Below are 44,176 nucleotides of genomic sequence, written 5' to 3'. Positions count from 1 at the left end.
TGGCTACGTAGCTCAGTTGGTTAGAGCACATCACTCATAATGATGGGGTCACAGGTTCGAATCCCGTCGTAGCCACCAAATTCTGAATGTGTCGAATACGTTCGGCAAATTCAAAAACCAATTTGTTGGGGTATCGCCAAGCGGTAAGGCACCGGATTCTGATTCCGGCATTCCGAGGTTCGAATCCTCGTACCCCAGCCACATTAAAAAAGCTCGCTTCGGCGAGCTTTTTGCTTTTCTGCGTTCATTCAATGTCGAATGCGATGTTGACACGTCTTATCCTTCAATGTCGGATGCGACGCTGCCGCGTCTTATCCGACCTACGGCTGGCACGCATCCGGCAATGTTGTAAGGCTACAACCCTAACGCATATTTCAGCGCCTGACGTTTCAACACGCCAGCACGCTCTGCCGCCATTAACCCGAGATTACGCACAAAACGCAGCGGCGGCAGATTATTACTGAATCCGGCATAAAACAGATCCATACCACTTTGCATAATGAAGTTATCCGCCATGCGCCGCATCTGGTAACGCTTGAGGACAGGATAACTGGCCCACGCTTCACCGTAGCTGCGGGCATTCACCAGAACATCAATCAGGGCATCGACATCACGATAACCAAGATTCACCCCCTGCCCCGCCAGCGGATGGATGGTATGCGCGGCATCGCCCACCAGCGCAAGCCCCGGCTGCACATACTGCAACGCATGTCGGCGCGTCAGCGGAAACGCACCAGCGGCAAGCGGTGTAACGTAACCCAGACGCGACGGGAAATGCTTCGCGATTTCCGCCTGGAGTTGCGCCATATTCATATTCTGCAACTGGCGAATACGCGTCGGAGAGTCATACCACACCAGCGATGCCCAGTTATCAAACAACGGCAGAAACGCACGCGGTCCGTCCGGGGTAAATTGCTGCCAGGTGCTGTCGCCGGGATCGTTCTCACACTGTACGCTAATCAACATGCACGACTGCGCATACTGCCAGGCATGAACGCCAATTCCCGCCATCTGCCGCACCTGAGAATTTGCGCCGTCGGCACCAATCACCAGTTTCGCGCGGATCGTTTCACCGCCCTTCAGTTCCAGCTCCTGAAGATCATTATCTCGATGTAATGCAATCAGCGAGGTTGGCACACGTAACGTTACTTTCGGATGCGCTTCCAGCGCCTGCCACAACGCCTGTTGCAGGACTGTGTTTTCCACCATGTAGCCAAGCAACGGCAACTTTAATTCGGCTGCGTCAAATACCACATGTGCCGTTTCCCACTCCCAGGTTTCCAGTCTGCGGTAAGGATGGCAACGCATAGCCTGTACTGCATCCCAGACCCCTAACCCTTTAAGCAATGATACCGAAGCCGCGCTGATCGCCGAGATCCGCACGTCCGGTTGGCTGTCAGCGACAAACGGTGCAGGTTCTGCGTGCTCGATCACCGTTACCGAAAATCCGTGCTGTGCCAGCCCCAGCGCCAGTGCGCCGCCGACCATTCCTCCGCCGACAATGGCAATTTCCGTTGGTTGATTTGTCATGGTCAATCATCCTGTTAGCAATATGCTTTAAGTTTACAGGATTTTTACCCCCAAGGGCTGATAACGCTCATACTGGTCACAACGGCAGCAAAGCATTACACTATGCGCCCTGCATTCCTGGCTACTATTTCGCAAGAGCAAGTCGATGACCAAAAAACTCCATATTAAAACCTGGGGCTGTCAGATGAACGAGTACGATTCATCGAAGATGGCCGATCTGCTGGATGCCACCCACGGCTATCAACTGACCGACGTGGCGGAAGAAGCGGATGTGCTACTGCTGAACACCTGCTCAATCCGCGAGAAGGCTCAGGAAAAAGTCTTCCATCAGTTGGGTCGCTGGAAACTGTTAAAAGAGAAGAATCCAGACCTGATTATCGGCGTCGGTGGCTGCGTGGCATCGCAAGAAGGCGAGCACATTCGCCAGCGCGCCCACTATGTCGATATTATTTTTGGGCCGCAAACGCTGCACCGTCTGCCGGAGATGATCAACTCCGTGCGCGGCGACCGCAGCCCGGTTGTAGATATCAGCTTCCCGGAAATCGAGAAGTTTGACCGTCTGCCGGAACCGCGCGCCGAAGGGCCGACCGCGTTTGTCTCCATCATGGAAGGCTGCAATAAATATTGCACCTACTGCGTGGTGCCTTACACCCGTGGTGAAGAGGTAAGCCGTCCGTCTGACGATATTCTGTTTGAGATTGCCCAGCTTGCGGCTCAGGGCGTGCGTGAAGTCAACCTGCTCGGTCAGAATGTGAATGCCTGGCGTGGTGAGAACTACGACGGCACCACCGGATCGTTTGCCGATCTGTTGCGTCTGGTTGCTGCGATCGACGGGATCGATCGTATTCGCTTTACCACCAGCCATCCGATCGAATTCACCGACGATATCATCGAAGTGTACCGCGACACGCCTGAGCTGGTGAGCTTCCTGCATCTGCCGGTACAGAGCGGTTCCGATCGCATTCTGAACCTGATGGGACGTACCCATACGGCGCTGGAGTACAAAGCGATCATCCGTAAACTGCGTGCGGCGCGTCCGGATATTCAGATCAGTTCTGACTTCATTGTTGGCTTCCCTGGCGAAACCACCGAAGACTTCGAGAAAACGATGAAGCTGATTGCCGACGTCAATTTCGACATGAGCTACAGCTTTATCTTCTCTGCACGTCCAGGAACGCCTGCCGCCGATATGGTTGATGATGTTCCGGAAGAAGAGAAGAAGCAGCGTCTGTATATTCTGCAAGAACGTATCAATCAGCAAGCGATGGCATGGAGCCGTCGGATGCTCGGCACCACCCAGCGTATTCTGGTAGAAGGGACTTCGCGTAAGAGCATCATGGAGCTTTCCGGGCGTACCGAAAATAACCGCGTGGTCAACTTCGAGGGCACACCGGATATGATCGGTAAATTCGTCGATGTAGAAATTACCGACGTCTACCCGAACTCTCTGCGCGGTAAAGTGGTGCGAACTGAAGATGAAATGGGTCTGCGCATGGCAGAAACACCGGAGTCGGTGATTGCCCGCACCCGCAAAGAAAACGACCTTGGCGTGGGTTATTATCAGCCGTAATTCTCAGGCCTGCCGTTCCGGTGGGCCTTGTTTTTTCTCTCTTTATCCCCATCTTTATCGCAATGCTTGCGCCTTTTTCCTGTGGCGTGAATAATTTCCTTATAGGCCGGTGAATGTTCAGCTTCCGGCGGCATACAGATAAGAGGAACGGTTTGAACATAGACACTCGCGAAATCACCCTGGAGCCAGCAGACAATGCGCGTCTGTTGAGCCTGTGCGGCCCGTTTGATGACAACATCAAGCAGCTCGAACGCCGTCTCGGCATCGAGATCAATCGCCGCGATAACCACTTTAAACTGACCGGCCGTCCGATTTGCGTCACCGCTGCGGCAGACATTCTGCGTAGCCTGTATGTCGATACTGCCCCGATGCGCGGTCAGATTCAGGATATCGAACCGGAACAGATCCACCTTGCGATTAAAGAAGCGCGGGTACTGGAGCAAAGCGCGGAGAGCGTGCCGGAGTACGGCAAAGCGGTCAATATCAAAACTAAACGCGGCGTAATTAAGCCGCGCACGCCAAACCAGGCGCAGTACATCGCCAATATTCTCGACCATGACATTACCTTCGGCGTTGGCCCGGCGGGTACGGGTAAAACCTACCTGGCAGTGGCTGCGGCAGTTGATGCCCTGGAGCGTCAGGAAATTCGCCGTATTCTGCTGACTCGTCCGGCGGTCGAAGCCGGTGAGAAACTGGGCTTCCTGCCTGGCGATTTAAGCCAGAAAGTAGACCCGTATCTGCGCCCACTGTACGACGCGCTGTTTGAAATGCTGGGCTTTGAGAAAGTCGAGAAACTGATTGAGCGCAACGTTATTGAAGTCGCGCCGCTGGCCTATATGCGTGGTCGTACGCTGAACGACGCGTTTATCATTCTCGATGAGAGCCAGAACACTACCATCGAACAGATGAAGATGTTCCTGACCCGTATCGGTTTTAACTCAAAAGCGGTTATCACCGGCGACGTCACACAGATCGACCTGCCGCGTAATACTAAATCAGGCTTACGTCATGCCATTGAAGTGCTGGCCGATGTCGAAGAGATCAGCTTTAACTTCTTCCACAGCGAAGACGTGGTTCGTCACCCGGTGGTGGCGCGTATCGTTAACGCTTATGAAGCCTGGGAAGAAGCAGAACAAAAACGTAAAGCGGCGCTGGCAGCAGAACGCAAGCGCGAAGAACAGGAACAAAAATGAGTCAGGTGATCCTCGATTTACAACTGGCATGTGAAGATAATTCCGGGTTACCGGAAGAGAGCCAGTTTCAAACATGGCTGAATGCGGTGATCCCGCAGTTTCAGGAAGAGTCGGAAGTGACTATTCGCGTGGTCGATACCGCCGAAAGCCACAGTCTGAATCTGACCTATCGCGGTAAGGATAAGCCGACCAACGTGCTCTCCTTCCCGTTTGAAGTGCCGCCTGGCATGGAGATGTCGCTACTGGGCGATCTGGTTATCTGCCGTCAGGTGGTTGAGAAGGAAGCTCAGGAGCAAGGCAAACCACTGGAGGCGCACTGGGCGCATATGGTGGTGCACGGCAGTCTGCATTTGTTAGGTTACGATCACATTGAAGATGACGAAGCAGAAGAAATGGAAGCCCTCGAAACAGAGATTATGCTTGCTCTGGGCTATGAGGATCCGTACATTGCCGAGAAAGAATAATTTGCCAGGCATTTGACTGGCAGACGTCCCCGCCGTTGGTGATTAACGACGGCGTTTTGATTAACTAACATGAGAACCCATACGACGCCATGAGCGACGACAATTCACACAGTAGTGACACGATAAGCAACAAGAAGGGATTTTTCTCCCTGTTACTCAGCCAACTTTTCCACGGTGAACCGAAAAACCGTGACGAACTGCTGGCGCTGATCCGTGATTCCGGGCAGAACGACCTTATCGACGAAGATACGCGCGATATGCTCGAAGGGGTGATGGACATCGCAGACCAACGCGTTCGCGACATCATGATCCCCCGCTCCCAGATGATTACCCTGAAACGCAACCAGACGCTGGACGAATGCCTTGATGTCATCATCGAGTCCGCCCACTCACGTTTCCCGGTGATTAGCGAAGACAAAGATCACATTGAAGGGATTCTGATGGCGAAAGACTTGCTGCCGTTTATGCGCAGCGATGCTGAAGCCTTCAGCATGGACAAAGTGTTACGTCAGGCGGTTGTCGTTCCTGAAAGTAAGCGCGTAGACCGGATGCTGAAAGAGTTTCGCTCTCAGCGTTACCACATGGCGATCGTTATTGACGAATTCGGTGGGGTTTCCGGTCTGGTGACCATTGAAGACATCCTGGAACTGATTGTTGGTGAGATTGAAGACGAGTATGACGAAGAAGATGATATCGACTTCCGTCAGCTGAGTCGTCATACCTGGACCGTGCGCGCACTGGCTTCCATTGAAGACTTCAACGAAGCGTTCGGCACCCACTTTAGCGATGAAGAAGTCGACACTATCGGTGGTCTGGTGATGCAGGCGTTTGGGCATCTTCCGGCGCGTGGCGAAACTATCGACATCGACGGTTACCAGTTCAAAGTGGCGATGGCCGATAGTCGGCGTATTATTCAGGTTCATGTCAAAATCCCGGATGACTCACCCCAGCCAAAGCTGGATGAATAAAACCGAAACTGGATAGATAACTACATGGATTTTGCCTCATTAATTGAACGCCAGCGCATTCGCCTGCTGCTGGCGTTATTATTCGGTGCCTGCGGAACGCTGGCCTTCTCTCCTTACGACGTCTGGCCTGCGGCGATTATTTCGCTGATGGGGCTTCAGGCGTTGACCTTTAACCGTCGCCCACTCCAGTCTGCCGCTATTGGCTTTTGCTGGGGATTTGGCCTCTTTGGCAGCGGTATTAACTGGGTCTATGTCAGCATCGCGACCTTTGGCGGGATGCCTGGCCCGGTTAACATCTTCCTGGTGGTGCTGCTGGCGGCGTATTTGTCGCTGTATACCGGACTGTTTGCTGGCGTGCTGTCGCGTCTGTGGCCGAAAACCACCTGGCTGCGCGTGGCGATTGCCACCCCTGCTCTCTGGCAAGTGACCGAGTTTCTGCGCGGTTGGGTGCTGACTGGCTTCCCGTGGTTACAGTTCGGCTATAGCCAGATTGATGGCCCGTTAAAAGGGCTGGCACCGCTAATGGGCGTGGAAGCCATTAACTTCCTGCTGATGATGGTTAGTGGCCTGCTGGCACTGGCGTTGGTCAAACGCAACTGGCGTCCGCTGGTGGTGGCCGTCGTGCTGTTTGCCCTACCCTTCCCGCTGCGTTACATCCAATGGTTTACCCCGCAACCGGAGAAAACCATTCAGGTTTCGATGGTTCAGGGCGATATTCCGCAATCGCTGAAATGGGACGAAGGCCAGCTTCTTAATACGCTAAAGATTTACTACAACGCAACGGCACCGCTGATGGGCAAATCATCGTTGATTATCTGGCCGGAGTCGGCGATAACCGATCTGGAAATTAATCAGCAACCGTTCCTCAAAGCACTGGACGGTGAGTTGCGTGATAAAGGTAGCTCGCTGGTAACCGGGATTGTCGACGCGCGTCTCAATAAGCAGAACCGCTACGATACCTACAACACCATCATCACGCTGGGTAAAGGTGCACCGTACAGCTACGAATCAGCCGATCGCTATAACAAAAACCATCTGGTGCCGTTTGGCGAGTTTGTCCCGCTGGAGTCGATTCTGCGTCCGTTAGCACCGTTCTTTGATCTGCCGATGTCGTCGTTCAGCCGTGGGCCATATATCCAGCCGCCGCTGTCGGCAAATGGTATTGAGCTTACTGCGGCTATTTGCTACGAGATTATTCTCGCCGAGCAAGTGCGCGATAACTTCCGCCCGGATACCGACTACCTGCTGACTATCTCCAACGATGCGTGGTTTGGTAAATCTATTGGTCCATGGCAACACTTCCAGATGGCGCGAATGCGTGCGCTGGAGCTGGCGCGCCCACTGTTGCGCAGCACCAACAACGGCATTACGGCGGTGATTGGCCCGCAGGGTGAGATTCAGGCGATGATCCCGCAGTTCGCCCGCGAGGTGTTAACCACTAACGTGACGCCGACCACCGGACTCACACCATACGCACGTACCGGCAACTGGCCGCTGTGGGTGCTGACGGCACTGTTTGGTTTTGCTGCTGTGTTGATGAGTCTGCGTCAGCGACGTAAATAATCCCTTCTTATCGTGCCGGAATACATCCCATATTTCGGCACGCTCACCGGATGCGGCATCAGTGCATTATCCGGATAACAATATTCTCCTATCCAACTTTGGCACATCTATTGCTTTGTTATACAAGGCAAAGCTTGAACCAGCATCAGTACAACCCGGTTGCACCACAGCAATCCACCGGTAGCACCAAAAGAGTGCATTTTAAGAATTTTGCTTCAGAATGGTGCGGTGCACCTCGCAAAAACAAACAATAAAACATCAATATCTTTACATTTAGCCAAACTAAATGTTACCTAACAGGCACAACACTGCACAATAAAGTTGCAGACGATAACAACACAAACACTCACAACGGGTATCCATGCGTTCTTAACGCAGAAGATAAAGGTGTTGGATATGCAATTACGTAAACCTGCCACAGCAATCCTCGCCCTGGCGCTTTCCGCAGGACTGGCACAGGCAGATGACGCCGCCCCGGCAGCAGGCAGTACGCTGGACAAAATCGCCAAAAACGGTGTGATTGTCGTCGGTCACCGTGAATCTTCAGTACCTTTCTCTTATTACGACAATCAGCAAAAAGTGGTGGGTTACTCGCAGGATTACTCCAACGCCATTGTTGAAGCAGTGAAAAAGAAACTCAACAAACCGGACTTGCAGGTAAAACTGATTCCGATTACCTCACAAAATCGTATTCCACTGCTGCAAAACGGCACTTTCGATTTTGAATGTGGTTCTACCACCAACAACGTCGAACGCCAAAAACAGGCGGCTTTCTCTGACACTATTTTCGTGGTCGGTACGCGCCTGTTGACCAAAAAGGGCGGCGATATCAAAGATTTTGCCGACCTGAAAGGCAAAGCCGTAGTCGTCACTTCCGGCACTACCTCTGAAGTTTTGCTCAACAAACTGAATGAAGAGCAAAAAATGAATATGCGCATCATCAGCGCCAAAGATCACGGTGACTCTTTCCGCACCCTGGAAAGCGGTCGTGCCGTTGCCTTTATGATGGATGACGCTCTGCTGGCCGGTGAACGTGCGAAAGCGAAGAAACCAGACAACTGGGATATCGTCGGCAAGCCGCAGTCTCAGGAAGCCTACGGTTGCATGTTGCGTAAAGACGATCCGCAGTTCAAAAAGCTGATGGATGACACTATCGCTCAGGTGCAGACCTCCGGTGAAGCGGAAAAATGGTTTGATAAATGGTTCAAAAATCCAATTCCGCCGAAAAACCTGAACATGAATTTCGAACTGTCAGACGAAATGAAAGCACTGTTCAAAGAACCGAATGACAAGGCACTGAACTAATTACAAGAACCAGGGGCGGAAATTCCAGCCCTCTCGATTGTTACGTAGCACGGACAGACTATACGCCTGATGGTCGTTCCCCATCGGGCCTGAAAACCGCAATACGCTGGGTAACAATCTTCGAGGGTAGCAGTTAACGCTGCTACCCTCTTTTTTCTGGAGTAGATTTATGTCTATAGACTGGAACTGGGGTATTTTTTTACAACAAGCCCCGTTCGGCAATACCACCTATCTTGGTTGGGTCTGGAGTGGTTTTCAGGTGACGATCGCTTTGTCGATCTGCGCCTGGATTATCGCTTTCCTCGTCGGTTCATTTTTCGGCATTTTACGTACCGTTCCAAACCGTTTTCTCTCCGGTCTGGGTACGTTGTATGTCGAACTGTTCCGCAACGTGCCGTTGATTGTGCAATTCTTTACCTGGTATCTGGTGATCCCGGAGCTGCTGCCGGAGAAAATCGGCATGTGGTTTAAGGCCGAGCTGGATCCCAATATTCAGTTTTTCCTTTCATCCATGCTCTGCCTGGGGCTGTTTACCGCCGCCCGTGTTTGCGAACAGGTACGCGCCGCTATTCAGTCGCTACCGCGTGGGCAGAAGAATGCCGCGCTGGCGATGGGCCTGACGCTACCGCAGACTTATCGATACGTACTGCTGCCTAATGCTTATCGCGTTATCGTCCCGCCGATGACTTCCGAGATGATGAACCTGGTGAAAAACTCCGCCATCGCCTCGACCATCGGTCTGGTGGATATGGCGGCGCAGGCGGGTAAATTGCTCGACTACTCGGCTCACGCCTGGGAGTCGTTTACCGCCATCACGCTTGCGTATGTGTTGATTAACGCTTTTATCATGCTGGTGATGACGCTGGTTGAACGTAAAGTTCGCCTGCCCGGCAACATGGGGGGCAAATAATGTACGAGTTTGACTGGAGTTCCATTGTTCCTTCCCTGCCATATCTGCTCGACGGGCTGGTGATCACCCTGAAAATCACCGTCACGGCAGTCGTGATTGGTATTTTGTGGGGTACCATGCTGGCGGTGATGCGCTTGTCCAGCTTCGCGCCTGTTTCGTGGTTTGCCAAAGCCTACGTTAACGTATTCCGCTCGATTCCTTTAGTCATGGTTTTGCTGTGGTTTTACTTGATTGTGCCGGGATTTCTGCAAAATGTGCTGGGATTATCGCCAAAAAATGATATTCGTTTAATTTCGGCGATGGTGGCGTTTTCGATGTTTGAAGCGGCCTACTATTCAGAGATTATCCGTGCCGGTATTCAAAGTATTTCCCGTGGTCAGTCGAGCGCCGCGCTGGCGTTGGGGATGACTCACTGGCAGTCGATGAAACTGATTATTCTGCCGCAGGCTTTCCGCGCGATGGTGCCGCTGCTGCTCACTCAGGGCATCGTACTGTTCCAGGATACCTCGCTGGTGTATGTGTTATCTCTGGCCGATTTCTTCCGTACCGCCTCAACCATTGGTGAGCGTGATGGTACGCAGGTCGAGATGATCCTGTTTGCCGGATTTGTTTATTTCGTTATTAGCCTTAGCGCGTCGTTGTTGGTCAGCTACTTGAAAAGAAGGACAGCATAATGATTACCCTGAAAAATGTTTCAAAATGGTATGGTCACTTTCAGGTGCTGACCGACTGCTCAACCGAAGTGAAAAAAGGCGAAGTGGTGGTGGTTTGCGGCCCGTCTGGTTCCGGCAAATCAACGCTGATTAAAACCGTCAACGGCCTCGAACCAGTGCAGCAAGGTGAAATCACCGTCGATGGTATCGTGGTTAACGACAAGAAAACCGATCTGGCAAAGCTGCGCTCCCGCGTCGGGATGGTATTCCAGCATTTCGAGCTGTTCCCTCATCTGTCGATTATCGAAAACCTGACCCTGGCGCAGGTGAAAGTGCTTAAACGCGATAAAGCGCCCGCTCGTGAAAAAGCATTGAAATTGCTGGAGCGCGTGGGACTTTCCGCACATGCCAATAAATTTCCGGCGCAGCTTTCCGGCGGTCAGCAGCAGCGCGTGGCAATCGCTCGCGCATTGTGTATGGCTCCTATTGCGATGCTGTTCGACGAACCGACATCGGCGCTGGATCCGGAGATGATCAACGAAGTGCTGGACGTGATGGTGGAACTGGCGAACGAAGGAATGACCATGATGGTGGTGACCCACGAAATGGGCTTTGCCCGCAAAGTGGCGAATCGGGTGATCTTTATGGACGAGGGTAAAATTGTCGAAGACTCGCCGAAAGACGCTTTCTTCGATGATCCGAAATCGGACCGCGCAAAAGACTTCCTCGCGAAAATCCTGCATTAATCACTCTGGCGCACATACCCAATTGCGCGCCATCTCACGCTTTATCGTTTCGCCCCTCGTATCTGTTACATCCTGGCGTTACCCTTGTCGCAAAGAAGCACACAACAAGGAGCAACAATGGCACTGCCAATTCTGTTAGATTGCGACCCAGGTCATGATGACGCTATCGCAATAGTTCTCGCACTCGCCTCACCAGAGCTTGATGTCAAAGCAATTACGTCTTCCGCCGGAAACCAGACACCAGAAAAAACCTTACGCAATGTTCTGCGTATGCTGACCTTGCTTAATCGCACCGATATTCCGGTGGCAGGCGGCGCGGTAAAACCGTTAATGCGTGAGTTGATTATCGCGGACAATGTGCACGGCGAAAGCGGTCTCGACGGCCCGGCATTACCGGAACCGACGTTCGCACCGCAAAACTGTACGGCGGTGGAGCTGATGGCGAAAACGCTGCGCGAAAGTGCGGAACCTGTCACGATTGTTTCTACCGGACCGCAAACTAACGTTGCCTTGCTGCTCAATAGCCATCCGGAACTGCATAGCAAAATTGCCCGTATCGTGATTATGGGCGGCGCAATGGGGCTTGGTAACTGGACGCCTGCGGCTGAATTTAATATTTACGTTGACCCGGAAGCGGCAGAAATTGTCTTCCAGTCAGGGATCCCGGTGGTGATGGCCGGTCTGGATGTTACTCATAAAGCGCAAATCCACGTTGAAGACACCGAGCGTTTCCGCGCGATTGGCAACCCTGTTTCAACCATTGTTGCCGAACTGCTGGATTTCTTCCTCGAATATCATAAAGACGAAAAATGGGGCTTTGTCGGCGCACCGCTGCATGACCCATGCACCATCGCCTGGCTGTTGAAACCCGAGTTGTTTACCACTGTTGAGCGCTGGGTTGGCGTGGAAACACAGGGGAAATATACCCAGGGTATGACGGTTGTTGATTATTATTATCTGACTGGCAATAAACCGAATGCCACTGTAATTGTCGATGTTGATCGTCAGGGCTTTGTTGATTTACTGGCTGATCGTCTGAAATTTTACGCTTAACACTCGTCATTGATTAAGATCACCACGCGTTACCTGGGTGGTCTTAATCTATTTATCTCTTTTTCTTTCAAGATATAAATGCAATGGATAATGCAGAACTCGCCATAGGTATCGATCTCGGCACTACCAATAGTTTAATTGCCGTCTGGAAAGACGGTGCCGCGCAATTAATTCCAAATAAGTTCGGTGAATATTTAACACCATCCATAATTAGCATGGATGAAAATAATCATATTTTAGTCGGAAAACCGGCTGTATCACGGCGTACTTCGCATCCGGATAAAACGGCAGCGTTATTTAAACGTGCAATGGGCAGTAATACCAACTGGCGGTTAGGCAGCGACACATTTAACGCGCCAGAACTGTCCTCTTTGGTATTACGCTCATTAAAAGAAGATGCCGAAGAATTTCTGCAACGTCCGATTAAAGATGTGGTGATCTCCGTTCTGGCTTATTTCAGCGATGAACAACGCAAGCATACCCGTTTAGCAGCGGACTTAGCCGGGTTAAATGCGGTACGCTTAATTAATGAACCCACAGCAGCTGCGATGGCGTATGGCCTGCATACCCAACAAAATACCCGTTCGCTGGTGTTTGATCTCGGTGGCGGCACGTTTGACGTTACGGTGCTTGAGTACGCCACGCCGGTGATTGAAGTTCACGCCTCCGCTGGCGACAACTTCCTCGGTGGCGAAGATTTTACCCATATGTTGGTCGATGACGTTTTAAAGCGCGCGGATGTCACAAGGACCACGCTTAACGAGAGTGAACTGGCAGCCTTGTACGCCTGTGTGGAAGCGGCAAAATGTAGCAATCAATCGCCAATGCACATTCGCTGGTAGTACCAGGATGAAACGCGGGAATGCGAATTTTACGAGAACGAACTGGAAGATTTGTGGTTGCCGCTGCTCAATCGCTTGCGAGTGCCGATTGAACAGGCGTTGCGCGATGCGCGTCTGAAGCCGAGTCAAATCGACAGTCTGGTGCTGGTTGGCGGCGCGTCACAAATGCCGCTGGTGCAGCGAATCGCCGTGCGTCTGTTTGGCAAATTACCGTATCAAAGTTACGATCCGAGCACCATTGTCGCGCTGGGCGCAGCAATCCAGGCCGCCTGCCGCTTACGCAGTGAAGATATTGAAGAAGTGATCCTCACTGATATTTGCCCTTACTCGTTGGGCGTTGAGGTTAACCGCCAGGGCGTTTCCGGCATTTTCTCGCCGATTATTGAACGAAACACCACTGTGCCCGTGTCGCGTGTAGAAACTTATTCAACCATGCACCCGGAACAGGATTCAATTACGGTTAACGTCTATCAGGGAGAAAACCACAAAGTTAAAAACAACATTCTGGTGGAATCCTTCGATGTGCCGTTGAAGAAAACCGGGGCTTATCAGTCGATTGATATTCGCTTTAGTTATGATATCAACGGGTTGCTTGAAGTTGACGTGCTTCTGGAAGACGGCAGCGTTAAGTCCAGAGTGATTAACCACAGCCCGGTAACATTGAGCGCGCAGCAGATTGAAGAGAGTCGGACGCGGTTATCCGCATTGAAAATTTATCCGCGCGATATGCTCATCAATCGCACCTTTAAAGCCAAACTGGAAGAGTTGTGGGCGCGGGCGCTGGGTGACGAGCGAGAAGAGATTGGCCGGGTGATCACCGATTTTGATGCGGCGCTGCAGTCAAACGATATGGCCCGCGTCGATGAGGTCAGGCGGCGGGCGAGCGTTTATTTAGCCATTGAGACCTCATAATCACGGCTGCCGGATGCGGCGTAAATGCTGCATCCGGCATCGGCGCAAAAAACACATCGTCAACTAAACAACATCGCGATTTTGCCGAGAGCATAACCTATAACCAGCACCGTTAAACTGATTTTGATAATGCTGGTAATGCTCTGTGGTTTTTCACCCTCATCATTTTTTTCTTCATGGTTTTCAGGTGTTGGCTCATCGACATCTTCATCCTCCGGCTCGAGTTTTACTTTCGTCAACAGCATCCGGGTGATAATGGCCTCTAATGGATGAGCATCTCCGCCTTCCAGCCTTGTATTAAGACGGGCCAGCATCTCTTGTTTCGGAAACGCTTCAAGTACTACCTGTTCCGCTACCCGATACAAATCCAGTAACGGTGAATCTTCTTCTGTCTCGCTACCGACTCTCGATTTCCACCACGCCCATGCTTTGCGTTTGAAGAATAACGACTCAATAAACGATTGACCTAACGGCGATAATTTTCCGCTATGTAAAATTTCCGCCCATAACAGCCGCGTCCGGGCGCTCTCACCAGGAACATATTTCAGCGGTTGACCTTGCGCATCTACCATGCTCCGCGCTTCGATAACCATCACTAATAACGCGAAATAATCCGGGCAATGACGCTTGCTCCACTGCAACAACAAATTATCAGCTTGTGTAGATGGGTAACTTTCCCAGTACGCGCCGAGATCAGCAAGCAGGCTTTCCCCCTCGCCGCAGTACAAACGTTGTGCACACTGGTAATACCGGGCATCTTCGCTTTCTGGTTCTTCCGCTTGCCACTGTTTGGCTACAGGAATGAGTTCCACCATACCTGTTTGCACCGAGCTGTACCAGCGCAACAGTTTGCGATGTAACTTTGCATCATCAGGAATGAACCACGGTCCTTCCATCGCCAAAAACGCAGTGACATAGTCAGGATGGTAACGGCAGCAACGTTCCAGCGCGAAGTAATATTCAACAGTCTGGTTCTGTAACGCGACGGGATATTCCAGAAGGCTAAGGAAATCGAAACAATCACCAGCCTGAATGGCCTCAAGAAAAGCCTCCCTTTCTTCCTCATCCATTCCTTCGCTGTCATTAAACGAATGCCAGTTCAAACGCTCTGCCAACAAAGAAGCACAATTTAATGACAGATATCGCGCTTCTATAGCGATTGCACACAGCGGCCAGCGTAATTGATCGACATCCTCCATGTTCCAGGTATTTAATTGCTGAATAAATTTCTGCCAGGCGGAGGGCTGAAAACGATCACTTTCTGAATCCAGTAATGTCCTGAATGCACGTAGTATTTCATGTTCAGCGGTGGCATCTTTTTCTTCATCATCTGCTTCCTCGACAGGATTTACCGCCAGTCGCAGCGCCTCTTCATAGGCCTGGCGTAATGCTTTAAACCCCTGCGGATCGGTTTCGGGATGACACAACGGTAAGCGAGCAAGATAAGCCTGGCGGATAATGTCTATTTGCGTCGTGCTTTCAATTTCGAGGATTTGCCAACATGTTTTCATAGGTCGCTCACATCCTTAAGCGTTACCGGGCATTCAGGCTGGACAGTTAATGGCTGCCAGGGAAGCGTGGCATAGAAACGGTCGCTTCCCGCTGCCAGCTCTTCGAACATCCGACTCCCGGCGCTATCGTATTTGTACAGGGTTAGCGCCTCGCGTAGCGAAGCGTTGTCTTCGCACTGAGAAGATTGCCAGTAGAGACGCCCTAGTGAATAGGCAGAAAAATAGTGCATCCAGCTGTGATAGTAATGGTGAGCTCGTGCATAGACGCGCGATTGCAGCCATAAACTCTCTTCTTCCGTCAGCCAGTTGTTGAGCACACCGGCCCGTGACAGAAATCCCATTCGAACATAATCCCAGGCTTTGATTCCCCCTTCTCCACAGCACATAGCGGTTTGGGCAACGAATTGGGTATAAATCAACCCTCTCTCCGAGCCACCAGCAATTAATGCTTTCCACTCTTCAGGGGAAGAGCGTTGCCATGTCAGATATAAGCCAGCTAAATCATTGGCATGACCATCATCAGTCATCTGATAAATAGTCTGAATTAAATCATCACGATTATTTATTCCCCAGGATGATGAGAGATCGAATTCTTTTATCCCGGTATACATTTTTGGCGAGTCATGCGCGGGTTTGCAACTCTGATTAAGTATTTCCATGGGCGCAGAAAGCGCAAAAAGAAGATATTGTTCTTCCTTATTCATTTTTTAATAATCCCTTAAGTGCATTAACTGACTACTTTTTTATTATTGATGAGTATAAACTTGACGCTTTCAAAATAAAAAGAAAATCGAAGCATTCACACATGAATAAAAAATTAATGTATATATTCGCAATTTTTATAGTTGCAGCAATTACCTGTATTAGCCAACCCAAGAAAACGATGTTGCGTGATAAAGCCATGGTGAATTATGCCTTTGATTATTTAAGATCACCAGGCAGTCTACCGTTAACCACGGCAGCCACGGAGCTTTCCGCGATTCATGGTCACTCAACATCGCAATATCGCCTTGGCGAATTTTATCTTCATGGTAGCGACGGTAAACCACTGGATTATACACAGGCGAGATACTGGTATGAGCAATCAGCAGAACAGGAAAATCCGCGCGCACAAAGCAAACTGGGGTGGATCTACCTGAAAGGCCTGGGAGTCAAACCCGATACCCGTAAAGCAATTCTCTGGTATAAGGAAGCAGCTGAACAAGGGTATGCTCATGCTCAATATACTTTGGGTTTGATCTACAGAAATGGCACTGGTATTAATGTTAACCATTATGAATCTCAAAAATGGTTAAAACTGGCCGCCAAACAACATTACAAAAATGCGGAAAGATTACTTGCCGGACTTCCCGCACATTAACGTCGACTGTCACCCGAAGAGATGGAGTATTTTCCCTATCAAACCGGCAAAGATAAAAATGTAGAAAATAATTTTGATGACGCCCAGACAGCCCAGCCCGCCATCATCAACGGGCATTGGCTGCGGTTGCGGCTCCGGCTCGACGGTTTCCTGACCGGTAAAATTCGCCGCCTGAATTAATAATCGACGAATAATTAATGCTTCCAGTGGACAACGATCTTCTGCATCAAGGCGGCTCACAATCGGCATTAATGATTCTTCTGTCGGTTGGCTGGCCTGCACTAATTGTTTGGCAACTAAATATAATGGCCATAAGGGATGTTCTGTATCACGCGTGAGTGAGATCCGCGGCTTACGTCCTTTGTGCAAAACCATCTCGACCAGTGAACGCCCCAGCGCAGAGAGTTTTTCATCGCTGAGTATTTCGTATAAATGAAAACGCGTACGGGCGCTGTCGCCGGGGACATAAAGTAGCGGTTTTCCCTGATCGTTAACCAGATCACGCGCTTCAATCATCATCACCACTAATGGGTAATAATAGACCCGATGCTGACGGCACCATTGCAACATTAAAGCATCCGCCTGGGTGGAGGGATACTCGCGCCAGTAGTAACAAAGTTCTGCCAGCAGGCTTTCGCCTTCTCCACAATAGACGCGTTGTGCGTATTCATAATAACGCGCATCTTCATTATCAGGTTCAGCTTCCCGCCACGACCGGGCGTAATCCAGGAGTTCGGGGATTCCCAGGCGGCTTGCGCTATACCAGCGGAGTAAATTTCTGTGCAGTTTTGCATCATCGGGGATAATCACTGCGCGATGTTGCGCTAAATACAATGTCAGCCATTCTGGATGCGATGACCAAATCCGAGCGAACATTTGGTAAAAATCGATGGTGTCATTTTGCACGGCAACTGGCAGATGCAGAATGGTCTGGAAGTTAAAAACATTCCCCTTCGCAATGGCATATAAAAAGGATTCCAGTTCTTCTTCGTCTATTTCCCCGACGTTTTCCTCCTGCAACCACCGCAATCTTTCTGCTAATAACACCACGCACTCGAAGGATAAATGGGCAGTGTTCATGGCGATTGTGCACAGCGACCAGCGTAATTCATCAATCTCTTCCATCGAGCAATAATTTAATTGCTGAATGAATCGCTGCCAGGCGGAGGGCAGAAAACGTTCGCTATCAGAGGCAAGTAACGCGCGAAAGGCGAGCAGAATTTCATGTTCTGCTACCTCATATTCTTCTGGTTGCCAAACAGATTTAGCAGGCGACTGCGCAATCCGTAGCGCCTCCTCATACGCCTGACGAAGTTGTTTAAAACCCTGCGGATCGGTTTCTGGATGAAAGGACGGTAACAGCGCCAGATAAGCGCGGCGGATAATATCGACGTCAGTCGTTTCCTCTATATCGAGGATCTTCCAGCAATTTTTCATAAGTCGCTCATATCCTTAAGCGTTTCCGGGCATGTGGGGTAGTCAGCCAGTGGTTGCCAGGACAAGGTAGGGTAATACGCATCATCACTGGCAAATAATTGATAAAACATATCATTGCCGGAATCGTCGTATTCTTTACGCGCTAAGAATTCGCGTAATAAAGGCAGATGATCATCTTCGGGAGACTGCCAATATTGCCGACCAAAGGTATAACCGGCAAAGTATTGCCGCCAGTTACTATAATAACGTAGAGCCCGTAGATGAATACGCGACTGGATCCATAGACTTTCTTCTTCACTCAACCAGTTATTAAGTACGCCCATTCGACTTAAAAAACCCATCCGGACATAATCCCATGCTTTAATTCCTCCCTCACCACAGCATTCGGCTGTGCTGGCGACAAATTGCGCATAAGCCTGACCTTGCTCATTTAATTCAGCAAGATAGTCACGCCATTCACATGGAGAATAACGAAACCAGCGGTGATAAAACCCTGCCAACCGAGCGGCATGACCGTTCTCGATCATTCGGTGAATTATGCGCAGCAGGTCATCACGGTCATCAATTCCCCATGAGGAAGAAAGGTCAAAAAAGCATGTACCTAAATACATTTTGGGGGATGAATGCGAAGGTAAACAGCATTCATTGCGTATTTCCATCGGAGTGGAAAGTGCAAACAATATTTTTTGCGACCCCATGTCCATATAATTTATCCTTAAACATTCATTTAATGAATGTAAACTACATTTCGAGGCTCAGTTATTTATACTTTTCTGACGCAACATAATACGCATAAAATAAGGCTTACGCAAAAATGGAACACATAAAAATATAATATATTTTATCTACAACCATAAGGAAATGATAATGATTTTTACGTCAAGTTGCTGCGATAATTTATCAATAGATGAGATTATCGAACGTGCTGAAAAAGGCGATTGCGAGGCTCAATATATTGTTGGGTTTTATTATAATCGCGATAGCGCAATTGACTCTCCGGACGACGAAAAGGCCTTTTACTGGCTGAAGCTGGCCGCTGAGCAAGGTCATTGTGAAGCACAGTATTCCTTAGGGCAAAAGTATACCGAGGATAAAAGCCGTCATAAAGATAATGAGCAAGCCATCTTCTGGCTGAAAAAAGCTGCCCTACAAGGCCATACTTTCGCTTCCAACGCCCTTGGCTGGATACTGGATCGTGGAGAAGACCCCAACTATAAAGAAGCGGTTACCTGGTATCAGATAGCCGCGGAGAGCGGAATGTCTTATGCGCAAAATAATCTTGGATGGATGTACAGAAATGGCAACGGAGTCGCACAAGACTATACGCTGGCATTTTTCTGGTACAAACAAGCTGCATTACAAGGCCATAGTTACGCACAAGACAATCTGGCCGATCTTTATAAAGACGGAGAAGGCGTTGCTCAAAACAAGACACTCGCCGCATTCTGGTATTTGAAAAGCGCACAGCAGGGTAATCGGCACGCCCAGTTTCAAATTGCATGGGATTATAACGCTGGCGAAGGGGTGGACCAGGACTATAAGCAAGCGATGTACTGGTATCTGAAGGCTGCCGCTCAGGAAAGCGTCGGCGCTTACGTCAACATCGGTTATATGTATAAACACGGACAAGGCGTTGAGAAAGATTATCAGGCTGCCTTTGAATGGTTTACGAAAGCCGCTGAATGCAATGACGCCACTGCCTGGTATAACCTGGCCATTATGTATCACTACGGAGAAGGAAGACCTGTCGATCTCCGACAGGCTCTCGACCTGTATCGTAAAGTTCAGTCATCCGGAACCAGAGATGTCAGTCAGGAAATTCGTGAGACTGAAGCTTTACTGTAGAAATAAAAACAAGGGCCGGGGAATTTCATTCTGCCCATATTCTCTTTATTGCTGTGCGAAATCAGACTATTACGGCTCAAACGGGCGTCTCTGGAACTGGTCATAACCACATTTCGGGCATAGCGTCAGCACTTCCGGTGTGTAGATCGGGAGATGGAAGTGACATTTCTCGCAGACCAGATTTCCCAGCCCGACCACTTCTCCGCTGTGATAAACCCCATGATGATTGAGGTCCTGGAAAATTTCGCGCCATTCAAGCTGCGTTTTATCGGTGATGTCTGCCAGCTCCTGCCACAAGCTTTCTTTAATCACCCGCATAAAGACGCTGTCAGATTCTTCTTTCAGGCTCTCTTCATAGCTCATGGCGAACTCTTCCAGGTCACGTCTGACAGCTCGCGTCAGCTCATCGATCTCGGTTCGCGTTAACTCCCCTGTTTTTATTACGCGCTCGCGCGCCTGTTCCACCAGTGCGTCGATATCACGTTCGCCATTGCGCAGGCGTTCGTTCAGTGACGCGACCAGTTCACGGTAATATTGAGCAACCTTGTTCATCGTTTCATCTCCCGGGTCGTTAACTGACTATAATAATAGACGTTCTTTGTTCCTTGCTTTGCTAATACGCCCACAAACTCTGTAAATTAATGTACGAATAATCCGGGCATCATTTCAACGTCGAGTGCGCGAAAGGCTGTTTTGACGCGGACGTTTGGGCTATGCTATGCGGATCTGAAAAACCACCTCAACGCTACATTTGTAGCCGTATTGAAAACAGGACCACTGGCTGCCATGCAAGAGCAATACCGCCCGGAAGAGATAGAATCCAAAGTACAGCTTCATTGGGATGAGAAGCGCACATTTGAAGTAACCGAAGACGAGAGCAAAGAGAAGTATTACTGCCTGTCTATGCTTCCCTATCCTTCTGGTCGACTACACATGGGCCACGTACGTAACTACACCATCGGTGACGTGATCGCCCGTTACCAGCGCATGCTGGGCAAAAACGTTCTGCAGCCGATCGGCTGGGACGCGTTTGGTCTGCCTGCGGAAGGCGCGGCGGTGAAAAACAACACCGCTCCGGCACCGTGGACGTACGACAACATCGCGTATATGAAAAACCAGCTCAAAATGCTGGGCTTTGGTTATGACTGGAGCCGCGAGCTGGCAACCTGTACGCCGGAATACTACCGTTGGGAACAGAAATTCTTCACCGAGCTGTATAAAAAAGGCCTGGTATATAAAAAGACTTCTGCGGTCAACTGGTGCCCGAACGACCAGACCGTACTGGCGAACGAACAAGTTATCGACGGCTGCTGCTGGCGCTGCGATACCAAAGTTGAACGTAAAGAGATCCCGCAGTGGTTTATCAAAATCACTGCTTACGCTGACGAGCTGCTCAACGATCTGGATAAACTGGATCACTGGCCAGACACCGTTAAAACCATGCAGCGTAACTGGATCGGTCGTTCCGAAGGCGTGGAGATCACCTTCAACGTTAACGACTATGACAACACGCTGACCGTTTACACTACCCGCCCGGACACCTTTATGGGTTGTACCTACCTGGCGGTAGCTGCGGGTCATCCGCTGGCGCAGAAAGCGGCGGAAAATAATCCTGAACTGGCGGCCTTTATTGACGAATGCCGTAACACCAAAGTTGCCGAAGCTGAAATGGCGACGATGGAGAAAAAAGGCGTCGATACTGGCTTTAAAGCTGTTCACCCATTAACGGGCGAAGAAATTCCCGTTTGGGCAGCAAACTTCGTATTGATGGAGTACGGCACGGGCGCAGTTATGGCGGTTCCGGGTCACGACCAGCGCGACTACGAGTTTGCCTCTAAATACGGCCTGAACATCAAACCGGTTATCCTGGCGGCTGACGGCTCTGAGCCAGATCTTTCTCAGCAAGCCCTGACTGAAAAAGGCGTGCTGTTCAACTCTGGCGAGTTCAACGGTCTTGACCATGAAGCGGCCTTCAACGCCATCGCCGATAAACTGACTGCGATGGGCGTTGGCGAGCGTAAAGTGAACTACCGCCTGCGCGACTGGGGTGTTTCTCGCCAGCGTTACTGGGGCGCGCCGATTCCGATGGTGACGCTGGAAGACGGTACCGTAATGCCAACCCCGGACGACCAGCTGCCGGTGATCCTGCCGGAAGATGTGGTGATGGACGGCATTACCAGCCCGATTAAAGCAGATCCGGAGTGGGCAAAAACTACCGTTAACGGTATGCCAGCGCTGCGTGAAACCGACACTTTCGACACCTTTATGGAGTCCTCCTGGTACTATGCGCGCTACACTTGCCCAGAGTACAAAGAAGGTATGCTGGATTCCGAAGCGGCTAACTACTGGCTGCCGGTGGATATCTACATTGGTGGTATCGAACACGCCATTATGCACCTGCTCTACTTCCGCTTCTTCCACAAACTGATGCGTGATGCAGGCATGGTGAACTCTGACGAACCAGCGAAACAGTTGCTGTGTCAGGGTATGGTGCTGGCAGATGCCTTCTACTATGTTGGCGAAAACGGCGAACGTAACTGGGTTTCCCCGGTTGATGCTATCGTTGAACGTGACGAGAAAGGCCGTATCGTGAAAGCGAAAGATGCGGCAGGCCATGAACTGGTTTATACCGGCATGAGCAAAATGTCCAAGTCGAAGAACAACGGTATCGACCCGCAGGTGATGGTTGAACGTTACGGCGCGGACACCGTTCGTCTGTTTATGATGTTTGCTTCTCCGGCTGATATGACTCTCGAATGGCAGGAATCCGGTGTGGAAGGGGCTAACCGCTTCCTGAAACGTGTCTGGAAACTGGTGTACGAGCACACAGCAAAAGGTGATGTTGCGGCACTGAACGTTGATGCGCTGACTGAAGATCAGAAAGCGCTGCGTCGCGATGTGCATAAAACTATCGCTAAAGTGACCGATGATATCGGCCGTCGTCAGACCTTCAACACCGCAATTGCGGCGATTATGGAGCTGATGAACAAACTGGCGAAAGCACCGACCGATGGCGAGCAGGATCGCGCTCTGATGCAGGAAGCACTGCAGGCCGTTGTCCGTATGCTCAACCCGTTCACCCCGCACATCTGCTTCACGCTGTGGCAGGAACTCAAAGGCGAAGGCGATATCGACAACGCGCCGTGGCCGGTTGCTGACGAAAAAGCGATGGTGGAAGACTCCACGCTGGTCGTGGTGCAGGTTAACGGTAAAGTCCGTGCCAAAATCACCGTCCCGGTGGACGCAACGGAAGAACAGGTTCGCGAACGTGCTGGCCAGGAACATCTGGTAGCAAAATATCTTGATGGCGTTACTGTACGTAAAGTGATTTACGTACCAGGTAAACTCCTCAATCTGGTCGTTGGCTAAGCGCGGGAGGAAGCGTGCGATATCTGGCAACACTGTTGTTATCTCTGGCGGTGTTAATCACCGCCGGGTGTGGCTGGCATCTGCGTGACACCACGCAGGTTCCTTCCACTATGAAGGTCATGATCCTGGACTCAGGCGATCCGAACGGGCCATTAAGCCGTGCGGTGCGTAACCAGTTACGTCTGAATGGTGTCGAGTTGCTTGATAAAGAAACCACGCGTAAGGACGTTCCATCCCTGCGTTTGGGTAAAGTGAGCATCGCGAAAGATACCGCATCGGTATTCCGTAACGGTCAAACAGCAGAGTATCAGATGATCATGACGGTGAATGCGACCGTGTTGATCCCCGGCCGTGATATCTACCCGATTAGCGCCAAAGTCTTCCGTTCATTCTTCGATAACCCGCAAATGGCGTTAGCGAAAGATAACGAACAAGACATGATCGTAAAAGAGATGTACGACCGTGCTGCCGAACAGCTGATTCGTAAGCTGCCAAGCATCCGTGCTGCGGATATTCGTTCCGACGAAGAACAGACGTCGACCACAACGGATACTCCGGCAACGCCTGCACGCGTCTCCACCATGCTGGGTAACTGATGATTCGGTTGTACCCGGAACAACTCCGCGCGCAGCTCAATGAAGGGCTGCGCGCGGCGTATCTTTTACTTGGTAACGATCCTCTGTTATTGCAGGAAAGCCAGGACGCTGTTCGCCAGGTAGCTGCGGCACAAGGATTCGAAGAACACCACACTTTTTCCATTGATCCCAACACTGACTGGAATGCGATCTTTTCGTTATGCCAGGCTATGAGTCTGTTTGCCAGTCGACAAACGCTATTGCTGTTGTTACCAGAAAACGGACCGAATGCGGCGATCAATGAACAACTTCTCACACTCACCGGACTTCTGCATGACGACCTGCTATTGATCGTCCGCGGTAATAAATTAAGCAAAGCGCAAGAAAATGCCGCCTGGTTTACTGCTCTTGCGAATCGCAGCGTGCAGGTGACCTGTCAGACACCGGAGCAGGCTCAGCTTCCCCGCTGGGTTGCTGTGCGCGCAAAACAGCTCAACTTAGAACTGGATGACGCGGCGAATCAGGTGCTCTGCTACTGTTATGAAGGTAACCTGCTGGCGCTGGCTCAGGCACTGGAGCGTTTATCGCTGCTCTGGCCAGACGGCAAACTGACATTACCGCGCGTTGAACAGGCGGTGAATGATGCCGCGCATTTCACCCCTTTTCATTGGGTTGATGCTTTGTTGATGGGAAAAAGTAAGCGCGCGTTGCATATTCTTCAGCAACTGCGTCTGGAAGGCAGCGAGCCGGTTATTTTGTTGCGCACATTACAACGTGAACTGTTGTTACTGGTTAACCTGAAACGCCAGTCTGCCCATACGCCACTGCGTGCGTTGTTTGATAAGCATCGGGTATGGCAGAACCGCCGGGGCATGATGGGCGAGGCGTTAAATCGCTTAAGTCAGCCGCAGTTACGTCAGGCCGTGCAACTCCTGACACGAACGGAACTCACCCTCAAACAAGATTACGGTCAGTCAGTGTGGGCAGAGCTGGAAGGGTTATCTCTTCTGTTGTGCCATAAACCCCTGGCGGACGTATTTATCGACGGTTGATATGAAATCTTTACAGGCTCTGTTTGGCGGCACCTTTGATCCGGTGCACTATGGTCATCTAAAACCCGTGGAAACGCTGGCGAATTTGATTGGTCTGACGCGGGTCACAATCATCCCTAATAATGTTCCTCCGCATCGTCCCCAGCCGGAAGCGAACAGCGTGCAGCGTAAACACATGCTTGAACTGGCGATTGCCGACAAGCCATTATTTACTCTTGATGAACGCGAGCTAAAGCGCAATGCCCCCTCTTACACTGCGCAAACACTGAAAGAGTGGCGGCAGGAACAAGGACCGGACGTGCCGCTGGCGTTTATTATTGGTCAGGATTCATTGCTGACCTTTCCGACCTGGTACGAATACGAAACGATACTCGACAATGCACATTTGATCGTCTGTCGGCGTCCAGGTTACCCACTTGAAATGGCGCAACCGCAATACCAGCAATGGCTGGAAGATCATTTGACACATAACCCGGAAGATCTTCACCTTCAGCCTGCCGGTAAAATTTATCTGGCTGAAACGCCGTGGTTTAACATCTCGGCGACCATCATCCGCGAACGTTTGCAAAACGGTGAATCGTGTGAGGATTTATTGCCGGAACCGGTATTGACTTACATTAACCAACAAGGCTTGTATCGCTGATACCTGTCGTTACGGAGGGCATGATGCGACTGTGGTTAATTCGTCATGGCGAAACACAAGCGAATGTCGATGGTCTGTACAGCGGTCATGCGCCCACACCCCTGACCGCACGCGGTATTGAGCAAGCGCAAAATCTGCATACACTGCTAGATGATGTTTCCTTTGACTTGGTTTTATGCAGTGAACTGGAACGGGCACAGCATACCGCGCGACTGGTTCTCAGTGACCGCCAGCTCCCCGTTCATATCATCCCTGAACTCAACGAAATGTTTTTTGGCGACTGGGAGATGCGACATCATCGCGACCTCATGCAAGAAGATGCCGAAAACTATAGCGCGTGGTGCAATGACTGGCAGCATGCTATCCCCACGAACGGTGAAGGATTTCAGGCATTTTCGCAACGTGTGGAACGCTTTATCGCAAGGCTTAGTGAATATCAGCACTATCAGAATATTTTAATCGTCAGCCATCAGGGCGTACTGAGTCTGTTAATTGCTCGTTTAATTGGCATGCCTGCCGAGTCTATGTGGCATTTTCGCGTTGACCAGGGGTGTTGGAGCGCCATTGATATCAACCAAAAATTCGCGACGCTACGCGTCCTCAATAGCCGTGCCATCGGGGTCGAGAACGCATGACTTTTCTGTTTTTTTACGGGTAAGCCGCAACGACCATTGACAGCCCCGGGCAGGCTGATATTCTCCGCAGCCAGACTTTTTCCGCCAGACACGACTTTGTAGAAATTGTTTTACAAAAATGGCGATGCAATCTGCGGCGCGGGGTGGGATGATAGCCCACTTTCGAAAGCCGATTCGGCGACAATTGTCCCGAAATCGCCTCTGGTTCAGGTATACTGACAGACCATTTTTATCTATTTGATTCACCCAGGGGGAAAACTTGCAGGGTAAAGCACTCCAGGATTTTGTTATCGACAAAATTGATGACCTCAAAGGTCAGGACATCATCGCCTTAGACGTTCAAGGCAAATCCAGCATCACCGACTGCATGATCATCTGTACGGGTACGTCCAGCCGTCATGTTATGTCCATTGCTGACCACGTTGTGCAGGAGTCTCGCGCAGCGGGCCTGTTACCGCTCGGCGTAGAAGGTGAAAACAGCGCCGACTGGATTGTCGTGGATTTGGGCGATGTGATTGTCCATGTCATGCAGGAAGAGAGCCGTCGCCTGTATGAACTGGAAAAACTCTGGAGTTAATGCGTGAAGCTGCAACTTGTCGCCGTGGGAACGAAAATGCCGGACTGGGTACAAACCGGTTTTACCGAGTACCTGCGTCGTTTTCCGAAAGATATGCCCTTCGAGCTGATTGAAATTCCGGCCGGCAAACGCGGCAAGAATGCGGACATCAAGCGCATACTCGACAAAGAGGGTGAGCAGATGTTGGCGGCCGCAGGCAAAAACCGCATTGTCACCCTCGATATTCCAGGCAAGCCCTGGGATACGCCGCAGTTAGCCGCTGAGCTGGAACGCTGGAAGCTGGATGGTCGCGACGTAAGTCTACTGATTGGCGGGCCTGAAGGGTTGTCGCCTGCCTGTAAAGCGGCGGCTGAGCAGAGCTGGTCGCTGTCGGCGCTTACCCTCCCCCATCCGCTGGTTCGCGTGCTGGTCGCAGAGAGTCTGTACCGGGCGTGGAGCATCACCACCAACCATCCTTATCACCGTGAGTGATAAGGGAGCTTTGAGTAGAAAACGCAGCGGATGAAACTACAGAACTCTTTTCGCGACTATACGGCAGAGTCCGCGCTGTTTGTGCGCCGGGCGCTGGTCGCCTTTTTGGGGATTTTGCTGCTGACCGGCGTGCTTATCGCCAACCTGTATAATCTGCAAATTGTTCGCTTTACCGACTACCAGACCCGCTCTAATGAAAACCGCATTAAGCTGGTGCCTATCGCGCCCAGCCGCGGCATTATCTACGACCGTAACGGTATCCCTCTGGCCCTCAACCGCACTATCTACCAGATAGAAATGATGCCGGAGAAAGTCGATAACGTGCAGCAAACGCTGGACGCTTTGCGCAGCGTGGTAGATCTGACCGATGACGATATTGCTGCATTCCGAAAAGAGCGCGCACGTTCACACCGTTTCACCTCTATTCCGGTGAAAACTAACCTAACCGAAGTACAAGTAGCTCGCTTTGCCGTCAATCAGTACCGTTTTCCGGGTGTCGAAGTTAAAGGCTATAAACGTCGTTACTATCCTTACGGTTCGGCGTTGACCCACGTCATCGGCTATGTGTCGAAAATCAACGATAAAGACGTCGAACGCCTGAATAATGACGGCAAACTGGCCAACTATGCGGCAACGCATGATATTGGTAAGCTGGGCATTGAGCGTTACTATGAAGACGTGCTGCACGGTCAGACCGGTTATGAAGAGGTTGAAGTTAACAACCGTGGGCGTGTTATCCGCCAGTTAAAAGAAGTACCACCGCAAGCCGGACACGATATTTACCTGACGCTGGATCTCAAACTCCAGCAATATATTGAAACGCTGCTGGCGGGTAGCCGCGCAGCTGTGGTTGTTACCGAACCGCGTACAGGTGGGGTGCTGGCGCTGGTTTCCACGCCTAGTTATGACCCAAACCTGTTTGTTGACGGTATCTCCAGCAAAGATTATTCCGCCTTGCTGAACGACCCGAATACACCGCTGGTGAACCGCGCCACACAGGGGGTTTATCCTCCCGCGTCTACAGTTAAACCCTATGTGGCGGTTTCGGCATTAAGCGCCGGGGTGATCACGCGCAATACGACGCTGTTTGACCCAGGCTGGTGGCAACTACCAGGGTCGGAAAAACGTTATCGTGACTGGAAAAAATGGGGCCACGGGCGTCTGAATGTCACAAGATCGCTGGAAGAATCTGCGGATACCTTCTTCTATCAGGTGGCCTACGATATGGGGATCGATCGCCTCTCCGAATGGATGGGTAAATTCGGTTATGGTCATTACACCGGTATCGACCTGGCGGAAGAACGTTCCGGCAACATGCCTACCCGCGAATGGAAACAGAAACGCTTTAAAAAACCGTGGTATCAGGGTGACACCATTCCGGTTGGTATCGGCCAGGGTTACTGGACAGCGACCCCAATCCAGATGAGTAAGGCACTGATGATCCTGATTAATGACGGTATCGTGAAGGTTCCGCATTTGCTGATGAGCACCGCCGAAGACGGCAAACAGGTGCCATGGGTACAACCGCATGAACCGCCCGTCGGCGATATTCATTCCGGTTACTGGGAGCTGGCGAAAGACGGTATGTACGGTGTTGCTAACCGCCCTAATGGTACGGCGAATAAATACTTTGCCAGCGCACCGTACAAAATTGCGGCGAAATCTGGTACCGCTCAGGTCTTCGGTCTGAAAGCGAACGAAACCTATAATGCGCACAAAATTGCCGAGCGTTTACGTGACCACAAACTGATGACCGCCTTTGCGCCATACAACAATCCGCAAGTGGCTGTCGCCATGATTCTGGAGAACGGCGGCGCGGGTCCGGCGGTTGGTACGCTGATGCGCCAGATCCTCGACCACATTATGCTGGGTGATAACAACACCGATCTGCCTGCGGAAAATCCAGCGGTTGCCGCAGCGGAGGACCATTAATCATGACGGATAATCCGAATAAAAAAACATTCTGGGATAAAGTCCATCTCGATCCCACAATGCTGCTGATTTTACTGGCATTGCTGGTTTACAGCGCCCTGGTTATCTGGAGCGCCAGCGGTCAGGATATTGGCATGATGGAGCGTAAAATCGGCCAAATCGCGATGGGTCTGGTCATCATGGTGGTGATGGCGCAAATTCCTCCACGCGTTTATGAAGGCTGGGCCCCCTATCTCTATATCATCTGTATTATTTTGCTGGTGGCGGTAGATGCTTTCGGAGCCATCTCTAAAGGCGCTCAACGCTGGCTGGACCTCGGTATTGTTCGTTTTCAGCCGTCGGAAATTGCCAAAATAGCCGTACCACTGATGGTTGCGCGCTTTATCAACCGCGACGTTTGCCCGCCATCGTTGAAGAATACTGGCATCGCGCTGGTGCTGATATTTATGCCCACGCTGCTGGTGGCTGCACAGCCTGACCTGGGAACATCAATCCTCGTTGCGCTTTCCGGTCTGTTTGTACTGTTCCTCTCTGGCCTTAGCTGGCGTCTGATTGGCGTCGCAGTAGTGCTGGTAGCGGCGTTCATTCCGATTCTGTGGTTCTTCCTGATGCATGATTACCAGCGCCAGCGCGTAATGATGCTCCTGGACCCGGAATCAGACCCACTCGGCGCGGGCTATCACATTATTCAGTCTAAAATTGCTATTGGCTCCGGCGGATTACGCGGCAAAGGCTGGCTGCACGGCACTCAGTCACAGCTTGAATTTCTCCCCGAACGCCATACTGACTTTATCTTCGCGGTACTGGCGGAAGAGCTGGGATTAGTGGGCATTCTGATTCTGCTCGCTCTCTACATTCTGCTGATCATGCGCGGGCTGTGGATAGCCGCCAGAGCGCAAACCACCTTTGGTCGCGTCATGGCTGGTGGCTTAATGCTGATATTATTCGTTTATGTCTTCGTAAATATTGGTATGGTAAGCGGTATTCTGCCGGTTGTAGGGGTTCCGCTCCCACTGGTCAGTTATGGAGGATCGGCGCTAATTGTGCTGATGGCTGGGTTCGGGATTGTAATGTCAATCCACACCCACAGGAAAATGTTGTCGAAAAGCGTGTAAGAGGTGCGCAATGCGTAAGCAGTGGCTCGGGATCTGCATCGCGGCAGGAATGCTCGCGGCATGTACAAGCGATGATGGTCAGCAACAGACGGTAAGTGTACCGCAGCCTGCGGTATGTAACGGCCCCATAGTTGAAATTAGCGGGGCGGACCCGCGTTTCGAACCACTGAACGCGACGGCAAATCAGGATTACCAGCGCGACGGTAAAAGCTACAAAATCGTGCAGGATCCGTCTCGATTTAGCCAGGCGGGACTGGCGGCAATCTATGATGCCGAACCAGGCAGTAACCTGACGGCCTCTGGCGAAGCTTTCGATCCGACAAAGCTGACGGCGGCCCATCCAACGCTTCCGATCCCCAGCTACGCCAGAATCACTAACCTGGCTAACGGGCGAATGATCGTGGTGCGCATTAATGATCGCGGCCCTTACGGCAACGACCGCGTTATTTCGCTTTCTCGCGCGGCAGCTGACCGTCTTAACACGTCAAACAACACCAAAGTTCGTATCGATCCGATTATTGTCGCCCAGGATGGTTCGCTTTCTGGTCCTGGTATGGCTTGTACCACAGTCGCCAAACAGACTTACGCCCTGCCTGCACCTCCCGATTTAAGCGGTGGCGCGGGAACAAGTTCAGTGTCTGGCCCGCAGGGTGACATTCTTCCGGTCAGTAATTCGACGCTAAAAAGCGAAGATCCGACCGGCGCGCCGGTAACCAGTAGCGGTTTCCTCGGCGCTCCAACGACCTTAGCGCCTGGTGTACTGGAAGGCAGCGAACCGACGCCTGCGCCACAGCCCGTTGTTACAGCTTCGTCGACAACGCCTGCAACCTCGCCTGCAATGGTGACACCGCAAGCCGCCTCGCAAAGCGCCAGCGGCAACTTTATGGTGCAAGTCGGGGCCGTAAGCGATCAGGCTCGTGCGCAACAGTACCAACAGCAACTGGGACAGAAGTTCGGCGTCCCCGGTCGCGTAACTCAAAATGGCGCGGTCTGGCGGATCCAGCTTGGCCCATTCGCCAGCAAAGCCGAAGCCAGTACCTTGCAGCAACGTTTGCAAACCGAAGCCCAATTACAGTCATTTATTACTACCGCGCAGTAGCGTAAAGCAGGCATCTGATGTGTCAATTTCTGTAAATGACGTTAACAAAGTCACGCGGAAAGTCAGATGCCTGCCGGTAGTGCATTTGCTATAGTAGGGCACTTTTTTAATTCCATCACGGATGTCGTAGTTCAGACCATGAATACCATTTTTTCCGCTCGTATCATGAAGCGCCTGGCGCTCACCACGGCTCTTTGCACAGCCTTTATCTCTGCTGCACATGCCGATGACCTGAATATCAAAACTATGATCCCGGGTGTACCGCAGATCGATGCGGAGTCCTACATCCTGATTGACTATAACTCCGGCAAAGTGCTCGCCGAACAGAACGCAGATGTCCGCCGCGATCCTGCCAGCCTGACCAAAATGATGACCAGTTACGTTATCGGCCAGGCAATGAAAGCCGGTAAATTTAAAGAAACTGATTTAGTCACTATCGGCAACGACGCATGGGCCACCGGTAACCCGGTGTTTAAAGGTTCTTCGCTGATGTTCCTCAAACCGGGCATGCAGGTTCCGGTTTCTCAGCTGATCCGCGGTATTAACCTGCAATCGGGTAACGATGCTTGTGTCGCCATGGCCGATTTTGCCGCTGGTAGCCAGGACGCTTTTGTTGGCTTGATGAACAGCTACGTTAACGCACTGGGCCTGAAAAATACCCACTTCCAGACGGTACATGGTCTGGATGCTGATGGTCAGTACAGCTCCGCGCGAGATATGGCGCTGATCGGCCAGGCATTGATCCGTGACGTACCGAATGAATACTCGATCTATAAAGAAAAAGAATTTACGTTTAACGGTATTCGCCAGCTGAACCGTAACGGCCTGTTATGGGATAACAGCCTGAATGTCGACGGCATCAAAACCGGACACACTGACAAAGCAGGTTACAATCTTGTTGCTTCTGCGACTGAAGGCCAGATGCGCTTGATTTCTGCGGTGATGGGTGGACGTACTTTTAAAGGCCGTGAAGCCGAAAGTAAAAAACTGCTAACCTGGGGCTTCCGTTTCTTCGAAACCGTTAACCCACTGAAAGTAGGTAAAGAGTTCGCCTCTGAACCGGTTTGGTTTAGTGATTCTGATCGCGCTTCGTTAGGGGTTGATAAAGACGTGTACCTGACCATTCCGCGTGGTCGCATGAAAGATCTGAAAGCCAGCTATGTGCTGAACAGCAGTGAATTGCATGCGCCGCTGCAAAAGAATCAGGTCGTCGGAACTATCAACTTCCAGCTTGATGGCAAAACGATCGAGCAACGCCCGCTGGTTGTGTTGCAAGAAATCCCGGAAGGTAACTTCTTCGGCAAAATCATTGATTACATTAAATTAATGTTCCATCACTGGTTTGGTTAAAAATTGAACACTTGAAAGTGTAATTTCCGTCCCCATATACTAAGCATCAGTAAAAAAACTCCCGCCTTCTGGCGGGAGTTGCTATTTAATTACGTTACGCCGGAGCTGACATGAAAACCAAACTTAACGAACTGCTTGAATTCCCTACTCCTTTTACTTACAAAGTTATGGGGCAGGCGTTACCTGAGCTGGTTGATCAGGTGGTTGAAGTGGTACAGCGCCATGCGCCAGGTGACTACACCCCAACGGTAAAACCAAGCAGCAAAGGCAACTACCACTCGGTATCTATCACTATCAACGCCACTCATATCGAGCAGGTTGAAACACTGTATGAAGAACTGGGCAAAATCGATATTGTCCGCATGGTTCTGTAACTCGCTTCTCCGTTACCCGGCTCCTGGTCGGGTAACTCCCCTCTCCTCGCTGTGATATACTTTTCCCCCACTTTTACTCATTCTCCACGGAGATGCCGTTTTGTATCAGGATAAAATTCTTGTCCGCCAGCTCGGTCTTCAGCCTTACGAGCCAATCTCCCGGGCTATGCATGAATTCACCGATACCCGCGATAATAGTACCCTTGATGAAATCTGGCTGGTCGAGCACTATCCGGTATTCACCCAAGGTCAGGCAGGAAAAGCGGAGCACATTTTAATGCCGGGTGATATTCCGGTGATCCAGAGCGATCGCGGTGGGCAGGTGACTTATCACGGGCCGGGACAACAGGTGATGTATGTGTTGCTTAACCTGAAACGCCGTAAACTCGGTGTGCGTGAACTGGTGACCTTGCTTGAGCAAACAGTGGTGAATACCCTGGCTGAACTGGGTATAGAAGCGCATCCTCGGGCTGACGCGCCTGGTGTCTATGTCGGGGAAAAGAAAATTTGCTCACTGGGTTTACGAATTCGACGCGGTTGTTCATTCCACGGTCTGGCATTAAACGTCAATATGGATCTTTCACCATTTTTACGTATTAATCCTTGTGGGTATGCCGGAATGGAAATGGCTAAAATATCACAATGGAAACCCGAAGCGACGACTAATAATATTGCTCCACGTTTACTGGAAAATATTTTAGCGCTACTAAACAATCCGGACTTCGAATATATTACCGCTTAATTCCATACATCAATGGCCCAATTTACACTGGGTCATTACTCATAATACCTGCTAATGCTTTACATCTCCTTCGCGTTTGTATATTTTCTTTATCACTTGCAGAAATGCGGTGCCACGCCTTGCTCCGTAACTCACCCCATTGATTAACCTATTGAAATGGTTGATTATGGTGAGCAAAAGCGTTCCGTTCCAATTAGACATAAGATTATTGTAATTTTTTAAATATTATTTTTCCATGAATAAAATTGGAGTAAGTGCGTGGATAGTAATAATCAAATTGAACCCTGTTTAAGCAGAAAGTCGTCAGAAGGTAAACCACAAATATTTACAACCTTACGAAATATTGATCTTAACCTTCTGACTATTTTTGAAGCTGTATATGTACATAAAGGGATCGTTAATGCAGCGAAAGTGCTTAATCTGACCCCCTCGGCAATCAGTCAGTCTATTCAGAAACTGCGCGTTATATTCCCTGACCCATTGTTTATTCGCAAAGGCCAGGGTGTCACTCCTACCGCATTTGCGATGCATCTACATGAGTATATCAGTCAGGGCCTTGAGTCCATTCTTGGCGCGCTGGATATCGAAGGAAGCTATGATAAGCAACGAACGATAACTATTGCGACCACTCCCTCGGTCGGAGCCCTGGTCCTTCCTGTCATCTATCGGGCGATTAAAACTCACTATCCGCAGCTTTTACTGCGCAACCCGCCCATCAGCGACGCGGAAAACCAACTCAGTCAGTTTCAAACCGATCTCATCATCGATAACATGTTTTGCACCAATCGTACGGTGCAACATCATGTTCTGTTCACCGACAATATGGTGTTAATTTGCCGCAAGGGAAATCCACTACTCTCTTTAGAAGATGACAGAGAGACTATCGACAACGCTGCGCATGTACTTCTGTTACCGGAAGGGCAAAATTTCAGCGGTCTGCGGCAGAGAGTTCAAGAGATGTTTCCGGACCGGCAAATCAATTTCACCAGCTACAACATTTTGACAATCGCTGCACTGGTTGCCAACAGTGACATGTTAGCGATTATTCCCAGCCGTTTTTATAACCTGTTTAGTCGTTGCTGGCCGCTGGAAAAACTGCCTTTTCCGTCCTTAAATGAGGAGCAAATAGATTTCTCTATCCACTACAACAAATTCATCCTGCGTGATCCCATCCTGCACGGAGTAATAGATGTTATCCGTAATGCATTTTGAAAAAGTATTGTTACAGCCAGATCACAGCGCAGAACGATAAAATGGCACAATCCAACAACAATTTTACATTTTCGCGACCGCTTTGGCTGCTTTCAGGTCCGTTTCAATGATATACTGCCAGTCGTTAATTCAAAAATAGTTGATAATTACAACAATCTATTGAATTGAAACGCTTTCCTTCGTAATTCGCAACTGGAACACGCACGCTATGAGTAAACCCATTGTGATGGAACGCGGTGTTAAATACCGCGATGCCGATAAGATGGCCCTTATCCCGGTTAAAAACGTGGCAACAGAGCGCGAAGCCCTGCTGCGCAAGCCGGAATGGATGAAAATCAAGCTTCCAGCGGACTCTACACGTATCCAGGGCATCAAAGCCGCAATGCGCAAAAATGGCCTGCATTCTGTCTGCGAGGAAGCCTCCTGCCCTAACCTGGCGGAATGCTTCAACCACGGCACAGCAACGTTTATGATCCTCGGCGCTATTTGTACCCGCCGTTGTCCGTTCTGTGATGTTGCCCACGGTCGCCCGGTAGCTCCTGATGCCAATGAACCAGTGAAACTGGCGCAGACCATTGCCGATATGGCGCTGCGTTATGTGGTTATCACCTCCGTTGACCGTGATGACCTGCGCGATGGCGGTGCCCAACACTTTGCGGATTGTATTACTGCCATTCGGGAAAAAAGCCCGCAAATCAAAATTGAAACTCTGGTGCCGGATTTCCGCGGTCGAATGGATCGTGCTCTGGATATTCTGACTGCAACGCCCCCAGATGTGTTCAACCATAACCTGGAAAACGTACCGCGTATTTACCGGCAGGTACGGCCTGGCGCAGATTACAACTGGTCGCTGAAGCTGCTGGAACGCTTTAAAGAAGCGCATCCGGAAATCCCGACCAAGTCTGGTCTGATGGTGGGTCTGGGTGAAACCAATGAAGAAATTATTGAGGTAATGCGCGACCTGCGCCGTCATGGTGTGACGATGTTAACGCTGGGGCAATATTTGCAGCCAAGCCGCCATCACCTGCCGGTTCAACGTTACGTTAGCCCGGATGAGTTCGACGAAATGAAAGCCGAAGCGCTGGCGATGGGCTTTACCCATGCTGCATGCGGTCCGTTTGTCCGCTCTTCTTACCACGCCGATTTGCAGGCGAAAGGAATGGAAGTTAAGTAATCCTGTAATAATTACTTACATCTGTCTGATAAAAAACCCGCTTTTTGAAGCGGGTTTTTTGTATCGAACAAGATATTGAGGGAGCGTCCTGCTCGCCACGTCACTCTTTATGAGAGAGCTTTTCAGCCTGAAGATCAACGTCTGCGCCTTTTTTCGCCGCAGCATCGTCATCATTCATCGCCTTCTTGAACCCTTTAATGGCCGCTCCAAGGTCTCCGCCCAGCGTACGTAACTTCTTAGTCCCAAACAGCAGAACGACCAGCGCCGCAACTACCAGCAGTTTGGTAATACTAATCTCACCCATAGATACCTTCTTGACATATAACCGGCAACAGAACGCGCCTTAAAAACCAGAGAATATTAACGGTCATTCGACGCGCGCACACAATAGCAATCTGTAACAAGGTGAATCAAGCGCCGAGTAAAAAAACATCATAATAATTGCGGCGGCGCAAAGCGACGGTTGTTTAAGATGGGCAGTTGCGCGCGCACCTGACGCACACGTTCGGGCGTCACTTCCGCCATAATGAGTGCAGGCATTTCTGACGCTGCCGCAATGGTGACGCCAAAGGGATCTATAATCCGGCTTTGCCCGATATTTTTGTTCCCGCACTCCCCCGCCGCCACCATATAACAGGTGGTATCCAGCGCACGAGCGGCAAGCAACGTTGACCAGTGATGCTCTTTGAGCGGCCCACGAACCCAGGCGGCAGGAAGTACCAGGATTTCAGCTCCCTGTAAAGCCTGTGCCAGCGCCAGCTCTGGAAAGCGTAAGTCATAACAGGTCATCAGACCGACCTTCATCCCTTCCACCTCCAGTAACGGAGCTATTTCATTACCAGCATCAACATGGCGTGATTCCTGAATGGCAAATGCATCATAGAGATGCAGTTTGGCATAACGGGCGACGATGTTTCCTGCCTGAAGTGCCACCAGCATATTCCATGCGCGCCCCGGCGTTGAAGGAAGATGAATCGTCAGAATTGTCGTCATCATGTTACGTTTACTTTCTCGCCGTAAACGTCCGAGGAATTCGCCTTCCAGCAGCTGTGCTGATTTAACCGATAGATCTGCATCATGATCATCGCGCGCCAGCAATGCTTCCGGCAGGACAAACAGCGATACGTCGTTTTCCGCCGCCTGCGCCATCAACGAGGCACAAATCTCAGCGTTCTTTTCCCACACAGATGTAACAGCAAACTGTCCTGCAGCAACCAGCATTGCCACCTCCTGTCAGAGTCGTAAAATTCGCCAACGACGATTATTCGGCGTTACACTTATCACTCATACAAATCAAATAGCAGGATTTTGCAGTGTTACAACTTCTTTTAGCAGTTTTTATTGGCGGTGGTACGGGAAGCGTAGCGAGATGGCTGTTAAGTATGCGATTTAACCCGCTGCATCAGGCGATTCCGTTGGGGACGCTGGCAGCAAACCTGATTGGGGCATTCATCATAGGAATGGGATTCGCCTGGTTCAGCAGGATGACGAACATTGATCCAGTGTGGAAAGTATTAATCACCACCGGATTTTGTGGCGGTCTAACAACCTTCTCAACATTTTCGGCAGAAGTGGTGTTTTTGTTACAAGAGGGCCGCTTTGGCTGGGCATTACTGAACGTTTTCGTCAACCTTCTGGGGTCTTTTGCCATGACCGCACTGGCATTCTGGCTGTTTTCGGCCTCAACCGTACACTAAAGACCAAAAAAAACCCGCTGATTAAGCGGGTTTTGAATTCTTGCTGACGTATCTTACAGAGCGATTACGTTTGCAGCAGAAGGGCCTTTGGCACCGTTAGTGATTTCGAACTCTACGCGCTGACCTTCAGCAAGAGTTTTAAAACCATTAGTCTGGATTGCAGAGAAGTGTACGAACACGTCTTTGCTGCCGTCTTCCGGAGTAATGAAACCGAATCCTTTGGACTCATTAAACCACTTAACGTTACCTTTAATCTTAGACATCAAAATTACCTTTACATGAAAAATAGACACAAATGCTGTGTCGGTTATCAGTACACCAATTGTGGTACGCTTTGTCCAGTGCAACTTTACTAAAAAGTGATAAAAGTCGCGTTATTTTTGATGTTGCTTATTTTAGTTATTGATTTTAAAGAAGTTACTAAAACTTCATTTGTCTCAAAACTGAAAGCGCATCCAGGCAAAGTACACATTGCCATTGTTGTAGGTACCCGGAATGTAGGTCATCTGAAAAGTCACTGGGCCATAACCCACGGAGGCCAATGGCAGTAGAACCGGGAGAGGGATGTAATTCCAGTTATCGCGTGCCGTTACGCCAGCGGTGAATCCCAGACCTAAATGAAAATTTTCATCCGCCAGCGGTCGCCAGGTACTTTCCCATCCGTATCCGGCAATCGGTTCCCATTTGTTCCACGAGTCCTTAAATGCCATGGCATACAGGCCATGCCAGTTTCCTTTTTCATCCCAACGCGACAGGCCAAAACCGCCACCCCACGGTCGCTCGTTATAGCGATCGGTTTTTTCTTTGTCGTAAGCGAAACGTGCATGCCAGGTGATGGCAGGAATATATAAATCATAATGTTCAGGCTGTTGCCAGGTTTGTGCAATATTTTCTCTAAACGTTGTCATCCTCTCATCTGCGTTAGCAAAAACTTTACCAACGCTGATTAACTGAATAAAAACAAAGGAAAAGATAGCGACATATTTACTCACGTTCATTTGTGACCATAAAACATTTATCAAAAATCTACTACTAGCATAGCAAAGCTACAATTAACATAACCTTAATAGACCCAACATAAAGAATAATCTGAATAGCTGCTCTATTTATTTCCGCTTGTTCAAGTTAAATATTTCCGCGCATCGATTAAAGATGATGCGTCGTTTTCTGCGATGGGAATAGTCAAAAAAGAAAAACCAAGTCTTTTTTGATGACAAAATGCAATCAAGGAAAAATTATTTTATTTTTTTAACGAGATACAACAATCATCTTAACGAAGTATATAATATATATCGTCAACCCATGCTCATATTAGATTATTTTTTGAGCGCACAGCCGCAGCTAACACCATTGCAATTAACAAATTTGCATCAATCCACCATCAATTTACACACATTATTATGTGATAATTGCCAACCGCTAAATATGCGTTTTGTTATCTATGTATAAAAACAGCAACTTCAATGTCTTAATGGCAGTTTTTCTTGATTTTAATCAGCATTCATCGCCAATTTATTGGGCATATTTTTTCCTTAAGCTTTAGGAAGTTTTTATTATTTACTTTGGGCCTGGAGACAGGAAAAATTATGCTGACATTCATTGAACTCCTTATTGGGGTTGTGGTTATTGTGGGTGTGGCTCGCTACATCATTAAAGGGTATTCCGCCACTGGTGTGTTATTTGTCGGTGGCCTGTTATTGCTGATTATCAGTGCCATTATGGGGCACAAAGTGTTACCGTCCAGCCAGGCTTCAACAGGCTACAGCGCCACGGATATCGTTGAATACGTTAAAATATTACTAATGAGCCGCGGCGGCGACCTCGGCATGATGATTATGATGCTGTGTGGCTTTGCCGCTTACATGACCCATATCGGCGCGAATGATATGGTGGTCAAGCTGGCGTCAAAACCATTGCAGTATATTAACTCCCCTTACCTGCTGATGATTGCCGCCTATTTTGTTGCTTGTCTGATGTCACTGGCCGTCTCTTCCGCAACCGGTCTGGGGGTTTTGCTGATGGCAACCCTGTTTCCGGTGATGGTAAACGTTGGTATCAGTCGTGGCGCAGCAGCTGCCATTTGTGCCTCCCCGGCGGCGATTATTCTCGCACCGACTTCAGGGGATGTGGTGCTGGCGGCGCAGGCTTCCGAAATGTCGCTGATTGACTTCGCCTTCAAAACGACGCTGCCTATCTCAATTGCTGCAATTATCGGCATGGCGATCGCCCACTTCTTCTGGCAACGTTATCTGGATAAAAAAGAGCACATCTCTCATGAAATGTTAGATGTCAGTGAAATCACCACCACTGCCCCCGCGTTTTATGCCATTTTGCCGTTCACGCCGATCATCGGTGTACTGATTTTTGACGGTAAATGGGGTCCGCAATTACACATCATCACTATTCTGGTGATTTGTATGCTGATTGCCTCCATTCTGGAGTTCCTCCGCAGCTTTAATACCCAGAAAGTTTTCTCTGGTCTGGAAGTGGCTTATCGCGGGATGGCAGATGCGTTTGCTAACGTGGTGATGCTGCTGGTTGCCGCTGGGGTATTCGCTCAGGGGCTTAGCACCATCGGCTTTATTCAAAGTCTGATTTCTATCGCTACCTCGTTTGGTTCGGCGAGTATCATCCTGATGCTGGTATTGGTGATTCTGACCATGCTGGCGGCAGTCACGACCGGTTCAGGCAATGCGCCGTTTTATGCGTTTGTTGAGATGATCCCGAAACTGGCGCACTCTTCCGGCATTAACCCGGCGTATTTGACTATCCCGATGCTGCAGGCGTCAAACCTGGGTCGTACCCTATCACCCGTTTCTGGCGTAGTCGTTGCGGTTGCCGGGATGGCGAAAATCTCACCATTTGAAGTCGTAAAACGCACCTCGGTGCCGGTGCTTGTTGGGCTAGTGATTGTTATCGTTGCTACAGAGCTGATGGTGCCAGGAACGGCAGCAGCGGTCACAGGCAAGTAAATAGTAATGCCGGAGGCAAGTTTCCTCCGGCTTTATCATGTCACCCACTGTGGTATATGCGTTGTGGTCTGCCAACTTTGCCGTGAACAATTTCAGCAATAATCAGATGGCGGCTGGCGCAATATTCAAGATAACGCCTGGCAGTGGTGCGGCTGATGGTCAGTGCCTGCGCCACCGTTTCTGCCGTATGTTGCACACCAGGCTCTTTAAACAGTTTTCGCACCGCGTTTAGCGTCAAGGGGTCAATGCCGGTCGGCAGTTCGTCTTTGGGTTCACCGCGAGCATAGGCATTAAACATCTCATCAATTTGCTTCTGGCTGGCGCTATCAATACTTTCCAGCATATGTTTACGCTGGCGGAAACGGGTTAGCGTTTGCCCCAGTGTATTGATTCACTTGAAGTACGAAAAAACCGGGAGAACATTGGATTATTCGGGATCTGATGGGATTAGATTTGGTGGGGCTTGCAAGCCTGTAGTACAAATTTTAGGCGTTAACCAATGAAACGCGAAAGATAGTAAAAAATTGCTTTTGTTTCATTGAAAAAACGAAAAACAAAAACACTATAAATCATTTCAATCATAGCTTCAAAAAACGTTCAAAACCGATAACAACCAGGCTGTCATCAAATGACTCATATCACAAATCAGCTCATGCCGTTTAGGTATGTTACATGTGTGATTATGTGAGGTGAAGTATGTTTTAGCTGGCTCATGGTTGTTATACGGCTTTTTTCGCATCTTGTGGTTCCAACAAAGGAGCTACAGGCTCTTCCTGTTTATGAACACCATACATTGACAAAATCTCTTGGCGAGTTTCTGGAGGTAATTTATGCAGCGCCAAAGCTGTTTGTAGTGTTTGGCGATCAATACCCAGCGTTGCCAATAGGGTGTCAACGGAGATGGAGGGGCGTTCTTGCATTAATCCGGAAAGCCCATATTTAGCCATGTTTAGCTCTATCTCTCGGACTTCATTTTCTCCTAGTTTATTGATTAACAGGGAGAACATTTTCAATGTATCAGCATTCATTTCTTCGATAGCAATTTTTTGCATAGCCGGTATTGCCGGGATATATTCAACCCCAGGCCCGCGACGCCCTTCTTGTGAACGCTTCGGCCATCCTTCTTTCTTTGCTCGTTTATGCACCCCCTGTATTGTCCCAGGCATTCCATCCAGTTCAGTAATTTGTTTGGGTGTCATCCACTGGTTTATCTCATTTGCGCTTTTCATAAACTAAGTTTACCAGATTTATCTATATAAAAATCAATGGATTACAAAATAAACCACATTAACTGATATAAACCGGTTTGGTTTATTTGGTAATGTATAAAACAGATAATCAAGACGAATTATTTGTTTTGGTAACCCTTTATCATACGCAATATGGTTGGTGTGCGAAAGATGAGTAACGATTGGCATCGGGCCGACGTGATTGCGGCCCTCAAAAAAACAGGAACCCCTCTGGCAAAATTGTCCAGACGTTCAGGTTATTCAACCGGGACGCTTGCAAATGCATTAGTCAGGCCATGGCCTAAAGGTGAACGCATTATTGCTGACGCCTTAAACATGAAACCTGAGGAAATTTGGCCTAGTAGATATCTAAGGGATCACAATGAGAGAGTGGATATCAGCAATTGAATGCATGGGTTTATCTGGTTTACCTGGTTCATTAATGGGGGTTCACAAAAGAGCTCAGAGAGAAGGATGGCTCAAGAGAAGAAGAGAAGGAATTAGAGGGGTTGCTTACGAATACCATATATCTTCTCTTCCTAACATTGCTCGAGCTGAAGTTTTGCTCCAACAAGGAAAATTTAAAACCAGTCAGGGATGTTTTGAAATCGCCCGCCCCACGCTGGAAGCTCATGATTATGATCGTGAGGCACTATGGAGCAAATGGGATAAAGCCAGCGATTCCCAGCGCAGCCTGGCTGAAAAATGGTTGCCCTCAATTCAGGCCACAGACGAAATGCTGAACCAGGGGATTTCAACGAAAACGGCTTTTGCGACCGTTGCAGGGCATTACCAGGTCAGCGCATCCACTTTGCGGGACAAGTATTACCAGGTACAGAAGTTTGCGAAGCCTGACTGGGCGGCTGCACTTGTTGATGGACGTGGAGCATCCCGTCGCAATGTTCACAAAAGTGAATTTGACGAGGATGCCTGGCAGTTTCTGATTGCAGATTATCTGCGACCGGAAAAACCCGCCTTCCGCAAATGTTATGAGCGTCTGGAACTGGCAGCCCGCGAGCATGGCTGGAGTATTCCCTCCCGTGCCACGGCCTTTCGCCGGATTCAGCAACTGGACGAGGCAATGGTTGTTGCCTGTCGTGAAGGTGAACATGCACTGATGCATCTGATACCGGCACAGCAGCGAACTGTGGAACACCTGGACGCCATGCAGTGGATCAACGGCGACGGTTATCTGCATAACGTCTTTGTACGCTGGTTTAACGGTGATGTGATCCGTCCGAAAACATGGTTCTGGCAGGATGTGAAAACCCGAAAAATTCTGGGCTGGCGCTGCGATGTGAGCGAGAACATTGATTCAATTCGCCTCTCGTTCATGGATGTTGTGACTCGCTACAGTATCCCGGAGGATTTTCACATCACCATTGATAACACCCGTGGTGCTGCGAATAAATGGCTGACGGGAGGCGCGCCCAATCGCTACCGCTTTAAGGTAAAAGAGGACGATCCAAAAGGACTGTTTTTACTGATGGGTGCGAAAATGCACTGGACAAGCGTTGTTGCCGGTAAAGGCTGGGGCCAGGCAAAACCTGTTGAACGTGCTTTCGGTGTTGGTGGGCTTGAGGAATACGTTGATAAGCATCCGGCACTGGCTGGCGCATATACGGGGCCAAATCCGCAGGCAAAACCTGATAACTATGGCGACCACGCTGTTGATGCAGAGCTGTTTCTGAAAACCTTTGCCGAAGGTGTGGCGATGTTCAATGCCAGAACAGGCCGTGAAACAGAAATGTGCGGGGGCAAACTCTCGTTTGATGATGTTTTCGAGCGTGAATACGCCAGAACGATTGTGCGTAAGCCAACCGAAGAACAAAAACGGATGCTGTTACTGCCTGCCGAGGCGGTGAACGTTTCACGCAAAGGCGAGTTTACGCTTAAAGTTGGCGGCTCCCTTAAAGGCGCGAAAAACGTTTATTACAACATGGCATTAATGAATGCCGGAGTGAAAAAAGTTGTGGTCAGATTTGATCCACAGCAGTTACACAGCACGGTTTATTGAGATAGCCTGAGTTTAACGGACACTCCTTCCTGAAATAGAATGGCATCAGAAGGAGCTAATAATGAGCAGAAAAACCCAA

Annotated in this window: 41 protein-coding genes, 2 tRNA genes and 3 pseudogenes; 34 read left to right on the top strand and 12 right to left on the bottom strand. The window is 49.9% G+C overall.

The window, feature by feature from the left end; all coding sequences use genetic code 11:
* The first annotated feature begins 1 nt into the window (after position 1).
* Positions 2–78 (top strand) — tRNA-Met (locus ABZJ92_RS01950).
* 48 nt (positions 79–126) lie between these two features.
* Positions 127–201, top strand: a tRNA-Gln gene (locus tag ABZJ92_RS01945).
* A gap of 153 nt (positions 202–354) precedes the next feature.
* Here ABZJ92_RS01945 and ubiF read toward each other — a convergent pair.
* Complete coding sequence (ubiF, locus tag ABZJ92_RS01940) at positions 355–1,530, bottom strand: 3-demethoxyubiquinol 3-hydroxylase (RefSeq protein WP_000184591.1); 1,176 nt, start codon at positions 1,528–1,530, stop codon at positions 355–357.
* A gap of 145 nt (positions 1,531–1,675) precedes the next feature.
* On the opposite strand from ubiF, the gene miaB reads away from it, so the two are divergent.
* The 11 genes and pseudogenes from miaB (at position 1,676) to hscC (ending at position 13,709) form a co-directional block, all read left to right on the top strand.
* Complete coding sequence (miaB, locus tag ABZJ92_RS01935; protein WP_000162739.1) at positions 1,676–3,100, top strand: tRNA (N6-isopentenyl adenosine(37)-C2)-methylthiotransferase MiaB; 1,425 nt, start codon at positions 1,676–1,678, stop codon at positions 3,098–3,100.
* Positions 3,101–3,252: 152 nt separating this feature from the next.
* Positions 3,253–4,293: a PhoH family protein gene (locus tag ABZJ92_RS01930; RefSeq protein ID WP_001018040.1), complete on the top strand. Its 1,041-nt coding sequence runs from the start codon at positions 3,253–3,255 to the stop codon at positions 4,291–4,293.
* Positions 4,290–4,757 (top strand): rRNA maturation RNase YbeY, encoded by a 468-nt coding sequence (gene ybeY, locus ABZJ92_RS01925; RefSeq protein WP_000084469.1) that lies wholly within the window; start codon positions 4,290–4,292, stop codon positions 4,755–4,757. Before ABZJ92_RS01930 ends, ybeY begins: the two co-directional genes overlap by 4 nt.
* Before the next feature lie 89 nt (positions 4,758–4,846).
* On the top strand, positions 4,847–5,725 hold the full coding sequence (gene corC / locus ABZJ92_RS01920; protein ID WP_001278605.1) for a CNNM family magnesium/cobalt transport protein CorC: 879 nt from the start codon (positions 4,847–4,849) through the stop codon (positions 5,723–5,725).
* A 24-nt stretch (positions 5,726–5,749) separates the two neighbouring features.
* Complete coding sequence (gene lnt, locus ABZJ92_RS01915) at positions 5,750–7,288, top strand: apolipoprotein N-acyltransferase (RefSeq protein ID WP_000344846.1); 1,539 nt, start codon at positions 5,750–5,752, stop codon at positions 7,286–7,288.
* A 396-nt stretch (positions 7,289–7,684) separates the two neighbouring features.
* Entirely contained in the window at positions 7,685–8,593 is a 909-nt protein-coding gene (gene gltI, locus ABZJ92_RS01910) for a glutamate/aspartate ABC transporter substrate-binding protein GltI (RefSeq protein WP_001177084.1), read from the top strand.
* Between the two features lie 169 nt (positions 8,594–8,762).
* Positions 8,763–9,503, top strand: coding sequence for a glutamate/aspartate ABC transporter permease GltJ (gene gltJ, locus ABZJ92_RS01905; RefSeq protein WP_000020953.1), 741 nt, complete (start codon positions 8,763–8,765; stop codon positions 9,501–9,503).
* Positions 9,503–10,177: a glutamate/aspartate ABC transporter permease GltK gene (gltK, locus tag ABZJ92_RS01900; RefSeq protein ID WP_000272830.1), complete on the top strand. Its 675-nt coding sequence runs from the start codon at positions 9,503–9,505 to the stop codon at positions 10,175–10,177. Before gltJ ends, gltK begins: the two co-directional genes overlap by 1 nt.
* Positions 10,177–10,902 carry a glutamate/aspartate ABC transporter ATP-binding protein GltL gene (gltL, locus tag ABZJ92_RS01895; RefSeq protein ID WP_000631382.1) on the top strand — a complete coding sequence of 242 codons (726 nt, stop codon included), beginning with the start codon at positions 10,177–10,179 and terminating at the stop codon, positions 10,900–10,902. The genes gltK and gltL overlap by 1 nt, the downstream gene beginning before the upstream one ends.
* 117 nt (positions 10,903–11,019) lie before the next feature.
* Complete coding sequence (rihA, locus tag ABZJ92_RS01890; RefSeq protein ID WP_001207526.1) at positions 11,020–11,955, top strand: pyrimidine-specific ribonucleoside hydrolase RihA; 936 nt, start codon at positions 11,020–11,022, stop codon at positions 11,953–11,955.
* 83 nt (positions 11,956–12,038) lie between these two features.
* Positions 12,039–13,709 (top strand): annotated as a pseudogene (gene hscC, locus ABZJ92_RS01885) (molecular chaperone HscC).
* 59 nt (positions 13,710–13,768) lie between these two features.
* Here the strand turns inward: hscC and djlC are convergent.
* Together djlC and ABZJ92_RS01875 are read right to left on the bottom strand one after the other, a co-directional pair.
* On the bottom strand, positions 13,769–15,220 hold the full coding sequence (gene djlC / locus ABZJ92_RS01880; RefSeq protein ID WP_005049464.1) for a co-chaperone DjlC: 1,452 nt from the start codon (positions 15,218–15,220) through the stop codon (positions 13,769–13,771).
* Positions 15,217–15,924 (bottom strand): DUF1266 domain-containing protein, encoded by a 708-nt coding sequence (locus tag ABZJ92_RS01875; protein ID WP_001030938.1) that lies wholly within the window; start codon positions 15,922–15,924, stop codon positions 15,217–15,219. The genes djlC and ABZJ92_RS01875 overlap by 4 nt, the downstream gene beginning before the upstream one ends.
* A gap of 101 nt (positions 15,925–16,025) precedes the next feature.
* Here ABZJ92_RS01875 and ABZJ92_RS01870 point away from each other — a divergent pair, with 101 nt between their 5' ends.
* Positions 16,026–16,580 carry a tetratricopeptide repeat protein gene (locus ABZJ92_RS01870; protein WP_001035656.1) on the top strand — a complete coding sequence of 185 codons (555 nt, stop codon included), beginning with the start codon at positions 16,026–16,028 and terminating at the stop codon, positions 16,578–16,580.
* Positions 16,581–16,589: 9 nt separating this feature from the next.
* Here the strand turns inward: ABZJ92_RS01870 and ABZJ92_RS01865 are convergent, their stop codons facing one another.
* Both ABZJ92_RS01865 and ABZJ92_RS01860 read right to left on the bottom strand, forming a co-directional pair.
* Positions 16,590–18,017: a J domain-containing protein gene (locus tag ABZJ92_RS01865; protein ID WP_000786582.1), complete on the bottom strand. Its 1,428-nt coding sequence runs from the start codon at positions 18,015–18,017 to the stop codon at positions 16,590–16,592.
* Positions 18,014–18,721, bottom strand: a complete 708-nt coding sequence (locus tag ABZJ92_RS01860) for a DUF1266 domain-containing protein (protein ID WP_000367140.1) — start codon at positions 18,719–18,721, stop codon at positions 18,014–18,016. The genes ABZJ92_RS01865 and ABZJ92_RS01860 overlap by 4 nt, the downstream gene beginning before the upstream one ends.
* Positions 18,722–18,884: 163 nt before the next feature.
* Here ABZJ92_RS01860 and ybeQ point away from each other — a divergent pair, with 163 nt between their 5' ends.
* Positions 18,885–19,862 carry a Sel1 family TPR-like repeat protein YbeQ gene (gene ybeQ, locus ABZJ92_RS01855; RefSeq protein ID WP_000578172.1) on the top strand — a complete coding sequence of 326 codons (978 nt, stop codon included), beginning with the start codon at positions 18,885–18,887 and terminating at the stop codon, positions 19,860–19,862.
* A 69-nt stretch (positions 19,863–19,931) separates the two neighbouring features.
* Here ybeQ and ABZJ92_RS01850 read toward each other — a convergent pair whose 3' ends face one another.
* Complete coding sequence (locus ABZJ92_RS01850) at positions 19,932–20,414, bottom strand: zinc ribbon-containing protein (protein WP_001044870.1); 483 nt, start codon at positions 20,412–20,414, stop codon at positions 19,932–19,934.
* Positions 20,415–20,648: 234 nt separating this feature from the next.
* Here ABZJ92_RS01850 and leuS point away from each other — a divergent pair, with 234 nt between their 5' ends.
* From leuS to lipA, 15 genes are all read left to right on the top strand, one after another.
* Positions 20,649–23,231, top strand: a complete 2,583-nt coding sequence (gene leuS / locus ABZJ92_RS01845) for a leucine--tRNA ligase (RefSeq protein ID WP_001157892.1) — start codon at positions 20,649–20,651, stop codon at positions 23,229–23,231.
* Positions 23,232–23,245: 14 nt separating this feature from the next.
* The gene (gene lptE / locus ABZJ92_RS01840) at positions 23,246–23,827 is read left to right on the top strand and encodes an LPS assembly lipoprotein LptE (RefSeq protein WP_001269672.1); all 582 of its coding nucleotides are present in this window, start codon (positions 23,246–23,248) and stop codon (positions 23,825–23,827) included.
* Positions 23,827–24,858 (top strand): DNA polymerase III subunit delta, encoded by a 1,032-nt coding sequence (gene holA / locus ABZJ92_RS01835; protein ID WP_000620544.1) that lies wholly within the window; start codon positions 23,827–23,829, stop codon positions 24,856–24,858. Before lptE ends, holA begins: the two co-directional genes overlap by 1 nt.
* Before the next feature lies 1 nt (position 24,859).
* The gene (gene nadD, locus ABZJ92_RS01830) at positions 24,860–25,501 is read left to right on the top strand and encodes a nicotinate-nucleotide adenylyltransferase (protein WP_000838889.1); all 642 of its coding nucleotides are present in this window, start codon (positions 24,860–24,862) and stop codon (positions 25,499–25,501) included.
* A 23-nt stretch (positions 25,502–25,524) separates the two neighbouring features.
* Positions 25,525–26,136 carry an adenosylcobalamin/alpha-ribazole phosphatase gene (locus ABZJ92_RS01825; RefSeq protein ID WP_001241888.1) on the top strand — a complete coding sequence of 204 codons (612 nt, stop codon included), beginning with the start codon at positions 25,525–25,527 and terminating at the stop codon, positions 26,134–26,136.
* Between the two features lie 259 nt (positions 26,137–26,395).
* Positions 26,396–26,713, top strand: a complete 318-nt coding sequence (rsfS, locus tag ABZJ92_RS01820; RefSeq protein WP_001161664.1) for a ribosome silencing factor — start codon at positions 26,396–26,398, stop codon at positions 26,711–26,713.
* Positions 26,714–26,716: 3 nt separating this feature from the next.
* On the top strand, positions 26,717–27,184 hold the full coding sequence (gene rlmH / locus ABZJ92_RS01815; protein WP_000776104.1) for a 23S rRNA (pseudouridine(1915)-N(3))-methyltransferase RlmH: 468 nt from the start codon (positions 26,717–26,719) through the stop codon (positions 27,182–27,184).
* 30 nt (positions 27,185–27,214) lie between these two features.
* Positions 27,215–29,116, top strand: a complete 1,902-nt coding sequence (gene mrdA, locus ABZJ92_RS01810) for a peptidoglycan DD-transpeptidase MrdA (RefSeq protein ID WP_000776197.1) — start codon at positions 27,215–27,217, stop codon at positions 29,114–29,116.
* A gap of 2 nt (positions 29,117–29,118) precedes the next feature.
* Positions 29,119–30,231, top strand: a complete 1,113-nt coding sequence (mrdB, locus tag ABZJ92_RS01805) for a peptidoglycan glycosyltransferase MrdB (protein WP_000131719.1) — start codon at positions 29,119–29,121, stop codon at positions 30,229–30,231.
* Positions 30,232–30,241: 10 nt separating this feature from the next.
* Entirely contained in the window at positions 30,242–31,330 is a 1,089-nt protein-coding gene (rlpA, locus tag ABZJ92_RS01800) for an endolytic peptidoglycan transglycosylase RlpA (RefSeq protein WP_001231405.1), read from the top strand.
* Positions 31,331–31,468: 138 nt separating this feature from the next.
* A complete protein-coding gene (gene dacA / locus ABZJ92_RS01795; RefSeq protein WP_001092085.1) occupies positions 31,469–32,680 on the top strand; it encodes a D-alanyl-D-alanine carboxypeptidase DacA in 1,212 nt (403 codons plus the stop codon).
* A 110-nt stretch (positions 32,681–32,790) separates the two neighbouring features.
* A complete protein-coding gene (gene ybeD, locus ABZJ92_RS01790; RefSeq protein ID WP_000850550.1) occupies positions 32,791–33,054 on the top strand; it encodes a DUF493 family protein YbeD in 264 nt (87 codons plus the stop codon).
* A 100-nt stretch (positions 33,055–33,154) separates the two neighbouring features.
* Positions 33,155–33,796 carry a lipoyl(octanoyl) transferase LipB gene (gene lipB / locus ABZJ92_RS01785; protein ID WP_000284045.1) on the top strand — a complete coding sequence of 214 codons (642 nt, stop codon included), beginning with the start codon at positions 33,155–33,157 and terminating at the stop codon, positions 33,794–33,796.
* A gap of 258 nt (positions 33,797–34,054) precedes the next feature.
* Positions 34,055–35,008: a YbeF family transcriptional regulator gene (locus ABZJ92_RS01780; RefSeq protein WP_000378035.1), complete on the top strand. Its 954-nt coding sequence runs from the start codon at positions 34,055–34,057 to the stop codon at positions 35,006–35,008.
* Between the two features lie 208 nt (positions 35,009–35,216).
* Positions 35,217–36,182 (top strand): lipoyl synthase, encoded by a 966-nt coding sequence (gene lipA, locus ABZJ92_RS01775; RefSeq protein ID WP_000042632.1) that lies wholly within the window; start codon positions 35,217–35,219, stop codon positions 36,180–36,182.
* Between the two features lie 100 nt (positions 36,183–36,282).
* Here lipA and tatE read toward each other — a convergent pair whose 3' ends face one another.
* A complete protein-coding gene (gene tatE, locus ABZJ92_RS01770; RefSeq protein WP_000503931.1) occupies positions 36,283–36,486 on the bottom strand; it encodes a twin-arginine translocase subunit TatE in 204 nt (67 codons plus the stop codon).
* Positions 36,487–36,614: 128 nt separating this feature from the next.
* Positions 36,615–37,403, bottom strand: coding sequence for a deaminated glutathione amidase (locus ABZJ92_RS01765; protein ID WP_005049482.1), 789 nt, complete (start codon positions 37,401–37,403; stop codon positions 36,615–36,617).
* Between the two features lie 92 nt (positions 37,404–37,495).
* Between ABZJ92_RS01765 and crcB the strand changes: the two genes are divergently transcribed.
* The gene (gene crcB / locus ABZJ92_RS01760; protein WP_000939741.1) at positions 37,496–37,879 is read left to right on the top strand and encodes a fluoride efflux transporter CrcB; all 384 of its coding nucleotides are present in this window, start codon (positions 37,496–37,498) and stop codon (positions 37,877–37,879) included.
* 53 nt (positions 37,880–37,932) lie between these two features.
* Here the strand turns inward: crcB and cspE are convergent, their stop codons facing one another.
* On the bottom strand, positions 37,933–38,142 hold the full coding sequence (gene cspE, locus ABZJ92_RS01755) for a transcription antiterminator/RNA stability regulator CspE (RefSeq protein ID WP_000034825.1): 210 nt from the start codon (positions 38,140–38,142) through the stop codon (positions 37,933–37,935).
* Between the two features lie 174 nt (positions 38,143–38,316).
* Entirely contained in the window at positions 38,317–38,877 is a 561-nt protein-coding gene (gene pagP / locus ABZJ92_RS01750) for a lipid IV(A) palmitoyltransferase PagP (protein ID WP_005049488.1), read from the bottom strand.
* Between the two features lie 588 nt (positions 38,878–39,465).
* On the opposite strand from pagP, the gene dcuC reads away from it, so the two are divergent.
* Entirely contained in the window at positions 39,466–40,851 is a 1,386-nt protein-coding gene (dcuC, locus tag ABZJ92_RS01745) for an anaerobic C4-dicarboxylate transporter DcuC (RefSeq protein WP_000955063.1), read from the top strand.
* 40 nt (positions 40,852–40,891) lie between these two features.
* Here dcuC and ABZJ92_RS01740 read toward each other — a convergent pair.
* Together ABZJ92_RS01740 and ABZJ92_RS01735 are read right to left on the bottom strand one after the other, a co-directional pair.
* Positions 40,892–41,233 (bottom strand): annotated as a pseudogene (locus ABZJ92_RS01740) (response regulator); the annotation flags it as partial.
* Positions 41,234–41,570: 337 nt separating this feature from the next.
* Entirely contained in the window at positions 41,571–42,080 is a 510-nt protein-coding gene (locus ABZJ92_RS01735) for a DNA-binding protein (RefSeq protein WP_000833599.1), read from the bottom strand.
* Between the two features lie 153 nt (positions 42,081–42,233).
* Between ABZJ92_RS01735 and ABZJ92_RS01730 the strand changes: the two genes are divergently transcribed.
* Both ABZJ92_RS01730 and ABZJ92_RS01725 read left to right on the top strand, forming a co-directional pair.
* The gene (locus ABZJ92_RS01730; RefSeq protein ID WP_072075105.1) at positions 42,234–42,488 is read left to right on the top strand and encodes a helix-turn-helix domain-containing protein; all 255 of its coding nucleotides are present in this window, start codon (positions 42,234–42,236) and stop codon (positions 42,486–42,488) included.
* Positions 42,463–44,094 (top strand): annotated as a pseudogene (locus ABZJ92_RS01725) (transposase domain-containing protein); the annotation flags it as partial. The gene ABZJ92_RS01730 and the pseudogene ABZJ92_RS01725, both read left to right, overlap by 26 nt.
* Positions 44,095–44,176: the final 82 nt, after the last annotated feature.

It is taken from the genome of Shigella sp. FJ200513, from assembly GCF_040495915.1.
GTDB lineage: Bacteria > Pseudomonadota > Gammaproteobacteria > Enterobacterales > Enterobacteriaceae > ECMA0423.
This window is presented reverse-complemented; position numbering and strand designations above follow the sequence as displayed.

Coding starts and splice junctions, on each gene's coding strand:
- tatE (WP_000503931.1), bottom strand. CDS start 36,486: ATGGGTGAGATTAGTATTACCAAACTGCTGGTAGTTGCGGCGCTGGTC.
- gltI (WP_001177084.1), top strand. CDS start 7,685: ATGCAATTACGTAAACCTGCCACAGCAATCCTCGCCCTGGCGCTTTCC.
- ABZJ92_RS01865 (WP_000786582.1), bottom strand. CDS start 18,017: ATGAAAAATTGCTGGAAGATCCTCGATATAGAGGAAACGACTGACGTC.
- corC (WP_001278605.1), top strand. CDS start 4,847: ATGAGCGACGACAATTCACACAGTAGTGACACGATAAGCAACAAGAAG.
- gltJ (WP_000020953.1), top strand. CDS start 8,763: ATGTCTATAGACTGGAACTGGGGTATTTTTTTACAACAAGCCCCGTTC.
- rihA (WP_001207526.1), top strand. CDS start 11,020: ATGGCACTGCCAATTCTGTTAGATTGCGACCCAGGTCATGATGACGCT.
- holA (WP_000620544.1), top strand. CDS start 23,827: ATGATTCGGTTGTACCCGGAACAACTCCGCGCGCAGCTCAATGAAGGG.
- ybeY (WP_000084469.1), top strand. CDS start 4,290: ATGAGTCAGGTGATCCTCGATTTACAACTGGCATGTGAAGATAATTCC.
- mrdB (WP_000131719.1), top strand. CDS start 29,119: ATGACGGATAATCCGAATAAAAAAACATTCTGGGATAAAGTCCATCTC.
- miaB (WP_000162739.1), top strand. CDS start 1,676: ATGACCAAAAAACTCCATATTAAAACCTGGGGCTGTCAGATGAACGAG.
- djlC (WP_005049464.1), bottom strand. CDS start 15,220: ATGAAAACATGTTGGCAAATCCTCGAAATTGAAAGCACGACGCAAATA.
- ABZJ92_RS01850 (WP_001044870.1), bottom strand. CDS start 20,414: ATGAACAAGGTTGCTCAATATTACCGTGAACTGGTCGCGTCACTGAAC.
- nadD (WP_000838889.1), top strand. CDS start 24,860: ATGAAATCTTTACAGGCTCTGTTTGGCGGCACCTTTGATCCGGTGCAC.
- ABZJ92_RS01730 (WP_072075105.1), top strand. CDS start 42,234: ATGGTTGGTGTGCGAAAGATGAGTAACGATTGGCATCGGGCCGACGTG.
- ABZJ92_RS01825 (WP_001241888.1), top strand. CDS start 25,525: ATGCGACTGTGGTTAATTCGTCATGGCGAAACACAAGCGAATGTCGAT.
- ABZJ92_RS01870 (WP_001035656.1), top strand. CDS start 16,026: ATGAATAAAAAATTAATGTATATATTCGCAATTTTTATAGTTGCAGCA.
- lipA (WP_000042632.1), top strand. CDS start 35,217: ATGAGTAAACCCATTGTGATGGAACGCGGTGTTAAATACCGCGATGCC.
- gltK (WP_000272830.1), top strand. CDS start 9,503: ATGTACGAGTTTGACTGGAGTTCCATTGTTCCTTCCCTGCCATATCTG.
- dcuC (WP_000955063.1), top strand. CDS start 39,466: ATGCTGACATTCATTGAACTCCTTATTGGGGTTGTGGTTATTGTGGGT.
- rlpA (WP_001231405.1), top strand. CDS start 30,242: ATGCGTAAGCAGTGGCTCGGGATCTGCATCGCGGCAGGAATGCTCGCG.
- cspE (WP_000034825.1), bottom strand. CDS start 38,142: ATGTCTAAGATTAAAGGTAACGTTAAGTGGTTTAATGAGTCCAAAGGA.
- lnt (WP_000344846.1), top strand. CDS start 5,750: ATGGATTTTGCCTCATTAATTGAACGCCAGCGCATTCGCCTGCTGCTG.
- mrdA (WP_000776197.1), top strand. CDS start 27,215: ATGAAACTACAGAACTCTTTTCGCGACTATACGGCAGAGTCCGCGCTG.
- ABZJ92_RS01875 (WP_001030938.1), bottom strand. CDS start 15,924: ATGAATAAGGAAGAACAATATCTTCTTTTTGCGCTTTCTGCGCCCATG.
- ABZJ92_RS01860 (WP_000367140.1), bottom strand. CDS start 18,721: ATGGACATGGGGTCGCAAAAAATATTGTTTGCACTTTCCACTCCGATG.
- ABZJ92_RS01735 (WP_000833599.1), bottom strand. CDS start 42,080: ATGAAAAGCGCAAATGAGATAAACCAGTGGATGACACCCAAACAAATT.
- dacA (WP_001092085.1), top strand. CDS start 31,469: ATGAATACCATTTTTTCCGCTCGTATCATGAAGCGCCTGGCGCTCACC.
- ubiF (WP_000184591.1), bottom strand. CDS start 1,530: ATGACAAATCAACCAACGGAAATTGCCATTGTCGGCGGAGGAATGGTC.
- gltL (WP_000631382.1), top strand. CDS start 10,177: ATGATTACCCTGAAAAATGTTTCAAAATGGTATGGTCACTTTCAGGTG.
- ABZJ92_RS01765 (WP_005049482.1), bottom strand. CDS start 37,403: ATGCTGGTTGCTGCAGGACAGTTTGCTGTTACATCTGTGTGGGAAAAG.
- leuS (WP_001157892.1), top strand. CDS start 20,649: ATGCAAGAGCAATACCGCCCGGAAGAGATAGAATCCAAAGTACAGCTT.
- ybeD (WP_000850550.1), top strand. CDS start 32,791: ATGAAAACCAAACTTAACGAACTGCTTGAATTCCCTACTCCTTTTACT.
- pagP (WP_005049488.1), bottom strand. CDS start 38,877: ATGAACGTGAGTAAATATGTCGCTATCTTTTCCTTTGTTTTTATTCAG.
- ybeQ (WP_000578172.1), top strand. CDS start 18,885: ATGATTTTTACGTCAAGTTGCTGCGATAATTTATCAATAGATGAGATT.